This is a genomic window from Brachyspira pulli (genome assembly GCF_036997785.1).
Lineage (GTDB): Bacteria > Spirochaetota > Brachyspiria > Brachyspirales > Brachyspiraceae > Brachyspira > Brachyspira pulli.
Genome location: NZ_JAWLQI010000012.1, coordinates 1 through 57,671 on the forward strand (window position 1 = coordinate 1; position 57,671 = coordinate 57,671).

The following is a 57,671-nucleotide window of genomic DNA, read 5'->3' on the forward strand; positions in this document are numbered from 1 at the left end:
GCAAAAAAAACTACAACTAAGAAAACTGCAGCTAAAAAAGACGATACTGAAGCAAAAGAAACTGTTAAAAAAACTACAGTTAGAAAAACTGCAGCTAAAAAAGATGATACAGCAAATAATAACATAATCAGCAGTGCAGTTAAAGAAAATGCATCTAAAGAAAGCACAAAAGAAAACATAATTAAAGAAATTGAAAATAAGCCTAAAGAAGAAAAGAAAGCCATAGATTTTTTACAAGATAAAAAAGAGGTTAAAGAGGTAAAAGAAAATAAACCTGAAATAAAACCCTTAGAAAGTTTATCTATAACAAAAAGGGAAGAAGAAAAAAAAGAGGAAAAGAAAGATTTAAAAGAGCTTATCAAAGAAGCTACAGCAGAAAGAAAAGGTGCTGACAGAAAAATTGTATTAAAAACTTCTACTCCTGTTAGAAAATTAGATTCTATAAAAACTGAAAATACAGAAAATAAAACAGAAAGAGAATCAATCACTCTATTAAAAGAGGCTATAAAAGCTAAATCAAAAAATGTGTCAAGACCTGTTACTGTAAAAAAACGTCTTGCAGTAGTAGATGATGAGCCTATAGAAAGCACAGATACTACAAATACAACAAAAGAATCAAGCGTATCAAGCCCTATAGTGGCAAGCGTATTAGCTGCTCATTCATTAAAAGATAAAGAAAATGACGAAAAAATTGAATCAGAAAAACATGATATACATGATTTATTAGATAAAAAAGATGAAACTTCTGAAAATATTGAAAACAAAGAAACTATTTCAGAAGTATCTGAAGAAACAACTTCTGCAGAAGAAGAATTAAAAGAAGCTGAGAAAACTGAAATTGAAGAAGAAAAAGTTGAAGAAAAAACAGAATCTGCTGTAACTCATAGCAGTACTTATAGTTCTTCAATATTCTCATTTGAAAGATTCCGCAGAAAAGAGGAAGAAGCAAAAGAAAAAGCTGAAGAAAATCAAGAAGAAGAAACAGAGTCTACAGAAGCTAAAGAGGAAATTGAAGAAAAACAAGAAGAAGTTGTTGAGGAGAAAAAAGAAGAGGAAACTTCTGTACAAGAAACTGAGAAAGAAGAAACAACCGAAAATGTTTCATCTGATGAAGACTCCGAAGAAAAACAAGAAGAAACTGCAGCTAAAGAAGAAATAAAAGTAACTGAAAAAGCAACTTACAGTAAAAGCGATATTTTCAAAAGACAAGTTATTATACCGTTAAACGATGAAGATGTTCAAAAATCTAAATATGAACAGCAAGAAATTGATAACGCTATAGAAAAAGCTCATACAATAAATGAAAATGATTCAATAGAAAGTTATGCTGAAAATAGTCAGGAAGAAACAGATAACGAAAAATTACAAGAATTAAAAGATAAAGATATAAAAATTATAGAAACTGAAGAAGAATTAAAAACTTCAGCTCTTCCTGAAATAGAGAAAAAGCCAGCTGAACCTTATGTAGTTCCTAGCCACTCTATCGAAGAAAATAAAAAATCAAATAAAATTGTTGCTATAGTTGGCATCATCATAATAATACTTGGATTATCTTTCTTGGGAGTACAATTCTTCTCTGGAAGAAATAACACTATAGAAGATGACGGTTTCTATGATATTGTAACTAATGAAACTATTAATAATACTAATAATGCAATAGATATACAAAACACTAATGCGGTTAATACTAATGCTGTTAGACCACAAACTAATAACACTAGACCTAACACTAATAATGTTAATACAAATACTGCTAAACCGCAAACTAATATTAGACCTAGTACTAATAATGCTGTAGTTAATACTAATGCTATTAAACCGCAAACTAATAATACTAGACCTAATACTAATACCGCAAATACTAATGCTATTAGACCTAATACTAATACAACTAGACCTCAGACAAATGCAGTAAATACTAATACTATTAGACCGCAAACTAATAATACTAGACCTAACACAAATAATACTGCAGTAAATACTAATACAGCTAGACCTCAAACTAATAATACTGCGGTAAGACCTAGCACTAACAATACAGCAACTAGACCTCAGACAAATAATGCTCCTACTCCGCCAAAAGAGCCTGAGATAACTCCTCCAACACCACCTACTCCTCCGCCTAATCCGCCTGCAGCAAATACTAATGCAGCAGCTAATAATACGGCACAAAACAATAATAGTACCTTAACTTATAATACAGGTACTTATAAAACTCAATGGAAAGATACTCTCTCCTCTATAGCCGTCACGGAACTGGGTGATTCAAGGAGATGGCCCACTATATTCGTACTTAATGAACAAATAATAAAAAATCCTGACAGTATAGTTTTTAATGTGAATATAAAATTGCCTAATGGAGGAAAAAAAAAAGTTGAGAATATGAGTGATGCTGAAAAAAGAGCATTGTATAATGATTATATAAAGGTATCAGACATATATTCAAGAATGGGTAAACAAGACCTAGCAAATACAATCAAATCTCAAGCAAATTCAATTATAAAATAATAATTATCACTCCTAAAATAAATCAGCTATAATAAAAAAATTATGAAAAGATTCGCTAAAAATAAAAATGCTATTTTAGAATTTTCCTGCACTGGATGCGGTATATGTTGTAAAGAACCAGGTTATGTTTTTTTTACTGATGATGATATAAAAAAAGCATCTAATTTTTTAAATATATCGCCTATAGTATTTATTAACAAATATTTAGAATACGATGAAGGGTATGGATATTATATTCAAGTTAGTGGAGAAAAAGGCTGTACTTTCTTAGATGAAAGTAATAAATGTATAATACATGAGGCTAAACCGGAACAATGCCGAACTTTTCCATATTGGAATGAATATATGGATAAAAATGGAAACCTCATTGCCGGCAAATTTAATAGACCCTGCCATGGTGTATCTATAAAAAAATAGTCTTTTATTGTTTATTTTTTTTTAATATATTATATAATATAGTCAGCCAATATATTTTGTTTTAGGAAAATCGGATAATGAGTAATGATTTAATAAGTAAATACGATATTTTAACGGTAAAAGATCTAAAAAATATTAAAGATCAATTAATTTCACATAATATACCTCTATTTAGAGTTGATAAAGAAAAAAATCTTATAGCATTTCCAACTGAACAATTAAGTCTTATTATAGACAATGAAAAATATAATAACCTAAAACTATATATTCCTAAAAATTTTGCAGTATTCATTGATGAGTTCAAATCAATAACTCAAACTGATTCATCTACATCAAGCAATCAAGCTGCTGCTCCTTATGTTTTCAGAACTCCTAAAGAATCTGAAAAAGAAATGGGTAAAAGAATTTCTGAAATTTCTAAAATGACTTACAGAGAAAAAGTAAGCACAATAGAAACATACAATAAAGAGCTTAAACAAATTGTAGTTGATGAAGAACAAGGTATCAATAAAAATACAGCTCAGCAAATCGTTAATGTTGGTAATGATGTAGGTCTTATCGCTAAAGTAACAATGTTTGAGAGTATACAAAAAATTAAAGGTGAAGAAATTACTCAAGAACAAGCTAAAATAGAAAACCAAGAAATAACAGAAACTACTACTAACCTAGTTACAACTATAGTTGATATGCTTTCAAAAAATACTGAAACTCAAAAAGTATTTGATGAACTTAGAAACTATTCTGACGGCGGTGTAATGTCTCACTCTAACAGGGTATTTATTTCTTATGTCAATTTCATGGCATTTTATAATAACCTCATAAACAGAAGACATTTAGTACATAAAATAAGAACTTCATATACTAATAAATATAAAAAATTCTATGAACAAGTTGAAGCAGTATTCAGCAAAGATAATATATGCAAAAACTTAGCTACTGTTGAAGACTGTATTGATAAAGGTATTAAAATCATAGAAGACAGAGAAATGAATCTTTATTCTGTTGGTGCTTTGCTCCATGATATAGGTAAAGTTAAAGATTTGGATTATTTTGAAGGTGCTAACGGCAGAGATTATGAAAGAATAAAAAAACACTTATTTAACAGCTATGCTTTAGTAAGTCAAACTTCAGAATATCCTCTTGAAGTTATATTGACTGTAGCTTTACACCATGAATATTATGGTTTAGGTTATGGCCCTTATGATCATTTATACAAATTAAAATTGGCAAAACACCCTAGTTTCCAAATAAAAAGAATCATGACTTATGATGCTAAGACTATAGATGAATGTGAGGCTTTTGCTTATTTCCCTGCTAAAATGCTTGAAATAATAGACGTTTACGATGCTTTAATTGACCCAGCACGTAAATATAGGGGCGGAAAAACATTCACTCCAGAAGAAGCTCTTAACATTATGAGAGAAGATTTTATAGAAAAGCATGTTAAATTAGACCCTATTCTATATGATGTATTTGTAGAGTTCTTAAGTAATTCTATAGAACAGGATTTAATGGCTTGTAAATTAATATAATCTTATTTTTACGCTTTTTATACTGCTATAACTTTATTATAGATATGCCAATATTTTTTAACAAAATAATTTAAAAATATTTTATCTGAGCCAGCCATGGGGATCGAACCCACGACCCACGCATTACGAATGCGTTGCTCTGCCAACTGAGCTAGGCTGGCTTTTATTTTAATTCATATCATTTGTAGCGTAGCCGCTGTTTAATTCCTCTAGCTTCTGAACACCATCTCTAAAGGCTGTAAATATACTCTGCCAATTGCTTGTAGTGAGAGAAGATATTGATATATCATCATAAGCTTCTTCTCCAAACTCATTAATAAAATTGAATCTTATATTTGTTATTGCAGCATTAGCAAAACCGTCAAACTCTGCATCATCATTGAATTTATATCTAACTTCTACATCATAATATTTGAATCTTCCCATTAAATAAGGATTATAAATAACTTTTTGTATATTAGTAAGCTCAATACTGCTTCCGTCATTAAATGAAAATGTTATAGGCATGCCATTTGTTATTGATATTGCACTTGGATACTTATATCTAAACTGCAATGTCATAGTTCTTCCGTTTCTTTTATAGAATCTAAAACTATTATCCCTTAAATATTTATAAGTGTATTTCCAAGATGTATATAGATTCATTTTTGAAGTTAATTTATCTCTTTCTGAAAAAAATAATCTGCTTTTGAATATATCATTAGTACCAGCTTCTTCCTGTGAATACAAGATATTTGAAGCCAAAAATACTGCTAAAAATGAAATTAATAATGCATATCTATTCATTTTATAATTCCTTATATAAAATATACTACCATTAAAATACGGAATATTAAACCTTAAAATTGAATTTTTTCTTACAAATAAATTGACTATATACACTATTTTTGTTAGAATAATAAAACTTTTTACCGATAAAATTCAAAAAATTAAAGGAAAATTTATTAATGGAAGCTATAATTATAATATCTATCATAATATTAATATCAATCATCTTTGTAATAAGCTATATAAAGAAAATACAATCTGGAAGCTGCTGCGGTACTAGAGGAAATGAAAACATATCAAAAGTAAAAGTAGCTGATAAAAATAAAAATCATTATCCATACAAAAGAATATTACAAATAGGCGGAATGACTTGCAGTAATTGTGCCAAAAAGATAGAAAATAATTTTAATAAACTTGGAAATGTATATGCTAAAGTTAATTTTGATAAGGAAGAATTAATTATACTTATGAAAGAAGAATTAAGCGATCAAGATATTGAAAATGTTATAAAAGATTCTGGATATAGATATTATATAAAAAACGCCTGATAAAAAATTACCAGACGTTTTTAATATTTATATACAAAAATCAAATTTATTTCAATCTAAAGAATCTCATAGCTTCTTCAAGCTCTCTAGCCTCATTCAAAAGAGAATCAGCTGCTGCTGTAGATTGCTCTACTAAAGCAGCATTCTGCTGTGTTACAGTGTCCATTTGCGAAACTGCTATATTTACCTGATCAACACCTGCTTGCTGTTCTATAGCTGTTTCACTAATATCACGCATTATATTTGAAGTTTCTTCCAATTTCTTTTCCAAATCTTCAAATATTTGCTGAGATTCTTTTGCTTTTTCTGCTGATTTACTAATTTTTTCATAAATAATATTAATCAAATTAGTTATGTCTTTAGCTGAAGTTTGTGAGTTTTGTGCCAAATTTCTAACTTCACTAGCTACAACCGCAAAACCTTTACCTTGTTCACCAGCACGTGCTGCCTCAACTGCTGCATTCAAAGCCAATATATTAGTTTGGAAGGCAATATCTTCTATAACTTTTGTAATATTCTTTATTTTTTCACTATCTTCATTTACTTCTTCTATGCTGTTTGTTGTTTCAACGATAATAGCTCCTGCATTTCTAATAGATTCCATAGATTCTTTCATCATATTATTTCCTTCAACAGAGTGAGAAGTTGAAGATTTTATTGTTGAAGCCATCTCTTCCATAGAACTTGCTGTTTCTTCAAGACTTGCTGCCTGAGCTTCTGTTCTTCTTGATAAATCAGCATTTCCATTAGCCAATTCCTGAGCCGCACTGCTGATCTTTTGAGAGGAAGAATTTACTTGAGTAATGATTTCTGTAAGTTTTTTACGCATATTACTGAATGAATTAAATAAGATTCCAAGTTCATCTTTTCTTTTATGTTCATTGGATACATAAGTTAAATTACCAATTTCTATTTCTTTAGCTTCTTTTATTATACTATTTATATGACCCATAAGTCTTTTTATAAATAGATATACTGATATTGAGAATAAAATAACTGCTATTACTCCAACAATAGAACTTATAACTATTACTATTCTATTATTTTCATATATCTCACTATCAAACATAGTCATAGCAACTATCCAATTCATAGACTTCATTCTGCAATAAGAACCTGTTCTTTTTTTATCCATATAAACATACGATAAAATACCTTCAGATAAATTATTATCAAATACTGTTTTATAATCCGGAACCACACTAGAACCTATTTGCTCATAAATATTATCCATTATATCTATTAAATTGGAATCTATAGCTAATATTCTTCCTGTCTTTCCAAGATCTATATCTGTAAAATAATTATCATGTATAAGTTTCCAATCCACAACAACAAGAATGGCTCCCAATAAATCTCCATTTAAACTTTTTATAGAACCGCCTAAAACTAATGATTTATTGCCTGTATCTTTAGAATTGATTATTTCTTCATCATAAGTATATTCAAAGCCATTTGATTCTAATTTAGTCCAAAAATTAGGTCTTGTTTCAGCTATATTATCACCTATAGAATTACCCAAAGCATCTGCTATAATATCACCATTTAAATCAATTACAGCTATATTTATTGAATATTCATTTGCCCCATTAAATAACGCTAAAGCTTGTAAAACATCATTTTCTGTAGCTTCATTTCTATTTAATAAAGAATTCATTACAGCAGGTGCCACAGAATAAGTTTTTGCTAATGATATTTGGTCTATCAAAATAGCATCAAAAAGTTTAGCATAGCTTTTTGCTGTATTTTGAAATCCCTGAAGTCTGCTTTTGCTTAATCCTTTACTAGCAATAGTATTAGAAATAGTTAATATAATAATTATAATAACTAAAGAAATTAAAGATATTACAACAGGTATCTTAAAAGATAAACTATCTATTTTTTTCATACTATAACTCCAATCCCGATTCTTAATATTTTAAAATTATTGATTAAAAAAATATTTACGAAAAAATTACATAATCTTAATAGTTAGATAGAGTGTACATTTTTTTATCATTTTAATCAATATTCTACATTTATTTTTTTTAATTATTTTTTTTAATAAAATTTTCTATAAAAAAAAATTTTTTTACACTTTTTTTAAAAGTTTTATATATTTATAATGTAAACAGAATTGATTTGTATCTAATTTTATAAATTTTTTTCTTCATAATTTACCTTAATAGCGGGCATGTGAGTGTCCGCTGATTTTTTTAACCATTTTTTCATAAAACCATATTTATCTATTAAACAATTTATACACTTCTATTTTTATAAATTATAATATATGAAAGAAATGTAAGATATTAATAAACCTTATGATATTTACATAACAAAAATAATATGGCAAAAAATATTGAAAGAGATTTACATATAACAAACAGACTTTTATAACTAAAGCAGATTTTATACAAAAAAGTAATTAAAGATTTTTTTATTAAAATGTTTAACAAAAGAATTATAGTATACATTTTTTAACAAAAATCCCATAATTTAATATTTAAATTTGACTTTAAATAGATATTTTACTATAATATGTAATATAGGTAACAAATATTACCAAACTGGAATGTAAATATATTTCATATAATAGTTTACAAGAATTATTTTTTTAATCTATCCATATTGGAAATTTATTTTTTTAGGAGGAAATTATGAGTAAAAATACAACATAGATAATATTAATATATTTCATAAAAAAGGTTATATGGTATTGTGCATATTAAACTTGATTAGTGATATCAATTGATTTTTTAAAGTATTTAAATATAATTGACTATATATTTAATACTTAAAGAGGCAATAAAAATGGCTACTTATGAACAAATAAAAACTTTAATAAAATACCATTATGATAATGATCCTGATGGTTTTTATACTACTGCATTACAAATAGCTGCTTATGAAGCTAAAAGTGGTCATGAAAAAATTGCAAATGATATAAAAAAATTAATTGATAAAAAACAAAAAGAAAATAATATAAAAATTATTGCTAATGTAAATGATTTTTCAGATTTAGTTATTGTACAAAAATCAGATTACAAAATGAATAATCTTATAGTAAATGATAATATTAAATTAAAATTAAATAGAATTATTGATGAATATAAATTGCAATCAAAAATAAAAAAATATGGTTTAGATAATAGAAGAAAATTATTATTATCTGGACAGCCTGGAGTAGGAAAAACTTTAACAGCTTCTGTTATAGCTGGAGAATTATCTTTACCTCTACATATTGTAATGATAGATAAAATAATAACAAAATACTTTGGTGAAACTAGTGCCAAATTGAGAAAAATTTTTGATTTATTATATGACAGGAGAGCAGTTTATTTATTTGATGAATTTGATGCAATAGGTGCTGAAAGAAATTTAAGTAATGATATTGGAGAGATAAGAAGAGTATTGAATTCTTTTTTACAATTTATAGAACAAGATAAATCAAATAGTATAATAATAGCAGCAACTAATAATCCAAAAATTTTAGACCAGGCATTGTATAGAAGATTTGATGATATTATTTATTATTCATTGCCAAGTAATGAAGAAATAAAATTACTTATTAACTATAGACTTGGAGATTTTAAACCTGCAAAATTATCATTTACAAAAATATTGGAAAAAACTAAAAAATTAAGTCATGCTGAAATAGTATATGCATGTGATAATGCAATAAAAGAAGCTATTTTAAATGATAGAAACACTATAACACAATCAAGTTTAATAAAAATGATAGAGGAAAGAAAAAACTCTTACAAGTTTAAGGATAAACAATAATGGCAGCTTACAAACATATTTTTATTAATAAAAAAGATGCGATAGATTTTTCTAGAAAAGGATATGGAAACTTAAATCTGAAACCTAGAAATAGAAAAGAACATGGTAAAAGAATAAAAAAACAATTTGAATATGCAATAAATAATTCTAGTGAATTTGATACTGATAATGTAAGAAGAATTGTATTTGAAAGTGCTGAAGATTGCGATATTGTAATAACTAGTTTATTAGATAAAAGAGGTAATATAACATTAATAAATACAGATACAATTATAAAAAATGATAAAATAATAAAAAGGGGTGTAATCTCTATTCCTAAAGGAGCAGAAAAAATCTTTTTAAAAAAAGTAGATGAATATATAAATGAAAATAAGATAAATTATAAAACTGGTAAAATGAATCCAAAACATAAAGCTTTAATTGAAAGCATAGAAAATATTTATAATGCAGTATTAGAGTCTTTCTGGGATAGTAAAGAAATTGAATATATACCTTCAATAGAAAAAAAATTTTATGAAGCTTGGATTAATTACATTAATAATAACTCAAATGACACAATAAAAGATTTTATAAATATATGTAATGGCTTGGATATAAACGTTAATAAAAATGCTCTGATATTTCCTGAAAAAATTATTTTTTTAGTTGAGGCGAATAAAGAAGATATTTTAAATTTATTAAAAAATTGCAGTAATATATCTAAATTCAAAAAATATAACGATATTATACCATTCCTTATTAATGAAACAAACAAAGATTTTAAAGAAGAAATTATAAGAGATTTACAAAAAAGAACAGAATTTAATAAAGGCACAGATGTTATTGTAGATATTTTTGATACTGGTATTGATAAAAATAATCCATTAATAAGTAAATTTATATCTAACAGTTATTCATTTGAAAAAGGATTAGATTTAACAGATTTTGAGGGACATGGAACAGAAATGGCAGGAGTGGTATTATATAATGATTTAGAAAATTATATTGACAATAAAAAAACTATTAAGATTAATCACCGTATTTCATCAGGTAAAATACTGCCAAAAACAAAAATCTACAAAGAATTATGGGGAAGTGTAACTGAAAGATTAGTTTATAATTCAGAAATATTAAATAAGAAATATAAACATATAATTTGTATGGCTGTAACTTCTGAAGATAGCACTAATAATGGTAAAGTTACTTCTTGGTCTGCTGCTATTGATAAATTATGCTATGGTGATGATATTAATAAAAAAAGAATAATATTTCTACCAACTGGGAATATAGAAGAGAAATATCATAAAAATTATCCAGAAATTAATAAAGAACAAATTGTAGAAGATCCATCTCAATCTTTTAATGCTATCACAGTAGGAGCATATACAGAAAAATATAATTTATCAGATAAAGAATATAAATCATATAAAATCATAGCTAATAAAAATTGTATATCTCCATATACAAAAACATCTTGCGGATTTAATGATAAATGGGGTATTAAACCAGATATATTAATGGAAGGTGGAAATACAGCAATAGATAATACTGGTTTTCCTACATTGGTAGAAGAATTATCCACATTAACAACATCTAATGATCAAAATTATTTGACAACAATCAATGCAACAAGTGCCGCCACGGCAAAAGCAGCATGGTTTGCAGCTCAAATACAATCTTCATATCCTAATGCATGGCCTGAAACAATAAGGGCTTTAATGATTCATTGTGCATATTGGCCTGATGAAATGATAAAACATTTATTTCCATATTTCAACCATAGAAAAAAAGAACATTATAAATCTTTACTTAGAATATGCGGTTATGGAGTACCAAATTTTTATAAAGCCATTAACACAATGGAAAATTATCTTACATTAATAAGTCAATCTGAGATAAAGCCTTTTAAAAAAGAAAATAGCGAAACTAAATTAAATGAAATGGATTTATATGACTTACCTTGGCCAAAAGATATTTTATTAAATTTAGGTAGTTTGGAAGTTGAAATGAGAGTTACATTATCGTATTTTATAGAACCATCACCTGGTGAAGTAGGTTGGGATTATCATTTTAGATATTCTTCTTACGGACTTAGATTTGAAATAAATAAACCATTAGAGAAAGAAAAAGAATTTTTAAGTAGAATCAATAAACTCTATCAAAATGATGAAGAAGATGAGGAAAGTAGTAATTCTAATTTATATAATAATAATTGGGTAATAGGAAAATATGCAAGAACTAAAGGTTCTATTCACAGCGATATTTGGAGAGGTACGGCTGCTGATTTGGCAACTTGTGATAAAATAGCAGTATTTCCAGTTGGTGGCTGGTGGAAAGAAAGAAAACATTTAGAAAAGTACGAAGAAAAAACAAGATATTCATTAATAGTTTCAATAAGTACACCAGAAATAGATGCAGAAGGTAATAAAATAGATATATATACTCCTGTAATTAATAAACTTGAAATAGAACCTGAAATACAATTAGAAATTTAATGAAACTACAACAATGACACAACTCTTTTGCGAGCAAATAAGTACTTTGGGGTGACCGAAGTTATTACATTTAAGTATGGTGTAAGGTGGTAAAAAAATTGACAAAGTTAAAAATTTTTAGTATATAATATAGCTATGAATGAAATAATTATAGAATACAAAAGAATAAAAAATATATACATAAGAGTGAAGCCAGATTTGAATATATATGTAACTGCCCCAAAAAGAGTTACTAAAAAATACATATATGAACTTATAGAAAAAAGAAAAGATTGGATAGAAGAAAAGAAAGAAGACATCAAGAAGAAAAGCATTTATGATATAAGCAAAAAAGAATTAGTTAGCGGAGATGAAATTTATTATTTAGGAAGAAGATATTTATTAAAAGTAGTAAAAAGCAGAGAAGAAAATATTATATTAGACGGAAAAATGATGTATATGTACATTAATATAAAGGAAAAAGAAAAATTTAAAAACAGCGATATAAGGAGAAAGCATAATTTACTTGATATATGGTATAAAAAAGAGGCTTTAAAATTATTTGACACACTTTTAAAAAAATACTGCAGTATAATGAATTTAGAGATTAACAGTTTCACAGTAAAAAAACTTAAAAGTAAATGGGGCTCATGTGATGTTATAAAAAAGCATATTACATTTAATTCGGAGCTTATGAAATATCCTCAAAGTGCTGTGGAATATATAGTAATTCATGAACTAGCACATTTAATAGAGGCTAATCATAGTAAAAGATTTCATAATATAGTAAGCCTTTATATGCCTGAATGGAAAAAAGAAAAAAAGATATTAGATACATTTTTTAATAATTTATAATAAAATATGTTGAAAAAAAATACAGATTATACTATACTAAAAAACACTATTTATGGATAATATTAATTTAACATTATGAGGTAATAAATAATGAATTATAACGAAAAACTATATAATATATTCTCAAGCGGCGAGCAAAAATTAGAATCTTGGATGGCTGCTGTATTTTCAAAAGAATATGATCATAACATGACTATTGATGAAGTTAGAGATATACTTTCAGAATCTGATGAATATATGGTTATGGAATTTAATGAAATAGATAAATCTAATTTTATAAGAGATAAATCAATATGGGAATTATCAGTAAAATTGCAATATTTGCCTATGGTTATGGAAGAAGAAGATCATGATTGCGGATGCGGACATGACGGCTGTTGCGGCGGCGGACACTCACATGATGAAGAACATGATTGTGGTTGTGGTCATTCTCATGATGAGGAGCATGGCTGCTGTGGCGGGCATTCACATGATGAGGAACATGGATGCGGTTGCGGACACTCTCATAACGAAGAAGAACAAAATAATGATGAACTTAGTTTCCATATAGCTTTTGTAGATGATTCTACTGTTACAGAAAATGTTCCTGAAATATTCTCTGTAAACACAGTAAGAGAAGAAGATTATAAAGAGGCTTGTCAATGTAAGTATGCAGTACATGTATCAACAACTTTTGATAATCACCCTCTTACAGACTATCAAAGACAATTACAATTATTAGACAGTTTAGTACCTGAATGTTCTATATTTTTAGATATGGCTTGTTATACTGCTCATTCTGGTGATTGGCTTTCATATACATCTACATTCGCTTTGCCTCCTTCTTTGGATTATTTATATACTATACATGCCGTTTATGATGATGACAAAGACCCTAACAAAGTAGAATATTGGTTCCATACTCATGGACTTTACAGAGTTGGTTCTATAGAACTTGAAATAGTTGGTGTTGAAGATCCTAATGTTCCTTATGGTCAATTATTAAATACTTGTGCTAAAATGTTTATAGAAAGAGGGGTTCCTGAACCAGGATTTAAATTCAATCCTGCTTATAATGTTTATGTTTGCTGGCTTCCTTGGGAAGAAGGTTTAAAGCAGCTTAATATTGCTAATGATATCACAGGAAGTGCTAAAGACAGAAATGACGGCGTACATAATACTCCTTCTGGAATATTAGTTGCTGTAGACAATGAAGGAAATTATCATTCTATAGATTATTATAAAAAAGAATTAACTGATAATCCTATGTTTATGATGAGTTATTTTGAAACTTCACTTATGAGAGAGGCTGCTTTTGAAAAACTCGAACATTTCCTTGAATTATTAGATAAAAACAAAGGCGATAAAAATACTTCTTTCTTAGTAAAATTAGGCTATGGAGAAACAGAAGAAAATCCTAATGATTTAGAGCATTTATGGTTTGATGTTCATGGCTTTACTAATGACGGTTATTTTGATGCTACTTTAATAAATGAGCCTTATAAAGATTTAGGTATGCATGAAGGCGAAAGAGGGATGCATAGTATAGAAAGACTTACAGATTGGACTATATATTCAGAAAACGCTCAATACAATTCAAGCAACATATATTTATTATTTGAAGAATAAAAATTAATACTTAAAATAACAAAAAACAATGGGCTTATTTATTAGGTTCATTATTTTTTTATTTTATATTAAAAACTTTTTTCAACGCACGGTAAATCAAATTTTTTATATAATAAAAATTTTAATTCAAATAAATCTATATTTTTAGCTTCGCTCTACGTGCGGTTAATATACACTCTAAATTTAATTTAAACTTGGGCGGGTGTTAACAATTCTATTTACACATAAAAGAAATAAAAAATAATAATATTGAATTATATCAATAAGGATAGAGGGCGGGAAATTTAAAATAAGCTAAAAAAATATTTACACACCCCACCCTATAGGCTTTAAACTATTTTCTGATATTTCTGTATTATTTTTCCTTATAAATCTAAACTGTTATTTTAGCTGCCCACCCAAGATTTGTTTAAATTTGTTGTGCACTTACCGCACGCAGAATAAAGCAAAAAATATAGATTAGTTTGTAATTAAGATTTTATTATATTGTTAATTTAGTTCACCGTGCGGGAAAAGCATTTTTAAATTAATTCAAACTTGGGCGGGTACTGTAATTTCTAATTAAGTTATTTAAGAATATAGGTATAAAAATATCAAAAATTATTCATTAAGTATAAAGGGCGGGATATGTAAATAAAATTTTATTTTTTAATGTAAAAATATTGTCATTTTTTATTAAAATTCAATAAAAATATAAAATTATCATAATATAGTTATAGTTAATAGTACCATTTTCAACAAAATAGTTACTATTAACTATAGATTTTTTACTATTTTTTACTAAACTATTAAAATGAAAATTCTATACTTAACTACATTTAATGGAGAATCATATGAAAAGAGCATACATTAAGAACATAGCATATTACGTACCAGAAAAAATATTAGACAACAAATATTTTGAAAGCATATTGGATACAAACGACGAATGGATCACAACACGTACAGGAATAAAAACAAGACATATGGCAAGAGAAGATGAAACCATATTTGAAATGGGATTAAATGCAGTTAAAAACTTAGAAAAAAAAGGCGTTGATTTAAAAGAAGTAGATGCTATTTTAGTACCTACAGTAACAAAAGATTATATATTCCCTTCTATGGCAGGACAAATACAAATGGCATTAGGTCTTAAACATTGTTTTGCTTTGGATTTGTCAGCTGCTTGTTCCGGATATATATATTCATTAAATACAGCTACAGCTTTAATAGAAAGCGGTCAATGCAATAATGTTCTTATAGTTTCATGTGAGAAATTAACTAAAGATGTAAACTGGAAAGATAGAGGAACAGCTATTCTTTTTGGAGATGCTGCTACAGCTTCATTAATCACTACAAGAGATGATGGAAAAGGTATAATAGGAATGCATATGCAAAGCGAGCCAGATATGAGTATTGTACTTAACGGCGGAAGTGTTTGCCCTATAAGAGCTGATGATTTGGAAGCACCAGAGTTTAAAATACATATGGCTGGTTCTGAAACTTTCAAAAGAGCAGTAACAGAATTTTCAAATAGTATAGATAAAGTTTTAGAAAGCACAGGAAAACAATTAAGCGATGTTAAATATTTTGTACCTCACCAAGCTAATTTAAGAATCATGCAGGCAGTTGCTAAAAGAATAGGACTTCCTATGGAAAAAGTAAGCGTTGTATTAAATAAATTTGGAAACTGTTCTTCTGCTAGTATAGGTTTGGCTTTGACAGATGCTTTAGAGGATCATAAAATAAATGACGGTGATTTAGTTCTCCTTACTGGATTTGGAGGAGGATTCACTTGGGGTTCAACTTTGATGATTTGGTAAAACTATCATATATATATTTTTGAATAAAATTTTTTCTTAAAGGGTAGCAATAAGCTATCCTTTTTTTATATTGACAATTAATAAAAATAAATTATGATTTGATTTATGAAACTTGTTATTGAATTAAGCTCCGGCAATATCTAATTGTTTGGAGCATACTAAAAATTTTTCAGTATGCTGCAGTTCATTGCGGTCTATAAAATATATTTTTTATAGGTTTAATTTTTAGTTTAAATTTCAAGGAAAGTTTCATGTATTTAATAAAATTTTCATTTATTTTATTCATTTCAAATATACTTCAATATTTATATAGTATTGCAGATATAATATTTATTTCACATTCAGTAGGAGATAATGGAGTTATAGCATTAGGAAACTGTGCTTCTATAATGTTTATTATAACTTCAATACATTTAGGCTTATCAATAGGAGGCTCTGTTATAATATCAAAATACAGAGGCTCTAAAGATATAATAAAATATAAACAAAGTATAGGAAGTTTATTATTTCTATCATTCGTTTCTTCTATAATAATTTTTGTATTTGGAATAATATTTTCAAAACAAATATTATTATTTATGAATATACCTAAAGAATCTTTTAATTATGCTTATGATTATATTAAAATAATTTTCTTTGGCGTAATATTTACATTCTTATATAGTTCAATATCATCAGTTATAAAATCAAGCGGTAAAGAAAAGATTTCATTATTCTTTATAATTATAGCTTCTTTAGTTAATATAGTATTAGACTTTATATTTGTTTATATATTAAAATTATCTGTAAAAGGAGCAGCCTCAGCAACTGTTATATCGCAGATTATAAGTTTCTTATTATCATTATATTTTATAAAAGATAATATAACTTTTAAAATCGATATGAAGATAATAAAAGAATTAATACAAGTATCTTTTCCATGCATATTTCAAATGTTTATAATAAACATATCATATTTTTTAGTAAATATAATGATGAATAAATATGATGTTATAGCAGGATTTACTATAGGATTAAAAATTAACACTTTCATAGGTATGATTTCTTGGTCTATAGGTGAAGCATTAAGCATATTAGTTTCAAAAAATATAGGCGAGAATAATTATACAGAAATAAAGAAAAATGTTAAATTTTCTATAGTATTTGATATAACTTCAACAATGATTGTTATTTTATTTATTCATGTATTTGCTAGAAATATTATAAGTATATTCTATAGCGGAGAAGAGAAGGTAATAAATGATATAATATATTATTTGAGAGTTTGTGCTTCATTTAACGGAGCTATTTATGCTTTGATGTATATGCTTGACAGTTTTCTTATAGGCATTCAAAAATCATATATAACTTTTATTAACTCTTTTATAGATTCTATAATTTTTAAAGTTGTATTATCAAAAGTTTTAGAAAGCATTATAGGATTTTTAGGCATATATATTTCTATGTCAATCTCCCCTATTCTTCCGGCATTAATTGGTATAATTTATTTTTATAAGTTTATAAAAGAAAATAAATTATAAAAAACTATAATAATCAAAAAAGCGTATACATATATAATTTTCAGGTATACGCTTGTAAATTAATTTTTAAATTCATAACAAATAAATTAAGTAAAGAAAATATATATTCTTTACATTAGTATGTAATATAATTTTATACCATATTGATTTTTTAACATTTAATACCATAATATAAAAAATAATTATCAAAGGAATTTTTATTAATGAGTAAGCTAAAAAATGCTAAAAGTAAATTGCTGCTCTTTATATTAGCAAGTTTAATACTTGGTGCTATACTCGGAATGATAGTTTCATCAGCAGCATCGGAAGCCACAACCGCAAAACTTATAGCCATATCAGATCCAGTCGGTAAAATATTTATAAGACTATTAAAAATGATAGTAATGCCGGTAATTATATTCACTTTAATAAGCGGTGTTTCAAGCATATCTCCTAAAGATTTAGGAATAGTTGGAATTATAATATTAGTATTTTATATAGGCACTTCAATAATTTCATCTGTATTCGGTTTAGTTGTAGGAAACATATTTAAACCCGGTTTAGGATTGGATTTAGACCTTACTTTAGCAACAACAAAAGAATTCGTAAAACCTAGCTTTGTAGATACTCTTCTTGCCACTATACCTACAAATCCATTCTCATCATTTGCTAACGGCGACGGAGATGTACTTCCTACAATATTTTTCGCAATATTCTTCGGTATATCATTGGCATTTTGCAGGGACAATGAAAAGACAAAAGAAAATGCTGAGATAGTATATAGATTCTTTGACGGCTGTACTAATATCATTATAAAAGTCGTAAGCTGGATAATGTATTATGCTCCTATTGGGGTTTTCGCATTGATATTCACAGTGTTTGCTCAAAACGGCCCTAGTTCTTTAGGTTCATTATTAAAAGTTACATATACAATATATATTGCCTTTGCTATACAATTAATAATAGTTTACAGTTTAATAAATTTAGCATTTGGAATAAACCCAAAAAAATTCTTGAATAAGATATCAGAACCTTTATTTACAGCATTCGTAACACGTTCTTCAGGCGGAACATTGCCTATATCTATGAGAGTAGCCGATGAAAAAATGGGAATTAATCAGGGTATTTATAGTTTTACTTTGCCTTTAGGTGCCACTATCAATATGAATGGAACTGCAATATATTTAGGCATCTGTTCAATATTCATAGCCAATGCCAGCAATGCTCCTTTAAACTTTGATTCTCAATTAACAGTAGTTATAGTATCTGTATTGGCTGCCGTTGGTACTGCTGGAGTTCCGGGTGCCGGATCTATAATGCTTCTAATGGTATTAAATTCTATAGGACTTGATATTAACTCAAATACTAATGTAGCTGCTGCTTATGGTATGATAGTTGGTATAGATTCATTGCTTGATATGGGAAGAACCGCTTTAAATATATCAGGAGATTTATGCGGAACTGCAGTTGTAGCCAAAGTAACTAAACAAATGGATATGACTAAATGGGAATAAAATAATATAATAAAAAAAGCTGTATGAAGTAATAACACTTCGTACAGCCTTTATATTATGGATTATATCTTATGAATTAAAGTTACAATGTATTTTAATTTCTTAATGTCTTAATTTTTAGGTATCTCTATATTTTTATTATTCTCCTTTAATTTCTATTTTCTTTTCATATTTAAGTTCTTCTTTCTTTGGAAGAGTTACTATTAAAACACCATTAACTAAGTTAGCTTCTATATTTTCAACATCAATACCTTTTGTGCTGATATTAAAGCTTTGTTCATATCTGGCAATAACTTCTTCTTTTGCTTCTCCATTTTCTGCTTTAACTGTTTTTTTACGTTTAGCGGAAATAGAAAGTATATTTTCTTTAATGCCTATTTCTAAATCTTCTTTTTTTACTCCAGGCATATCCATTTCTATAATATAATGTTTCTCATCTTCTTCTATTCTATATTCAGATACTCTAGGTTCATAATCTCTAAAATGATTGTAATTTCCTACATTGTTATATCTATTTGAAAAAAGTGAATTTAAAGTTGGTACAAATATTCTTCTTGACATATTAAAATCTCCTTAATTTTTTATTTTATTTATTATTTTGTTTTTTACAATTTTCCATAAACCTCGCATTTAATTAACTTGTTCATTAATTAAATATCAGACTCTTAACCTATATTAATTTTTTTCTCATATTTAACTTCTTCTTTCTTTGGAAGAGTTATTTTGAGAACACCATTACTCAAATTAGCTTCTATATTTTCAACATCAATACCTTTTGTACTAATATTAAAACTTTGCTCATATCTTGAAACTACAACTTCATTATCTTTTTCAGCATTTTCTGCATTTTGAGCATCAACAACTTTATTTTTATTTACTCTTTTGCGTTCAGCATATATAGAAAGAACATTCTCTTTTATGCCTATTTCTAAATCTTCTTTTTTTACTCCAGGCATATCCATTTCTATTACATAATGTTTATCATCTTCTTCTATATTGTAATGAGATAATTTTCTCATTTCTTCATTATTGCTGTTATATAAGCTATTAAAAGCATCATCAAAAGTTCTAAAATCATCTAACATAGAATGTAAAGCAGGTAAAAATAATCTTTTAGTCATAATTAAAACTCCTTTTATATTAACTTTCATTATTTATCATTTTTATATAGCGTTTTATCTATTTAATGTATCTTAACTCTTTTTTCTGAGTTATCATCGCTACACCAATATATATGCAAGAACTGTGCCAATTAATTTTATAATATTGTTTATTAATAATACACTTAAACTATTTTTCTATATGTAAAGCTATTATCACCAAATTAAGCTGTACAATTTTAATACAATAAATTTAATACATTGTATATCTATTATACTACTTAATAGAGAATCAAAATACAATGTATATAGTTTATACAATTAAAGGTACTCAAATTGTAAACCATACACAATATTTAAAGTTGACAATTAATTTTCTTTATGTTATCATAATTTTATGAAAGGAAGTATAAAAGAGAATATAATATCAATATTAGAATCAAATAAAGGTCTATTTATATCAGGTGAAAAATTAGCAAATCAATTAAATGTAAGCAGAGCAGCAATTTGGAAGGCAATAAAAGCATTAAAAAATGAAGGATATGATATTTATGCTGTATCCAATAAAGGCTATGCTCTTTCTAAAGAAACAGATATTTTATCATCAAAAATAATAAAAAATAATATGCATAAACATGCTGATAAATTTAATCTTTTAATATACAAAACTGTAGAATCAACCAATATTATAGCAAGAGGTTTAGCAATAAATGGAGCTGAAAGCGGAACTGTAATTTTAGCTGAAGAACAGACAAGCGGATACGGAAGAAACGGAAAATCATTTTTTTCACCTTATGGAACTGGTATATATATGAGTATAATTTTAAATCTAAAGCAAGAAAAAAAGACTTTTAATAACTCTTTCATAACAACAGCAGCAGCAATGGCAGTATCAAAAGCAATAGAAGAAATAACCAATACAAATACAAAAATAAAATGGGTTAATGATATATTTATAAATGAAAAGAAGGTATGCGGAATATTAACTGAAGGTGCATTCAGCTTTGAGGACGGAAAAATTGATTATGCCATTATAGGAATAGGAATCAATGTTAATTTTCCTAAATCTGGATTCCCTAAAGAAATAGAACATATAGCATCATCTATACATTTAGAAAATAATAATAAATCAGATATAAGAAATTTATTAATATCAAAAATATTAGAAAATCTATGGGAATATTATTTTAACAATATCAATTTCTATGATGAATACAAAAAGCGTTCTTTTTTGATAGGAGAAAAAGTTTCTATAAATATAGAAGGAGAAGAAAATATAGTAAAAGTTTTGGATATAGATAGAAATTTTGCTTTGATAGTAGAATTTAATGATGGGAAAATTGAAAGACTATTATCTGGAAGCGTAAATCATAAATTATCATAAATATGGGAGGTAAATATGAGCAATATAGAAAAGATTATAAGAGAAGAAGTAAATTTAAATGAATTAAGAGAAAAAATCATTAATGGATATAATATAACAAAAAAAGAAGCAATGAAATTAGTTAATGTAGACTTAGAAGAATTATCCGTTGCGGCAAACAGTATAAGAAAATATTTTTGTTCTAATACATTTGATATGTGTTCTATAATAAATGCTAAAAGCGGAAAATGCTCAGAAAACTGTAAATTTTGTGCTCAGTCAGCTCACTATGATACACAATGTGAAAAGTATAATATACTCCCAAAAGAAAAAATATTAGAACAGGGAAAAAATGATTTTGATAAAGGTGTTTTAAGATATTCTATAGTAACATCAGGCAGAGCATTACAAGGAGAAGATATTGATAAAGTTTATGATGCTATAGAAACTATTAATCAAGAAACAAACGGATATGTATGTGCCTCATTAGGATTGCTTGATGAAGAAAAATTCTCAAAATTAAAAGAAGCAGGACTTAAAAGAGTTCATAACAATTTAGAAGCATCAAGAAATTTCTTTCCTGAAGTTTGTACAACTCATACTTATGATGAAAAAATAAATGCAATAAAAGCAGCACAAAAAGCAGGATTAACAGTATGTAGCGGCGGTATAATGGGAATGGGGGAAACTTGGGAAGACAGAATAGACATGGCATTTGAATTAAAAGAACTTGGTATAATGTCTATACCAGTAAACATGTTAAATCCTATAGCCAATACTCCTTTTGAAAATATTACACCTCTTACTGAAAATGATATGCAAAGAATAGTTGCTATATATAGATTTATTAATCCTAAAGCATTTATAAGACTTGCTGGAGGAAGGGGACTTTTAAAAGATAAAGGAAAAGCATGTTTCTTATCCGGAGCAAATGCAGCTATTACCGGCGATATGCTCACAACTATGGGTATTTCTATAGAAACAGATAAGCAAATAGCTGAAGAATTAGGATACAAAGTACAATTAACAGAAGATTAAAAAATTATTTTTTATAGGATATTATATTATGGCTAAAGCACTTTTTATAACTGGAACTGGAACTGATGTAGGTAAAACTTATGTATCAGCATTGATTGCAAAACAATTAAAAGATGATGGATTGGATATAGGATATTATAAAGCAGCTTTAAGCGGAAGCAATGAAATAACTGACAGCGATGCTTGGTATGTTAAAGAGAAGGCTAATTTAACAGACTCTTATGATGAAATGGTATCTTATACTTACAAGCATGCATATTCTCCTCATTTAGCTTCTCAAATAGAAGGAAATCCTGTTGAAATGAAAGTAATAAAAGAGGCATATAAAGATATTTCTAAAAGGCATGATTATATGATAGTAGAAGGAAGCGGCGGTATAATATGCCCTATAAGATACGATAAAGATAAAAAAATATTTTTAGAAGATATCATAAAAGAACTTGATATACCTTCTGTAATAATAGCAGATGCCGGACTTGGTACAATCAATTCTACAGTACTTACAATAGAATATATGATGAAAAGAAAATTAAAAATCAATGGAGTTATATTAAATAAATTTGAAATATCAAATGTTATGCATGAAGATAATAAGCAAATGATAGAAGAAATGACTGATATAAAAGTAGTTGGAATAGTTAATACAGAAAATATATTAAAAATAGATAATTTAATTTCGCTTTTTGAATAATTGTTATTCTTAATAATTATTTTAATAGATTCTAAATTCTTTTTGCTTTCTCTCCCTATTTGCAAAAAGAATATGCGGGGGACCTATTTTACTCCCCCGTGTATATTAAAAAAGGAACTTATTATGACATTAGAACAAAAAGATCTAAAATATATATGGCACCCTTGTTCTCAAATGAAAGATTATGAGGAACTTCCTCCAATAATCATAGACAGAGGAAAAGGAATTTATTTATATGATAAAAACGGAAAAGAATATATTGATATTGTAAGTTCTTGGTGGTGCAATTTACTTGGTCATTGCAATGAAAAAATAAATGCCAATATCAAAGAACAGCTTGACAGACTTGAGCATGTTATATTTGCAAACTTTTCTCATGAAGGTGCTATTAAATTATGCGAAGAACTTATAAAAATAATACCTGAAGGATTAACTAAATTCAACTTCTCAGATAATGGTTCTTCATCAGTAGAAGCTGCATTAAAAATGGCATTTCAATATCAGCATCAAATAGGAAATACAAAAAGAACAAGATTCATATGTTTTACTGACGGTTATCATGGTGAAACTATTGGGGCATTATCCGTTGGAAGTTTGGACTTATATGCAAAAATATACAAACCAATGTTAATGGACACCATACATATAGAAGCTCCTGATTGTTATAGATGTAAATACTGTAAAAACAGAGAAACTTGCCAATGCGAATGTTTTGAAGATGCTGAAAAAAAGTTTGAAAAATATTCTGATGAGATTTGTGCCGTTATAGTAGAGCCTTTACTTCAAGCAAGTGCCGGAATGAGAATATATCCTCCGTTATACTTAAAAAAATTAAGAGAGATTTGTAATAAGTACGATGTAGTTTTTATCGTTGATGAGATAGCTACCAATTTCGGACGTACAGGAAAAATGTTTGCATGCGATCATGCCAATATTACACCAGATATAATGTGCATTTCAAAAGGCTTAACAGGAGGATACATGCCTATGGCAATAACTATCACTACAGATAAAATATATAATGCCTTTTATGCTGACTACAATGAAGGCAAGGCTTTTATGCATAGTCACACTTATAGCGGAAATCCTTTAGGCTGTTCTGCTGCTTTGGCTGTACAAAAGATTTTAAGAGAAGATGATATCATAAATAAAGCACAAGTCAGAGCAAAATATTTAAATAATAAATTAAAAGAAAAATTACTTGATCACCCAAATATAGGAGAGATTAGAAATATAGGTCTTATCAATGCTATGGAATTAGTTACTGATAAAAATACAAAAAAAGGATTTGACTCTAAACTTAGAATGGGTTATCAAATATACAAGAAAGCACTTCAAAGAGGACTTTTATTAAGACCTTTAGGAAATGTTATTTATTTCAATCCGCCTTTGATAATAAATGAAGAAGAAATAGATAAGGCTGTTGATTTATGTGTATCTTCTATAAATGATATACTAAACTAATACAATACTAATTTATTTATACCTATACTCTTAAATTAGGTAAAAAAATACTGCAATAGAAGTGTACTTTTTATAAAATTAAAATGCAAAGGAAAAACGAATGTTCAAAAAAATAATTACTGCTAATTTACTAATGCTATTAATTATATTTACATCATGTACCAAAAAAGAAATAACTACAAATAATGAAATTATTATAAATCTTGCTCCGGAACCTTTAACTATGGATCCCACTTTAAATACAGACAATCTTACTATGATATATATTCTTCATGCTTTTGAAGGACTTACAAAAAAAGATGCTAATAATAAAATAATAGGAGGAGCTGCTAAAAGTTGGGATATAAACGATGACGGAACGGTATACACTTTTCATTTAAGAACTAATGCTAAATGGAATGATGGAAAAAATTTAACTGCTAAAGATTTTGTTTATACTTGGAGGCGTGCTGTTGATCCTAAAACTGCAAACAAATATAGTTTTTATTTTGAAGTTATAAAAAATGCAAAAGATATAATAGAAAGCAAAAAAACTATAGAAGAATTAGGAGTTAAAGCTATAGATGATTATACATTTGAAGTTACATTAAACTACCCTACTGCCTATTTTCTTGAACTTGCTGCGTATCCTCCTTTCTATCCTGTACGTGAAGATATAATAAATAAGTACGGCGATGAATGGAGCTTAAAGCCTGCAACATATATAGGAAATGGTGCTTTTAAAATGACAGAAAGAAATACTGATAAAAACATCATACTAGAAAGAAATACTAATTATTGGAATAATCAAAATACAAAACCTGATAAATTAACTTTTCTTTTAATGGAAGAACCTAATACTTCGCTTGCTGGAGTACTTGAGGAATCTATTCATTTCGCTAAACCTTTCCCTAGAAATAATATTGAAAGTTTAAAACAAAAAGGAATAGTTCATATTGTTCCAGTAGCTGCTTCATACTATTACAGATTTAATTTAAACAAGGAAATATTAAAAGATAATAGAATAAGAAAAGCATTATCTTTAGCCATAGACAGAGAATATATTGTGAAGTCAATTACTAAATGCGGAGAATCTCCTGCTGGAAGTTTTGTTCCTTTCGGCATTAATGATGTTTATGGAGATTTTAGAGAAAATGGAGGCGAGCATATAAAAACTAAAGAATATCAAAATAACATAGCAGAAGCAAAAAAGTTATTAGCTGAAGCAGGATATCCAGACGGCAAGAATTTACCTGTACTTGATTTGCTTATAGCAACAAGGGAATTTGATATAAATATTGCTGACGCCGTTCAAAGTATGATTAAAGAAAATTTAAATATTGATGTTAGAATAGTTAAGCATGAATGGGCTTCATACTTACAAAATATGTACGATAAGAATTTTGATATTGCTGTTTATTTATGGTATGCTGATTATAATGATCCTATAAACTTTTTAAACCTTTTTAAAAGTGATTCTCCTAACAATTATGGTTCATACTCGAATAATACATACAATCAATATATAGATATAGCTTCAACAAATAAAGACAACAATATAAGAATGAAAGCTATGCATGATGCTGAAAATATCTTGATGAATGATAATGCTATAATACCAATATATTTTTATTCCGAGGCCTTACTTGTTTCTCCAAAGTTAAAAGGAGTAGAATATGATTCACAAGGTTTATATAGATTTTTTAATGCATATTTAGAATGAGTTTCATTATACGCACGGTAAATGAATTTTAATATATAATGAAATTATATTATTAATCAATTAATATTAAAAATTATTCTCACCGTGCGTTAAATGCATTTTAAAGTTAATCCACACTTGGGCGGGCGTTATAATTTCTGATGAAGCTATAAAGATAATGAAAACCAAAAATTATAAATTAAATAAAAAAGAATAAAGGGCGGGATTTTTAATAATTTCCTATACCTTAAAAAACTATTCTAATCCCCACCCTATTTCCTTAATAATTAAATATGCATTTCTACTTTTTATTTCTTTAAATACTTAAAACTGAATTTACAGCACCCACCCTAGATGTTTTTTTAATTTGCTGCTCTATTACCGCACGCAGAATAAAACTATAAATACAGAATTATTTTTAATTCAAATTTTATTATATTCTTAATTCAGTTCACCGTGCGTTAAATGCATTTTTAAATTAATTCAAACTTGGGCGGGCGTTTTCATTTCTGATGAAGCTATAAAGATAATGAAAACCAAAAATTATAAATTAAATAAAAAAGAATAAAGGGCGGGATTTTTAATAACTCTATAAAGCCTTTAAAACGTTTTTTATAATATTTTTCATAAATATACAACATATATTACATGTATAATATAAAAATATCTATATGTTATATGTAAATTTAGAAAAATTAATAAAAAATTACCAATAAAATCTCTTTTTATATTGACTTTATTTTTTTAAGAATATAAGATTACTAATTATTTTTAATAGAAAACATATATTTCATTTTTTTTATTTATAATCATATAGGGATTTTTATGAAATTACTGCAGTTTTGCTCATATTATCAAATATCTGTATTTGATATTATTGCTGTAAAATGTAATTTTTTTCTATCTCTTGCTTGGAATATGATTAAATCTATTTTGCTTTATAGTAAATATAATATTTTGCATTATATTTACATTTTTTGAATGCTTTTATACTTTTTAAACTTTTTTCTATAACTAAATAAGAACTAAATAAAAAAGTTATATATTTGTTTTGAAAAAATAATATATTTCAAAACAATTTATTATAAAAACATAATGATAAATAAAACAATTTAAAAATCATCAAAATTATATATGAGGATAATTATGGAAAAAGATAAGATGTTGGAACTTACCGAAGGTAATGTAAGCAGAGGGCTGATAAACTTAGTTATACCTATGATATTAGGAAACCTTTTAAATATCGCATATAATATAGTTGATACGATTTGGATCGGTCAAATGATAGGCCCAAAAGGACTTGGTGCTATTGCTGTTAGTTTTCCTATTATATTAATACTTATGGCTATAGCTTCAGGAGTTACAGTAGCTTCCAATATTTTGATAGGACAGTATTTCGGTGCTAATGATAAAGATTCTGTAATATATGTTTCTAGAGTTTCAACTACTATAAGTTTAATAACTTCTCTAGCTTTGGCAATTATAGGATATATATTTGCTCCTGCTATGATGAAATTTTTAAACACTGCAGATAGTATAATGGAATATTCTGTAAGCTATTTCAGAATAAGTATGATAGGTTTTCCATTCATGTTTTATTATTTTCTAGTTTCTGCTTTGCTTAGAGGAATTGGAGATACAGTAAGACCTTTGATATTTTTAGCTATTTCTTCAGTTTTGAATTTGATATTAGATCCGCTTATGATAGCAGGTATAGGGCCAATACCTGCTATGGGACTTGATGGAGCTGCTTATGCTACTGCATTTTCTCAATTTGTTTCTGTTGCTGTTAGTATGGTATATTTGAAAATGAAAAACAGTATTGTAAAAGCTAATCCTTTTGATTTGGCATTTGATTTTAATATAACTAAATTAATGTTCAAAATAGGACTTCCATTTGCAGCTATGCAATTAATAGTATCCGTAAGCTGGTTATTTTTAAATAGACTTATAAATACTTATGGAGAATCAGCTTCTGCATCTGTTGCTGTATCTATGAGAGTGGACTCCTTATCATTCTTACCGCTTTTAGCATTATCTGCCGGTATTGCCACTATGGTAGCACAAAATATCGGAGCAGGCAAAATGGAAAGAGTTAAAGAAATATTCAAAGCAGGAATAAAATTATCAGTAGGAATATCAGCATTTATGGCCATTTTTTCTGTATTATTTCCTGAAATCATTGTAAGAATGTTTACTAAGGATATGAGCGTACTTAAATATACAAAGAGTTACATTTATGTTGTTATGCCTTCTATAATAATGCTTGCTGTAATGTTTTCTGCTAATGGTGTTATAAATGGTGCCGGAAAAACTTTTATGCTTATGGTATTTGCTTTTTGTGCCCATATTATAATAAGAGTACCGCTCGCCTATATGATATCCCCTAAAATGGAATTATGGGGAATATGGACTGCTATGGCTGTAGGTAACTTTTTCAGTATGATTTTTAGCTTATTATATTATTATTCAAATAAATGGAAAAAGAACGCTAATATAGCTTCGCATTCCGCATCTGAACATAGTGTGTAAAAATATATAAATATAAAAAATAAATAAGGCTTGAAAGTAAATAGTTAAGAAAATACTTTCAAGCCTAAATTATATAATTTTTATAAATTAATTATTCTCACCATACCAATCAACATTACGTGTGAAATACATAGCAAGAGCAATAACTGCAAACAATCCTAATGTACCCATTAATAATGCGTAGTCGGTAAGCTGAAGTATTCCGAATAAGAATATATAAACTAAAGCATCAACCGCTGCCATTGAAATAATATACTTAGAAGATTTTATTATATATCCTATATAAATAGAAGTTAAAGCCGTTACCATCAATGCACTTAAGAAATAACTTAAATTAAAACTAAGATGCTCTGATATAGCTAACAACAATAAATAGAATACTGCATTTGCTATACCTATAAGTATATACTGCACTGGGTGTATACGTTTCTTTGAAAGCACTTCACATAAAAAGAGTACAAAAAATGGAATAAATATAAATAGTATTGCATACTTTACACTTCTTGATGTTTTTTGATAATTGTCATTAAGAAGTAAAAAAGATACTACAACTTTATTAACATCTCTATTTGCATTCCAATATTGAGAATCGTCAATATTATCTGTTCTATTTACATTTTCATCGCTAGTCCAATACTTAGTAAATGGAGTATTAAAACTTGCTATTTTCCATTCTGCATTAAATCCATTATTATTCACTTCTCTTTTTATAGGTAAAAATCCTCCTGTAAAACTAGGATCTTTCCATTTTGAAGATATATTAAAAGTATTTTCAGAAGCTAAAGGAGTTAATATCAAAGAGTTTCCTCCTTGAATATCCATAGTTATATTGAAATAAAAACCATTTAATATTTTATCCTTTGAAATGGTATATAAAAACTTATTATCAAACATATTTAGATTTACATGTATATTTTTTTCATAATACTTAAGTTCTTCATTTGCATTGACCAATATATCAGGAAGATTCATAAGATTTTTTTTATTTCCTACACCTAATATAATCATAGCCTCATCATAAAGTATAGTATTATTATTTTCATCTAAATTGTATATTTCCTCATTATACTTATCAAATTTTCCTGTTACATTTAACTGTGAATGAAAAATAGGAGCTTTAAATATTCCTCTGCTTAAACTTGAAACTTCAATATCCCCAGTAATATTATATTTATTAGGCATATAAAAAATATATTTTCTTACATAGCTTATTTCTTTAGTTTCACTGTCAATTACTTTGCTTAAAAATGGTATGGCAACAACTATACCTTGTATATTGGCAGTTTCACCTACAGGTTCTATTATGGACGATACAGCCTCGCTTTTATAACTAATCCTATCTTTTACAACACTATTTATAAAACTCATAGGAATTAAAAGCAAAAGTCCCAATATAACTATTATCAGTATTTTAAATCCCAAAGTCCTTGTAATTTCATTAATATTTTTTATCATATCAAACAACCTCCGAATCATTAGGAATTAATATATTATACTATACATAATATATCAATACAATAAACACAAAATATTTATACTAAACAATTATATCATTTTTTTACTATAATTTAATTATATAATATATATCGTCTATAAATTAAAATATGATTTATAAAAAATATAAAAAGATTATACAATATTTAATTTAGGTTTTATCTGAATATGTTAAAATAAAAAAGAGTTGAAAAACTTAATTTCCAACTCTTTATATTTCAATGAAATTTAATTATAAATTACCATTTAAGTACGAATTCAGTATAAATCTCTCCATCTTTAATAGATTTAGTTATTTCCATACTAGATCTAATATGAGTAATAGATTCAAGAAGCATACTAGACCAAGCAAGCACTGCAAGTTCTATAACTTCAGGATCTTCAGTAAAATCAGTAAGATGTACTACCAATAACTTTCTTCTAGCTCTAATAATATCTATTTTTGCCGGATCAAATAAATCAGGGAATATATGTTCAGCAGCATAAGACAAAGCAAAATGTTTAGGCACAAAGAAAAGCAATGGTCTTAAATATCTAGGTATAATTTGATTAAAGTGATACTCAGAAATATCTTTAATACCTGTGTTAGTACCGCCATAGAACAAATCACAAACAAGTTTATATGGCTTATGGAAAGAAGTCATATAAGGATACCATTCTTTACTAACTATTTCATTTTTAAATATTAAAGAAGATGAAGGCTCCATAGCAGTTACCCATTTTTGATAGCCATCTTCCCCAAATTTAGTTTTAATAAATTCTTTTAATATTAATAAAGTAATACCTCTAACTCTTTGAGTAGCAACTTCTTTTTTAGTCTTAGTATCTCTAATTTTATATTTAGATATATCTGTTTCTAATTCAGTTAATAATCTATTGTTATCAGCAGCAAATTTATTCATAGTATTTGCAGAAACAGAAAGATTGTTAGAACTTTCAGAAATACTTTCTACGCTGCTATGTATAGAATCAGATATATTTTTAAGCTTATTCATAGTTTTAGAAGTAGCTAAAGATATATTATTCAAAGCATCAAGGTTAGTTTTAATTGCTCCAAGTTTATCAGCCATATCAATATATTGAGTTTTAATATGCTCACTGGATTCAGATATTTTTGTAATGGAGTTAACTATCTCATTGATAGCCTTTAATTGTTCTACAGAAGATACATGCACTGTACCCATAATATCAGTAAGTTCTTGTACATCTCTTGTAAGTATATCGAACTGTTCTGTAGATTCAGTTAAATCATTAGTAGTAATAATAATCTTTTCTTCTATGTTTTGAAGTACTTTATTAGCATTATCTGCCTGTTCGTTTGATACTTCTGATAATTTACGTATTTCCTCAGCAACTACTGCGAAACCTGAACTGTATTTACCAGCATGAGCAGCCTCAATAGCAGCATTCATAGCTAAGAGGTTAGTTTGATGGGCTATGTTTCTAATAGAACTTACGAAATTAGAAATGAAACCTAAAGCATTTCTTAAATCTCCAGTAGCCATAGATGTAGCCTGCATCTTCTCTTTACTCTTAATAGATGCCACTGATAAGTCTTTAGCTTTATTTGTAACTTTAGAAATAATAGCATCAATACTTTCAATAGTTTTGCTCATCTGTTCAACTGCTGTAGCAATTTGCTCTATGTTTTCACCTTCTTCTATGATTTTACCTTGAAGTTCTCTTGTATCTTTTTCTATAGAATCAATACTGTTTGTATTTGTAGAGATATAGTCCTGCATATTTTTATTGCTGCTTTCTACAATTTCTACTTGACTCAACTCATCATTTACATTGTCTTTAATAGTTTCAATATTATTATTGATACCATATATTATATTCAAGTTATCACTGATTTTTTCTGTTAATGTATCACTTTGTTTTTTAGAAGTTAAAATTGTTCTTTTTACACTTGATAATACAGATTGAAGCGAGTTATTTAAAAGTACAACCCATTTTGTCATCTCCCCTATTTCATCACCGCCTGATATTTTTGGTATATCAACAGTCAAGTCTTTATTATCAACAGAATTACCTATAGCATCTGATATTTTTGTAATAGAACCGAATAAAACTCTAATAAAGAATATTATAGCAACTATTGCCATTAAGAATGCTATGATAATAGTATAGAATATAGAGTTATTCATATCTTTAATTTGCAAAGTATAATAAGAATTAGGAATAAGCATTACTATATTTAAAAGTCCTGCTATGCTTGTTACATAAGATTTATAAGACTGATTACCTAATTTTATATCATCTATTCTAATATCTCCTGAAGATAAAGTAGCATTAAATATTTCATAGTATTCAGGATATAAAACATCAACTCTAGCATTAATTAAATCAGTATTTTTGGAATTTATAATACTTGAATTTCTTTTATCAATTACAATCAAATCAGAACCTTCTATATCAAGAACATCTTTTATATTTTGAGATGCATAATTAAATAATACACCTATATTTGCCAATCCTACAACTCTGCTATTAGACATATCAGATATAGTAGAAGCCATATTTAAAGTAACACCAATATTACCGCTTTCATTAATTATATATGGTTTCAATACTTGTCTGTATAGTATATTTTTATCTACTGTACCATAATTGTTAGTAAGATTTATCCACATAGTTTCATTAGTAATATCTATCTTTGTAAATCTATTATCTATAGTAGAATATCTATAAATAGCAAAAGGCTCAGTTCCATCGCCCATAACTTGCGGATAGAATAATATACTTAAAATTCTATTAAAATATAGCTGAGATTCTCCAACAGCAGCGGATAAAAAATTCTGGAAATATGTATCTCTATCTTCAATGGTATAATTTTTTATATCATTATAACTTATAGTAAGAGTAGTAGCTATTTTAGCAGCTTCTTCTCTTGCTGACATTATATTATATTCAAATTCATTACCTATCAATTTAAATCTATTATGCAGACTTCTTTCTGTAATTTCAGAAAAAGTCTCTGTATTTAAAGTATTACTTAAAAAGTTAGTGCTGGCTGCTACAAGGGCCATAACTCCAACTATTATTAAAATTATACGAATCTTTATACCCATTGCAAAATGCTCCTGTGTAGTTAATATCGGTATTAGACCTATATTTTTTAAAGAATTAATTACTATAATATATACTTAAATATACTTAAAAGCAATAAGCATAAATATATTTAATAAAAAACTATAGCAATTTTTTATATCATAATCAATTCTCCAATCTTGCATAGAAAAACTTATGAGTTCCCATAGTATCAAATACAACATCTTTCAATTTTTTACTGATCATAATAGGATCAGAATAAAAATATATAGGTATGATAGGCATATCATTCATAAATATATCTTCTGCCTTATGCATAGCATTGATTCTATTAGTAATATTAGCAGAAGACATAGATATTTTTAACTGATTATCATAACTAGAATTTGAATAACTTATATTATTTTGAGAACTATAACTCAAAAATAGCGAAAAAGCATTCATAGGATCATTATAAGGAGTAATTAAACTTTGTCTTGCCATCATAAAATTTTTATCTCTTAATGTAGTTAAATAACTTGACCATTCTTCCTGACTTATAACAGAATCTATATTTAAATTCTCTTTCCACATCTGCTGAACAGCTTCAAATATCTGTATATGCTCACCTGAATTAGATTTAAAATCTATAACTGGGAAATTCTCTCCATTTTTGTATCTAGCTTCTTCTAATAATCTCTTAGCTTCTTCTACATTTTTAGCATAATCTTCGGGCTTTATACTATAATAATCTCCGCCAGCCCCTCTGAAATCACTTCCAGCAACATTAAATCCGAAAGGTATCCAAGCACCAGCAGGCTTATGTCCGGCTTTAGTAACAGATTCTACTATATAATTTCTATCTATAGCCAATGATAAAGCCTTTCTTACTCTAACATCTTTAAATATTTCATTAGTCATATTAAAAGAATAATAATAAGTTCCAAGCAAAGGAATAGTATAAATAAGTCCATCTTTTTTCAAACTATCTATTTCCTGTGAAGGAGGATTTTTAGCAAAATGTAAAGAACCGTCTTTTATACCAGCTATAATAGATGCCTCATTATTAATAAGAACAAATACTATCTTATTAGGAACTATATTTTCTATATTCCAATAATTAGTATTTTTTTCTACAGTAATATTTTCATCTGTTTTTCTGTCAGTCATCATAAAAGGGCCATTACATATATAAGTTTCAGGCGATAAAGTCCATTTATCTCCATTAGCCTCTATAACATCTTTTCTTAAAGGAAAATATATTGAACAGCTTACCAATTCTAAAAAATGAGGTGTAGGATATTGCAGTTTAACTTCTAAAGTATTATCATCTATAGCTCTTATTCCAAGCTCCTCTACACTTTTTTTACCTAAAGTTATATCAATAGCATTAGAAACAACTTCAAGCATATATGATTCTTCTGAAGCAGTATTAGGATCAACAACCCTTCTCCAAGCATAAACAAAGTCATCAGCAACTACATTTTTACCGTCACTCCATTTAGCATTTGATCTTATATGAAATGTATATGTTAAAGCATCTTCGCTCATTTCCCAATAATCAGCTGTACCATAAGTTATTTGATTATTCTTATCTCTTGAAGCTAAACCTTCAAAAATATGCTGTATATAAAGATTTCCATCTAATGATGAATTAAGAGATGGGTCTATTGTTTTAGGTTCCGGCCCTACATTTACATATATAGCATTATCATTAGATGATTTATTTGAAGAACATGAAAAGATAAAAAATGATATAATTAAAATAATATTAAAAACTTTCATAATAAATTCCTAAGAATTAAATTAGATATATTATATACTTATAAATTAATAATAACAATAAAAAAGGCGGTATTATTTTCTAATACCGCCTTAAAAAGTTCTATATATTACTTACACACCCATTCTATTTATAACCACATCAAGAAGCTGATCCATTACACTGACAACCCTTGCTGAAGCATTATAACCATGCTGATACATAGCCATTTGTGCTACTTCTTCATCTAAGTTAACACCTGATACAGACTGTCTTAATCTTTCAAGATATTCCATAACAACTGTTTGCTTTTCAGTTTCAGCATTAGCACTTTCTGTTCTTGAAGCTATTCTTGCAAGGCTTCCAGTATAAAAATCATTGAATGTAGATTTGCTGTCAACCATTATTTCTTTAGTTTTCAAATTAGCAATAGCCAAAGCATTAGATCCGTCACCTACGCCATTCCATTTATCATTAAAGCCGTTACCTGTAGTATCTATACCTTTAGAAGCAGCTATGTAATTTACATCATTTCTGATAATATCATTTACTTGTATAGCACCTGCAGGGTGTCTTTCTGGAGTTGTAGTGAAGTTTCTAAAATCACCGGCAAGTCTATTAACCTGATCTGTATTCTGCCAATTATAAGCACCAGCAGCTCCAGATTGATTCAATACGCCAGTAATACCTACTAAGAAATCTCCTGAATCTTCTATATGTTTAATGAAATATGAAGGCTTCATATAATCATCAAAACCTTTAGCTTTTAATACTAATCTATTATTATCATCTAAATAAGCAGAAACATTTGCTTCACTTGAATTGATTTTATCTATTAAATCACCTACTTTCATTTGTGCAGTATAATCTATAGCTACATCAGCACCTTCTCTTGATTTATTTCCGAAAACTAATGTACCGCTGCTTCCTATGCTATCTGAAGCATCTACTGAATTGATACCGCTCACTTTGAACATTATAGTAGAATCTTCCTGTCCGTCATTATTAGTATCAAAATTACCTATAACAGAAGGAGTAGCTTTTGTCATAGTAAAGAAATCAACACCAGTTTCCTGATTCAAACCAAAACCGCTTCTATGTATTTCGTTTACACTGTCAGCTAAATTCATAGCAAAAGTATCTAAATCATTAATAGCATCAACTGTATCAACATCTCTAAGTTCTAATAAAGCCTTTAATTCTCCGCCTTCAAATTGAACTTGAACATGGTCTTTTTTCCAATAGATATCGTACATACCTTCATTGTTGATATTTCTTTCAGCACTTAATTCGCTTACTACATTACCTTGAATTAATGCTCTGCCGCCTATGTAAATCATAGTTTCATCAGGATCCATAGATTTAATGTCAACATTAGCAATAGAAGAAAGTTCATCTACAAGTAAATCACGTCTGTCTAATAAATCATTAGGACTTTGACCTAAAGCCTGCTGTTTCACTATTTCAGTATTTAAATCTTTGATAGAATTAGCTATATCATTAATTCTATTAACCTTGCTTTCAACAAGATTATTCAAATTATTACGCATTCCATTCATTTGATTAAACATTTGATTGAGTGAATTATTAACTCTGTCAGCTCTCTCAACCAATACCATTCTAGTTCCTCTTTCTGAAGGATTAGCAGCCATTTCCTGCCAAGAATCCCAGAAAGCATCTAAATCGCTTCTTAAATTTGAATTACCTGGCTCATTATATATAGCCTCTAATTGTTTTAAATAATCTGATTTAGTTTTCCAATAACCGTCAGTTCCAAGTTCTGCCATTATTTTAGAATCTATAAATTGATCTCTAATTCTTTCAACAGTAGTTATTTCAGCACCCTGACCTATTTGACCAGCACGCTCTGCTCTGTTCAAACTAGGTGCCTCTAATGGTTTATCAAAAGTACGCATTACTACTCTTTGTCTGCTGTATCCTTTAGTAGCAACGTTATTTATATTATGACCTGTAACTTCTAAAGCTGTTTTGAAGTTTTGAAGTGATCTCTTACCTAATTCTATACCAAAAAATGAGCTTGTTGACATTATTATGCTCCTTAATAATAAATAATTTACTTCAAATTAATTACTATACTTATCGTATAAAATAAAAATTTGATTAGATTTTTTTTATTATTATTGTAACAAACAGGTAACATAATAAAAAATAGTATAGATGTTTTTAATTTATTATAACTTATTTATTTCTTCTATGCTAAGACCAGTATTTTCACTGATAATATTTATATCTATACCCGAATTTTTAAATTTTTTAGCTATAGCAATCTGTTCGGATTTTTTACCTTTCTCCATACCTTCTTTTATACCTTCTTCCCGCTCTCTCTTGAGCATAACAGTTTGACCATATAAAAAAGCATCTCTTGCATTATAAACTTCCATTTCATCTTCGCTTGATATAAAACGTTCATATTTATTAATTACTTTATCCATTATGTAGTTTGCCTCCTTTAATTCTTCTTTTACTTTATCTAAATCTTTTGCTGTAAAAAACTCTATCCAAGATAATATCCCTTTTCTCTTCATATCTTCTATATTGGAATTAGATAAAATATTTTTAAATCTTGGAACTTCCAATATATGCATTTGCACCATATCTAAAACAACATTAGGATTTTCTATATCTATTAATTTAAAACATCTATGAGGTTTGCCTTCGTCATTAAAATCCATATTAAAATTAACGAAATTAATACTTATAACCTCACTAATTATATCATAAGGTTCTTTTTCATCTACTTCACTTACTATATTCCTAGATATATAATAATATATTCTCTTTAAAAAATCTATATTACCTGATAATTGTATTTCTATAATTATTTTTTTATTGCTTTTTGTAATAGCTTTAACATCAAGCACAGATTCTTTTAAATTAATATTTTCAGGAAGATTATGAGGATTAATTATATGCAGATTATGAACTTCTTCAAATCCTAAATCTTCAAGTACAGAGTTTACTATATTCTCAAGTATATCCTCATTTCCTTCCGATGCCAACAAATATCTAACAAAATAATCATTCATTCTGTTTATGTTTCTCATTTATTATTCCCCAAAATTATAATATAGCTATAGAATAGATAAGATTAACTTTTAATATTAGTTAAACAAATTCTTTTTATAAAATAAGCCTATAAACAGATATTTTTTTAATAAAGCAAGTTATATGTATAATATAATTTTTATAAGTTTGATAAATATAACATTTTAGAAAAAATATATAATTTATATCAGTTTAAAAAAATAATAAGCTGCCTTTTATTAAATATTTAAAAAGACAGCTTATTAATGTATAAATAAACAATTGACAAAAGTTTATTATTAATTTCCAATCTTAAAGAAACTCATAGCATTAACCAGTTCTTCAGCCTGATTGAGTAAAGAAGCAGATGATGCCGAAGTATGTTCTACTAAAGCAGCATTCTGCTGAGTTACCGCATCCATATCTGTAATTGCTTTATTAACCTGCTGAACTCCTGATTGCTGTTCCAATGCTGTTGTACTTATATCGTCCATAAGTTTTGAGGTTACATCTATTTTATCTTGAATATCTTTAAATATCTCTTGGGATTCTCTTGCTGATTCTGTAGCCTTAATAATCTTATCATAAGCATTGTCTACTAAATCGGTGATATCTTTTACTGATGATTGAGTAGTCTGTGCTAAATTTCTAACCTCACTCGCTACTACTGCAAATCCTTTTCCTTGATCTCCAGCTCTTGCAGCTTCTACTGCCGCATTTAAAGCAAGTATATTAGTTTGGAAAGCAATATCTTCTATTATTTTTGTGATATTTTTTATTTTTGTACTTGCTTCGTTAACTTCTTCTATATTTTGAACTGTATCCAAAATTATACTTCCTGCATGCTCAATAGATGCTTTTGAATTTATCATCATTTTATTTCCGTCTACTGACTTATTTGCAGATGATATAATAGTTGAAGACATTTCTTCCATTGATGAAGCTGTTTCCTGTAAACTAGATGCTTGCGAATCTGTTCTTCTTGATAAATCTTCACTATCTTTTGAAAGCTCTCTTGCACTGCTAGTTATTTCATCAGCAGAAACTCTAACTTTCATTATGATATCAAGAAGCACATCACGCATATTAAAGAAAGAATTGGCAAGTATACCTAATTCATCATCTCTATTGATATTTTTATGTTCATAAATCAAATTACCTTGAGATATCTCTTTAGCAAATAATACTAGAGAAATTAATGGTTTTGTTATAGTTTTTATATAAAGAGCAACTACAAAGCAAGCTAATATTATAAAAAACGGCACTATTGTAGATGTTCTAAAAATTATGCCTCTTATATCTTTATAAATTTGGCTATTATAATTTGCAAATATAACAGACCAAGGCATTATACTAATATTTTTATAAGCAGCTGATCTTTTATTTTTATTATTTCCAAAGACATAAGATTCTATAACACCTTCTGATGTAGTTTTTGTTATATCATAAACATAAGGTAATGAAGTGCCTATTCTATCTTTATTAGATGAAAGCATAATAATACCTTTATCATTAGCTATTGTTATATCTCCATCAAAATTTATATTAGAAATAAAATCGCTATTAACTTTTCCTAAATCTATATTTATATAAATAATACCCATCAAATTTCCTTCTGAATTAAATAAGCCTTTACAAAGAAGTATATCTAGAGTATCCTTTGTAGTAGTATCTGCATAAGTAGCATTATAATTATTTGCTTTTAATCTTGTAAATAATTCAGTATCAGCTATAGATATACCTTCAAGAGACGGATTATCACTATCAAGTATTATTTTTCCATTAATATCTGTAAGTCCCATATTAAGTGCATATCTATTTACAGCAGAAAAATCTTTTAATCTATTTATACTCTGCTGTTTTGCATTTGCATCATTAGTATAAAGAACATTAAATACTGTTGATGATTTAGCGTATGTATCAATGGCTAATAATTGTTCATGCAGTACCATATCAATCATAGAAGCATATCCGGAAACTGTGGATTTAAAACCATTCAATGTTGCCCTTTTTACTGCTCTTGTAGATGATAACACAGAAAGCGTACCCAATATAAAAATTGTAATGAAAATTATAATGCTTATAATGAAAGGAACTTTAAAAGATAAACTACTCACTTTTTTCATACATAAAACCTTAATAAAAATTTTTTAATCATTGTCTTAATATATACCTAAACAACTATACTTTGTCAAAAGTAAAGTTATATTTTTGTTTTTATATCTGGGGCTTTGCCCCATACCCCACTTCTTTTGTTGCCACAAAGAAGCAAAAAGGCTACATTTGGGCTTTAATTTAATAAATTATCTTACATGTAAGACAATTTTAGTATGATTTAGTACTAATTCTATCCTTGCACTTTTTGCAACTTTTTGCGGCGGGAAAAAGTTGACTAAAAAAATGACAAAGTTAAAAATTTTTGGTATATATTTAATTCGAATAATTTAAATATAAAAAAATATAAAAATAAAGAAAAATTACATTTTTTTATTAAAAATTACAATTTAATTACTTTTATTAGATTTATTTACTATAAAATAAATAAAAAGGGCTATTCCCATACAGAAATAACCCTTAAAAAATTCATAGAAAAAATATTAATAGACCGCTAAAAAGCAGCCTACTAATATATATAAAATTAAACAATTGAAAAAAGTTTATATTAATTAATTTTTAACCTTAAAGAAACTCATAGCATCAACAAGTTCTACTGCTTGATTAAGCAATGAAGTTGATGAAGCTGATGCCTGCTCTACTAAAGCTGCATTCTGCTGAGTTACTGTATCCATATCTGTAACAGCTCTATTAACTTGTTCTACACCTTCATGCTGTTCTACTGCTGTAGAGCTAATGTCTTGCATTATCTTAGCTGTATTTTCTATCTTATCCTGAAGTGTATTAAATATCTCCTGAGATTCTCTAGCTGATTCAGTTGCTTTATTTATCTTTTCATAAGCATTATCTACTAAATCAGTAATGTCTTTTACTGATGATTGAGTAGTTTGAGCCAAATTTCTAACTTCAGAAGCTACAACCGCAAAACCTTTACCCATATCGCCTGCTCTTGCTGCCTCTACTGCCGCATTCAAAGCTAATATATTAGTTTGGAAAGCAATATCTTCTATTATCTTAGTAATATCTTTAATCTTAGTACTAGCGTCATAAACTTCTTCTATATTTTTAGTTGTATCCAATATTATATCGCCGGCACTTTGAATAGCATCTCTTGAATCTATCATCATTTTATTACCTTGTATAGATTGATCTGCTGATGATTTAATTGTAGAAGCCATTTGTTCCATAGAAGAAGCTGTTTCTTCCAAGCTTGCTGCCTGAGCTTCCGTACGTCTTGATAAATCTACACTTCCTTGAGAAAGCTCTTTAGCATTCATTCTTATTTCATCTGCTGAAGTTCTAACCTTGATTATAATATCTGCAAGTCTGTCTCTCATATCAAAGAAAGAGTTAGCTAAAACACCTAATTCATCTTTACGCTGTACATTTCTATGAGTAGATGTTAAATCTCCATTAGAAATCTCTCTTGATATATCAACCAATTCATTTAATGGTCTTGTTATACTCTTAATATACATAAATACTAATAAAGTACATAATATTATAAAAATAGGTCCAATTATTACAGTACGAAGAATAGTGTACTTAATTTCTTTGTATATCTCACTATCTGATTTAGCAAATACAACAGTCCAAGGCATTAAATCAACATTTTCATAAGCTGCAGAACGTTTGCCTTCATAACCTTCATAAGTATATGATTCTATTATTCCTTTATCTGTTGTTTTTATTATGCTGTAAACATCAGGTAAATGTCCTCCTATACGTTCAGCATCTGATGATAATATAATATTTCCATCTCTGTTAGCAACTGTTATACGTCCGTTAATATTCAAATTTCCTATAAAATCTTTATTTACTTTTTCTAAATCCAAATTTATATAAATTAAACCTACAAAATTACCACTAGAATCTTTTATTCCTCCGCAAAGAAGTAAAGCCTGTCCTCCTGTAGTAGATGATATGCTTGTGTAATTATCAAAAGAAAATTTGTAATTATTAGCCTTCATAAATGAAAATAAATGTTTATGAATTTCTGCTATAGAAGCTCCTACAAGCTTAGGATTGGAGCTGTCAAGCAAAACTTTTCCATTCATATCTGCTAACCCTACATTTATAGCATAAGTATTTACTGAAGCGAAAGCTTTTAATCTATTTAAAACTTGATTTTGTACTTCAGGATCGTCCATTCTCAATATGCCATTAGCTAATGTACCTGATTGTGCATAAGTTGCTATTGCCAATTTCTGCTCATGAAGCACCATATCTATCATATGTGAATAACCTGAAACTATAGCATCAAAACCTTCTAATGCCGTTTTTCTTATGGCTCTTGATGAAGACCATATAGAAATTGAAGCCAATGTAACTATTGTAATTAAAATAATAGAACTAATTATAAATGGGACTTTGAATGATAAACTGTGTATTTTCTTCATAGATGAAAACCTCTTTTTGTTTTTTATTATTGTTTATTTTTATTTATTTTTTATTCGTTTTTATTGCTTATTTGAAATCGATAACACTATTATTAACTACCACTAATTTAACAATTAACCCCTCAAAGTCAATTTATTTTTCAAAATTTTTTTTGATTTTTTTTAAAATAAATCAAAAATTTTCCAGTTAATATTGATAATTTCATACTAATTTCAATTTAATACAAAAATATCGATAATTAATTATTGTTATAAAACAAAATATCTTATATAATAATACTTTCATTAGTATGATAAAGGATTTTTTTATGAGTGATTTTTTAAGCAATAAAGCAAAATCTATAGAACCATATACACCCGGAGAACAGCCTAAAGATAAAAAATATATAAAACTAAATACAAATGAATCTCCATATCCTCCATCTAATGCAGTAAAAAAAATTATAACAGAATCAAACTTCGATGATTTAAGACTTTATCCTGATCCTAATGTTTCAGATCTGAAAAAAGAAATATCAAAATTTTACAATATAAATGAAAAAAATATTTTTATAGGAAATGGTTCTGATGAAATATTAGCATTCTCTTTTATGGCTTTTTTCAATAAAGGAGATAAAATTTATTATCCTAATATTACATACAGTTTCTATTCTGTTTATTCTAAACTTTTTGATTTAAAAGAAGTACAAATACCTTTAAAAGATGATTTTACTATAGATATAAATGATTATAAGAATTTGAATTCCGGAATATTTATAGCTAATCCTAATGCACCTACTGGTTTATTATTAAGCCTTTCTCAAATAGAAGAAATTGCATCTACTAATAAAAACCATATAATTGTAATAGATGAAGCATATATAGATTTTGGAGGAGAAAGTGCATACAAACTCACAGAAAAATATAATAATCTTCTTGTAATACAAACTTTTTCAAAATCAAGAGCATTGGCGGGTATGCGTTTAGGTTTTGCTATTGGAAATGAGTATCTAATTCAAGGGCTTAAAAATATTAAATACTCTTTCAATTCATATACTATAAACAGACTTTCAATACTTGCCGGAATAGAGGCTATGAAAGATAAAGCCTATTTTGAAGAAAGCGTAAATAAAGTTATAAATACTAGAGAAAAAACAAAAGTTATATTAAAAGAATTAGGATTTATAGTACCTGATTCTAAATCAAATTTCTTGTTCATATCTCATAAAAATAAATTTGCTGAAGATATTTATATAAAATTAAGAGAAGAAGGAATATTAGTAAGATATTTCAAAACTAGATTAATAGATAATTATATAAGAGTAACAATAGGTACCGATGAAGAAATGAGTATATTTATAGAAAAGATAAAAGATATAATTAAATAAAATTATTTTGCTATATAGTTATAAAAAATATCTTTACAGATTTTTGTCCCTCGCTATAGTTTTAATACTATAATGAGGGATAAAAAATCAAAATACCCAAAATCTAATAATAAAAACTGCTTTAATAAATATAAATGAATTAATTGAGTTTCAATTTCTTACTCAAAGCATTACTTATATCTTTTGTGCCTTCAGAACCTACTGATGTTAAAAAGAATTTTTTATTTATTAATTTTTCATCAATAACCTGATTAACTAATTTCAAATCCACTCTATCTATTGAATTATAAATTTCTTTGAATGAAACATACTTTGATAAATATAATTCGCTTCTGGCATTCTTATTCATTATAAACTCTGCATTAAGCTTACTAAATGCCATAGAACTTTTATAACTTTCTTTTGCTTCTTCAAGTTCTTCTTCTGATACTCTTTCATTTATGAGTTTTTCTATTTCAGCATATATGCTTTCTATAGTTTCTTCATATCTATCCAAACTTGTAGAACCATGTATTTCAAAACTACCGCCATTGATGAAACTTGAATTATAACTGTATATATTATAACAAAGTCCTTTATTTTCTCTAATAGCCTGAAATAATCTTGAATAAGAACTTCCGCCGAATATATCATTAACTATATTCATAGCATATCTTTCTTTACTATTTGCTGCACTGTATGAAGGAGTAATAAGAGAAAAATATACTTGATGAAGTTCCTGTTTTTCTTTAGTAACTGTTTTATAGTAAAATGGCAAATCCCCATTAACTGTTGGGCTTTTTTTAGGCAATTTGATTTTTTCTAGTCTGTCAACTATTGTTTCTATATCAAAGTTGCCCGCTATAGAAATAATCAAATTATTAGAATTAAAATGCTCTTTAAAATATGAATATAATTTATCTCTATTAATACTTTTTATATTATTAATAGTTCCTCCTATTGGGAAGCTCATAGATGTGCCCTTATAGGCAGCAGCAAAGAATTGATTGGCTGATATTTCCTCCGGAGTATCATTTGACATTTTTAATTCTTCTATGATAACTTTTTTCTCTCTGTTTATATCATCTTCTTTAAAAGCAGAATGAAGCATAACATTTTCTAAAGTATCTATAGCTCTGTCAAAATATTTAGATATTATATTTATATAAAAAGAAGTTAAATGTCTTGAAGTAAAAGCATTAAATATACCGCCTACACCTTCTATTTTTCTGATAATATCCTTAGAAGTCATAGTATCAGTGCCTTTAAAAAGCATATGCTCTATAAAATGAGTGTATCCGTTTTCCTCTTTACTCTCATTAGCACTGCCTGTCAAAAAAGTAAAGCCTATAGAAACTGTATCTAATATAGGCATATTCTCTAAGACAACTCTAATTCCATTTTCAAGCGTTAATCTTTTTACCATGTTTTTTCCATAAAATTTTTATATTGTTTATTAATTGTATAATTTTCGACAGTATAATTATAAAAATGATATAAGCATAGATATAAGGACTTCACTATTTTTTAGCAAAGTCCTTAACAAAATATATTAGTCGTTTTTATTAAATTCTAAATCTTTTAATTCTCTTAATTTTGGAAGATCATCTAAGCTATTGATGCCGAAATGAATCAAGAATTTATCTGTAGTTCCGTAAGTTTGTCTCTTATCCAAATAATCCTTTCTTCCTTTCCAAGTAATGAAACCATCTTCCATCAATGCTCTTAAATGATATCCGCTATCGCTTTGTCTTATATCATCAATTTCTGCTTTAGTTAAAGGCTGTTTATATGCTATGATAGATAAAGTTTGAAGCATTGCTTTTGAAATTTTTTTCTTACGCTTCTTGTCATATATTGCCGATAATGTACCAAACGTAGAAGGTATGATAGTCATGATAATAGAATCGCCTACTTCAAGTATTTCTATAGCACTATTAGCACTTCTATATTTAGCATTGATGCTTTCTATATAGTTTCTTATATCAGAGTTCTCACATTTAAAAAGAGTTCTGAGTCTGCTTATGGGAACGCTGCCTTCAACATAGATGATAGCTTCCATAACTTTTTCTAATTCTTCTCTGTTAGAAAGTATAGAATCGTCTAATTCAAAAGCATTTTTTTCTGATGCTTTGTTTTCAGCCTGAGCCTCCATGCTTACAGCTTCATTGTTTTCTTTTGATTCCGTACTTTCTTCCACTGCAGTAATTTCTTTTGTTTCTTTAATTTCGTCCATAATATTTATATCCTATAAAATGAAAATCCTTTTTTATTTTATATATCGAAATTATAACATAGTTGAAACTTTTTTCAAGAATATGCATATTTATTTAATATGAGTTATGTAAATCTAATTATATTTGGAATTTTTTTATACATTTATTAAATTTATATGCATTATTATATACTAATCTTATATGCTGAAATGTTATTTTACAATTATGATTTATGTATATATAACTTTATTATACCAAAATAATATAATATTTCTTTAAATGTCTGATTTATAGAGTTTTATATCTTCATCATTTATTATACGTCTGATTATCTCTATATCCGCATCATCAAAGTCATTAGAGAAATATATCGCTTTTATTTTTATATCTCCGTCTAATAAAGCTACGCTGCTTTCTGAATTGAATATTGAAATCAAAGACTCATAATGAATTTCATCTATATCATTTATAAACTTAGCACTTTTACCATAAATATTATTTTGATTATAATTGTTAATATTTATTACTGTGGCATTTTCTGGAGAATATTCTACACATATAGTATGATTATCTAAATCAGTTATAGAGTTATCGAATAAAGATAATTTTAACTTTTCTATTACTGGCTTTACAGCTTTTAATTTATTATCATCTATTGATCCGAATAGAAAATCACAAGAATTAATTGATTGAATTTTATGCTCTAATAATATTTTTAGCGAATCTGTATTATAAACTATACTTTTATATAATTTTGAATTCGCATTTGAATTATGAATCTTATAATGCTCTATACTTTTATTTAAAGATTTTTCAAATAAAGATAAGAAGTCGCTGTACTTTATTATATTGTTTCTTAATAAAGTATATGATAATAAAGATATATTATAGCTTGCAAACTGTACATTACTTAATTCAAAGTTATCTATATAGCTATTATATGTATTTAAAAGTGATTCATAATCTTTTTTCAAATAATAAATAATAGCCAAATTATTATACAATTTGAAAGATGATTTTTCTCTTTCTATTAATTTATTATAATATATACAAGCATTATCATAATCTTTTAAATGATAGTAGGATAAAGCAAGTATATTATAATCAATTTCTTTATCAGTTTTTTTAGAATACTCAATAACTTTATCATACTGTTTATTAATAAAGCATATATCAATTAACTTGTCATAATATTTAAATGATACATCAGGCTTTAACTCCATAACCTTATCGGCAAAATATAAAGCACTGTCATATTCTTCAAAATCGAAATATATATTAAATAAAGCCTCATAAGCATTTGTATATGAAGGATTAATACTTACTGCCTTATTCAAATAAATTAAAGCCTTTTCTTTTTCTCCCAAATAATAATAAGCTAAACCTATACCGTTATAGGAATCAGGATTATTTATATTAATATCCAAAGACTTATTGAAATTTTCTACTGCCTTATCATAATAACCCAAATTATAATAAGCCAATGCCAAATTATTATAAGCCTTGTAGTATCTGTCATTAGTTTCTATAGATTTATTGAAATATTCTATAGCCTTGTCATATTCTTCATTAGATGAATAGCATATACCTATAAAGTTATAGGCCTTATAAGCATTAGGATTTTTTTCTATAACTTTTTGGAAACATTCTATAGCTTCATAATAATATTTTTTAGAATAGTAGCTTATTCCAAGTTTATTATAATCAGTAAATGCATTCAAATCTAATCTTTTAGCCTTATCAAAATATAAAGCTGATTTATCAAACATCTTTCTATTGAAATAAACTAAAGCTAAATTATTATAGGCATTTGCATATTTAGGATTTATCTCTATAGCCTTATTAAAATATTTTATAGCATTATCATAATCTTTTAAGAAAGAATAAACCGCTCCTAATGTATTAGCCACTTTATATGATTTTGTATTGTACTGTAAAAATCTAGCTAAACATTCTATGGCCTTATCATAATTGCCTATTTTATAATAGCTCATTCCAAGCATATCATAAGCTTTGAAAACCATTTCATCTAAAGATTTTGAATGCTCAAAGAACTCTATTGCCTCATTAAATTTTTTATGCTTATAATAAAATAAAGCCAAATTATTATAAGCCTTATCATATTTAGGATTTATCTCTATAGCCTTATTAAAATATTCTATAGCCTTGGTATAATCCTTTTTTTCAAAATAGCTTATTCCAAGTAAATTATAAGCCTTATAAGAATTCGGAGTAATTTTTAGAGTTTCATTAAAACATTCTATAGCTTTATCATACTGTTTTATAGCATGATAACTTATACCCAATAAGTTATATGATTTGAAAGTTTTTATGTCTACTTTTCTAGCTTCTTCAAAATATCTTATAGCGTCTTCATATTCTTTAAGCTCTACGCATAATTGTCCTCTATATAAATTCGCTCTGTAATTTTTAGGGACTTTTTTTAATATTACATCAAGAATTTCTAATGTCTGATCATAATCTTCATTGTTCATACGGATAGAAGCTTCATTTAAAAGATAATCCATTTTTGTATTATACATAAAAACCTCATATACAAATATATAGATATTTTACAATGAATATGTATATTATGTCAACATTAAAATGCAATTTTTTATTTATTAAAATACTCTTTAAGTGACTTATCATCAATATTAATAGCAATAATTTTCTTGCTGCTTTTCTCACCCTTTAATATTTCAACATCTCTTTTTTTAATATTAAGCTCATCAGCCAAGAAATCAATTATAGCCTTATTAGCTTTGCCGTCTATAGCCTTAGCCATAATACGAATGTAATAGGCCCCATTCTCGAATTTAAAACTGTTGGACTTAGCTCCCGCTGTTACTTTAACTTCTAGGTTCATAATTATAGCTGTATGTTTTATTTATTATATTTTTATTAAAACTTATAATATTTCTTTTGTCAATATAACTTATATAAATCCAATAGAAGTAAAATTATTAATATCATTTAACTTGATTATTTATTAATCTTACATATATTAGTAAACCCAGCAGTAGGAACTCCTAAACCTCTTATAAGCCTAGCCCAATAATTAACCTGTGCCGCAGTGGAAGCTAATATTAATATGGCACGCTCCGAATACTCTTTTTTTACTTCTGTGATTAATTCTTCAGATATTATTACTGGTGTTTTCGTTATAGCTGAAATATATTTTAAAGCAATCTTTTCCTTATTTGACATAGTCGGGCAGGAATCTATATCTTTATTTTGTAAATATTTTATTTCTTCTTCTGTTACATTTTCTTTATCATATTCAAAACTATTCATATCTATACAAAACGGACATGCCGCATCTATTGAAATCTGTATCCTTATGAGTTTTAAAAGCCTTTTAGGTACTTCTTTATCATCATGAGTTATGAGTGCCTCCATTACACCCGAACTTATTGCAGTTTTAGGATTCCAAGCCAAAATCTTTGGAAGAAGTAAGTCTTTTTTCACTTTCTTTTTCGCTATCCACATAGGCAGTTTCAAAAAGAATGGTATTTTTTTAGGCGGATTGATGTACGCTTCTTCTGAACTTTTAAAGTAATTATCTTTAGTGCTTTGTATATCGAAATTTATATTGTCCATTATTAAATTATCCTTTTTTGAATTATTATATTATTATTTAATAATTATTATTAATTTTTTTATTTTTATTAATAGAATTTATATATACTGAAAATTTTTAAGTTTGTCAACTGATGGACTTTATATAAAATTATCTACTTTTTTTTCTGCACAAAAAAGCAGCTATATCCTCGACAAGCTCGGATACGCTTTGCGAAAACGTAATTGCTAGAACTTTATATTTTAAGAATATGTATTAAATATGTGGTATAAAACCCTAGTTTTAGGTAAAAAATGAAGTTGTTTTGGTTCTTTTATACCAATACCGAAAGGTACCTACTCGGTAAAAGAACTGGAGTGCGGGGCAAAGCCCTGCAGATATCTAAAATTAAAAAAAATTATTTTTAACAAAATATAGTTATTTAGGTATATATTATTAATCATAAAATTATTATTAATAGAATTTATGTAAAAAAAATTTAAAATATTGTCTTTTATAGAAAGAATTAATGATTATTTTTTCATAGTTATTGTTATAATTATACATGAGTAGTTTAAATTTATCAAATTATATCTTATAATACTACCCTAATTATTTTAAAGTGGGATTATGAATAATATAAGTAAATACTTACAAGAAATTGATGAATATATACAAAATCAAAACTATGATGATGCTTTTAATTTATGCAGCAATATTTTAAATAATATTGACCCTAATAATATAGAAGCTATATTTAAAGCCGGATACTGCTCTTATAAATTAGACCGCTACGATATAGCAATGATGTATTTTTTAAAAGCCATTTCATTAGAAAAATCTAGTGTTAATAAGGCTATGTACAAATATTATATGGGAAGATGTTATGACATATTCGATTCATTAGAAGAATCATTGGAATGTTTTGAAAGCGCATATAAATTAGACAGCACAAATAAATACTATTCTCTATGGTTAGGCATTACCTATGCTAAAATAGGAACTAATGAAAAATATTACAGTATAGCATTAAGATATTTATCAAAAGCAGTAGGCATAGAAGATCATTTAGTATACAGATATGTAGGATATTGCTATATTCAATTGAAAAATTACAATGATGCCGTTGAATATTTAAAAAAATCTGTACAATTCAAAGATGATGATTATTTAAGCCGTTATTATTTGGGAAATACATATTTTCTTCTTCAAATATATGATAAGGCATTGGAACATTTAAGCGAATCTGTAAAATTAAAAGATAATGAATTTGATACTTGGTTTACTTTAGGTCTGCTATATAAAGTTATAGATGAAGAAAGTTTATCCGAAGAATGTTTTGAAAAGGCAAGAGAAATTGCTATAAGATATGATAATGATATAGATTATGAATTAGAATGTTTTATAAAATTATCAGAAGCTCAGGAACATGAATATCTAAACTATTTATATCTTGGAATATGCTATGCTAAAACTGAAAGCTACAAGAATGCTATACATTATCTATTATCATCTATTGAAATAAATGAAAAAAACAATAATGAAAATAATTATTTAGCATATTATTGGATAGGATATATCAATTATATAGACAGCGAATATGAAGAAGCTATAAAATATTTAGAAAAATCAATAAAACTAAATAATGATGAAGATAATTATTTAATATCATTATGGCTTGGAGATTCTTATTTAAAAATAGGCAATCATAAAAAAGCATTATTTTATTTAAAAAACTCTATGGATCTTAAAGACAATGAATCTGAAACATATAAATTGATGGCTAAACTCTATTTGGAAATGGGTCAAAAAGATAAACATCATGAATATATGAATCAGTATAAAATATTATTAAAACAGGAAAAACAAAAAGAGAAAAATCATAATTTACATCTGAAGAAGATGAAAGAAGATTATAATAACTATTTCAAAACATTCTCCTACAAAAATACAGCCTCAACATCTACTGAAGTTATAAAACCACAAAAAGTAGAAAATAAACAGCATATAAAAATTATATATAATACTATGTTAGGCTTTTGTGATAATAATACTAAAACCAATAGAAATGATTGTGATTCAAAAAAGAAAGATATTAATAACTTTTTTAATATATTATTTCAAGATATAGAAAATTCAGACTTATATCATTTATATTCTTCCAATACAGAAAAAAAGCCTTATTTATATTTTGATTCTTTTAATATAGATAATTTCCTATACTATAAAGAGATAGTAAAAAAAGCTATAGAAAAGAATTTGGAAAATAGTAAAGAAATATATTATTGCGATGTTATAGATAATAATGATAAAGAAAATATAAAAAGAATAGTTGATAATATAGAAAATGCTTTTAAATACACTTCTGTTTGTATATTAAATTTAATGAAATCTTATTATAAAAATTATGATATAGAGCTTTATTTTATATTGATGAAATTAATGGAAAATTATTTATAAAAAAGATATTTATAAGAAATACATTTAAATACCTTTCTTATAAATATCTTAATTCAATTATTTTTTACTGTTATAATATCACAAAACTTAATTAGTATAATATTAACTAATTATATAATTTATTTATTATCTTCTAAATATTTAATAGCCCATTCACTCATTAATATAGATGCTTTATAAAGTTTAGATTCATCTATTTCAAATTTGCTATTATGATGAGGTATATTTTTTTCTGTACCTGTAGCATATAATATATATGTTCCTTTAACTACATGAAGATACTCTGCAAAATCCTCCCCTATCATTGTAGGAGTAAATTTTTCTGCTTTTTTATATCCCAAATTAGAACATACATCAGATAATTGAGAAGCTATTTTTTCATCATTAACAACTGCAGAAGAACCCCATTCAATATTTACTTCTGCATTTGCTCTATTTGCCAATGCTGTATGTTCTGCAATTTCTTTTATTCTTTTAGCTATAAATTGTCTGTTTTCTTCACTGAAAGCTCTGAAAGTTCCTTCTATCTTAACCTCATCTGGTATTATATTATACAAAGATCCTCCATTAATTACACATACAGAAATAACAGTAGGGTCTGTTGCTACAATTTCACGGCTCTTAATATTATATAATCCCTGAACTATTTGTGTTGAAGTTAATAATGGATCAATACCATTATGAGGATTAGCTCCATGAGTTCCTTTACCTTTAACATTAATAATAAATTTATCATAAGAAGACATTAAAGGGCCTCCTTGTATAACAAATTCACCATTAGGTACGCCAGCAGCTATTATTCCTAAATGTGCTCCAACTATTGCTTTAACTCCATTTAAAAAACCTTCTTCTATAATTATTTTAGCACCTTTAGCAACTTCTTCACCTGTTTGAAATATTAATCTTACTGTTCCATTCAATCTATCTTTATTTTCCAATAAATATGAAGCAGCTCCAATCAAACATGCAGTATGAGCATCATGACCGCAAGCATGCATATTTCCGTTTTTTGAAGCATAATCAAATCCTGTTTCCTCAACTATAGGAAGTGCATCCATATCAGCTCTTATTGCTACAATATTTGAAGAATTAGTTTCACCTATATCACAAATTATTGCTGAATCTTTAGAAGATTCTTTAACAGAAAGTCCAAGTTCTTTTAATCTGCTTAAAACATAATTTTTTGTTTGAGGAAGATCTGTTCCTATTTCTGGAATTTGATGTAAATCCCTTCTCATCTTTATTATGTTTTCATTTAGTTTATTTGTATCCATGTTATGTCCTTTTTATTAAAGTCAGAATCAATAAAAATAGAATTATTTTTGAAAAATATATTATATACAATTATATTAAATAAACAATAAATTTTTTTTATGTTCTATAATATTGTTTTTCAAATATAATTAATATACAAGCACTTAACAGAAAATATCAGCAATACTATTAGATGTTTATGAATTATTGATGAAGAATTGAAAATATTTATTAAAATCATTTAAAATATAAAAGAACTGCAAAAATCATGCAGCCCTTTTATATTTTTAAATAAACCAAATAACTATCTAATAATTATACTGTCGCCTGTACAAAAATCTGAAGACTCTATAGCATCATCATTCTTTATAACTTCTTTTACCTTGTTTCCGGAACAATGACAAAAACCTGCTTTTTTTAAGCCTAATTTTTTCATATCGGCAATTGTATTTTTTATTCTTTCATCATCAGCTTCTACTAAATGTATTCCTCCGTATATGCTTGTAACATTAGAATTAAAATATTCACCTACAGATTTTACCATATTAACTATTCCGGGGTGAGAACATGCGGTTAATAAACAAAGTTCATTGTCAGTTTTTATAACTAAACAAATTTCATCATTAAAATTATCAACTTTCATATCTTCATTTAAATTTCCGCATACAAAATTTGATGATGCTTCTTCATAAGGAGTAGTCCTTTTAAAACCGCTAAATACATAACAATTATCATCTATCTTGTATACATCTTTACATTCGATATGTTCTATATTATTGTCTAGTAAAAGCTGTTTATTAAAAGGATTACCTATATATGCAAACTTTGAATCATCAGCTCTATATTTAGGCTCAAAGAAACATTCACCAGTTATAAACTTTTTTATTTTATATTTACTGACAAAATCAGCAAAACCGCCGCTATGATCATAATGACCATGACTGCATACAACTACATCTAAATCATTTAAATTTATATCCATTCTTTGAGCATTATATAAGAATATATCGCTTGATCCAAAATCAAATAATATTTTATTTTTTGGTGTTTTTATGAATAAAGAAAGTCCATGCTCATATTTTAGAGATTTATTAACAGCAGGACTATTTTCCATTAAAACAGTTACAGACACCATATAATAAACTCCTTATAATTATTTAAATATCAAAGAAAGTATAAATACTATTATGATAGTTGTCAAACCCTGAACTAATGTAAACACCTGTCTGACATTTATAAGCCTGCTGAGGGGTCATATTAGAGAATTGAGAAACTACCCAGAAATAAGAGTCATTAGCATGTGATACTGTCATAGCACCAGCACCAATAGCCATTATTACTAAAACTTTTTGTATCTCTGAAGTAAATCCTAAAGTACCCATTAAAGGAAGCATCATAGATGAAGTTACTATCATAGAAACAGTTGAAGCTCCCATAGCTGTTTTTAATAACATAGCAATGATAAAAGGAAGGAAAACCCCAATATTAAATTGAAGCAAAGAACTGCTTAATATATCAGCAATAGGCAAAGCTTTTAATATTTCACCAAAAGAACCACCTGCTCCAGTGATTGCCAATATAGAAGCTGAATTTACTATACCTTCAGATATAATAGATAATATTTCATCTTTATTTACTTTTGTTAGAAGTGTCATAGATAAAAATATTCCAAGCAAAAGTGCTATAATAGGTGTTCCTATAAAAGAGAAGAAAGTTTTTACTGCTCCGTCTCCGAAAGGTGCAGAAGGGAAATCAGCTATAGACTTTAAAGCTATTAATACTATAGGAAGAAGTATAGGAGAAAATGAATGTAAAGCACCGGGAAGTTTTCCATATTTATCCATCAAATCATCAACATTATCTTCAGTATTAGCATCTATATATATTTTGCTTGCCACTTTTTTAGCATAGATAATAGAAGCTATTACAGAAGGTATTGATACAAGAAGTCCAACTAAAATAACTAATCCTAAATTAGCACCTAAAGTTCCAGCCATTGCTATAGGACCAGGTGTAGGAGGAACCAAACAATGTGTAGCATATAATCCTCCGCTTAATGCAGTACCCATAACAGCCAATGATATTTTAGATCTTGAAGCTAATGCCTTTGATATAGGTGATAAAATTACAAATCCTGAATCGCAGAATACTGGTATTCCAGTTATGTATCCTGTTATTCCCATAGTTAATACTGATCTGTCTTTACCTACTATTTTTAATATAGTATTTGCCATAGTTAAAGCAGCCCCTGTTTTCTCTAATATAGTTCCTATAATTGTTCCTGATATAATAACTATACCTATGCTGCTTAATATGCTTCCGAAACCTGTTTGAACTTTAGTAACAACATCTCCCACTTTCATTCCTGATAAAATACCAACCAGTATAGAAATAGTGATTAATACCACAAAAGGGTGTTGTTTGAATTTACTAATAGCAATAATCATTACTATTACTGAAATGACTATTAAACTAAAAATATAAATACCATTCATTTTTTTCCTCCTTGTTTTTATGTTTAAAGTGTATCTAAATAATGATAATTGTCTTTATATATACAGAACAATATATCATACATTATTTTGTACATTATATACAATAAATCTATTATTATTATTTTTTTATATATAAAGCACAATTATTTTATATATATTTATATATTGCAAATAATGAAATAGATTTTTTATTTTTATATATTATGTATATAAATTTAACTATTCTATTATATAATTATAATAATATAAAAATAGTTGGGAATATATATGCCTTTAAATACATTAACAGCACAAAAATTATTAAAAAAGATAATGGATAAATTAGGATACAATATCAATATAATGAATGAATATGGTGAAATTATAGCCAGCGGAGATGAAACAAGAATAGGTAAAATACATTCAGGTGCTTTGGAAGTATTGAAAGAAGGCAAAGACATGGAGTATTTTGATTTTATTGATAATAATATAGAAAGTGCCAAACCAGGAATAAATATACCTCTAGTAATAAATAATGAAATAATAGGAGTATTGGGAGTTACAGGCAATCCTAAAGAAGTAGGTAAAATAGCAGCCATTGTAAAATTAACGGCAGAAATATTGATAGAAAAAGAATTAGATACTGATAAAAAAATATTAAAACAAACTTCTATTAATAATTATATCAATATGATGATTTCTAAAAATAATGAGCATTATATACCATCAATACTTATATGGCTTGAAAAGAATAATTATCAAATTGAAAATATCAATAGAATAGTATGCCTCATAAAATTTGATAATAATGATTATTTGGATAAAAACAGAATGAATGATTATATTATATCCAAAATAAAAGATTCATCGGATTTTAATTCTCAGGATATAATATCATATTTCGGAGATAATGAATTCATACTCATAAAAAGTTTTGATAAAAAACAATACGGTTTAGAAAGAAATATATTAAATAATTTTTTTATACATTTGCAAAATTCTTTAGATAGTAAATTAGGACTTCATTTTAAAGCTTCCTGCGGTGCTGTATCAAAAAATATTAATGAAATTTCAAGCAGCTATGAACAGGCAAAATTTTTACTTAATTGGAATCAATATTCTAATAATGGAGAAGTATTTTTTATAGAAGACTACATATTAGAATTTTATATATCTACCAATGAGCAATCAAGTTTAAAAATGATACTTAGAAATGTATTAAAGATTATAAAAAACAATTCTAATCTAAAAGAAACTATTATTACTATGAGCAAATACAATATGAGCATTACAAAAACAAGTGATAAATTATCTGTTCATAGAAATACTATAGTGTATAGAATGAGAAAAATTAAAGAGCTGTTAAATTTGGATCC

39 protein-coding genes and 1 tRNA gene (1 of these 40 running past the window's edge) are annotated in these 57,671 nt (G+C 27.0%); 20 read left to right on the plus strand and 20 right to left on the minus strand.

Annotation, left to right across the window (positions count from 1 at the left end; all coding sequences use genetic code 11):
* From R4K56_RS04230 to R4K56_RS04240, 3 genes are all read left to right on the plus strand, one after another.
* Positions 1-2,508: LysM peptidoglycan-binding domain-containing protein (locus R4K56_RS04230; RefSeq protein ID WP_335786885.1), on the plus strand; the 2,508-nt coding region annotated here is incomplete at its 5' end.
* A gap of 42 nt (positions 2,509-2,550) precedes the next feature.
* Positions 2,551-2,925: a YkgJ family cysteine cluster protein gene (locus R4K56_RS04235; protein ID WP_335771690.1), complete on the plus strand. Its 375-nt coding sequence runs from the start codon at positions 2,551-2,553 to the stop codon at positions 2,923-2,925.
* A 77-nt stretch (positions 2,926-3,002) separates the two neighbouring features.
* Positions 3,003-4,457 (plus strand): HD-GYP domain-containing protein, encoded by a 1,455-nt coding sequence (locus R4K56_RS04240; protein ID WP_335771691.1) that lies wholly within the window; start codon positions 3,003-3,005, stop codon positions 4,455-4,457.
* Between the two features lie 88 nt (positions 4,458-4,545).
* Here the strand turns inward: R4K56_RS04240 and R4K56_RS04245 are convergent.
* Together R4K56_RS04245 and R4K56_RS04250 are read right to left on the minus strand one after the other, a co-directional pair.
* Positions 4,546-4,618 (minus strand) — tRNA-Thr (locus tag R4K56_RS04245).
* 7 nt (positions 4,619-4,625) lie between these two features.
* The gene (locus R4K56_RS04250; protein WP_335758174.1) at positions 4,626-5,243 is read right to left on the minus strand and encodes a hypothetical protein; all 618 of its coding nucleotides are present in this window, start codon (positions 5,241-5,243) and stop codon (positions 4,626-4,628) included.
* 161 nt (positions 5,244-5,404) lie between these two features.
* Here R4K56_RS04250 and R4K56_RS04255 point away from each other — a divergent pair, with 161 nt between their 5' ends.
* A complete protein-coding gene (locus R4K56_RS04255; protein ID WP_335771692.1) occupies positions 5,405-5,773 on the plus strand; it encodes a heavy-metal-associated domain-containing protein in 369 nt (122 codons plus the stop codon).
* Positions 5,774-5,819: 46 nt separating this feature from the next.
* On the opposite strand, the gene R4K56_RS04260 is transcribed toward R4K56_RS04255, so the two are convergent.
* Positions 5,820-7,661 carry a methyl-accepting chemotaxis protein gene (locus R4K56_RS04260; RefSeq protein ID WP_335771693.1) on the minus strand — a complete coding sequence of 614 codons (1,842 nt, stop codon included), beginning with the start codon at positions 7,659-7,661 and terminating at the stop codon, positions 5,820-5,822.
* A 902-nt stretch (positions 7,662-8,563) separates the two neighbouring features.
* On the opposite strand from R4K56_RS04260, the gene R4K56_RS04265 reads away from it, so the two are divergent.
* From R4K56_RS04265 to R4K56_RS04295, 7 genes are all read left to right on the plus strand, one after another.
* A complete protein-coding gene (locus R4K56_RS04265) occupies positions 8,564-9,535 on the plus strand; it encodes an AAA family ATPase (RefSeq protein WP_335771694.1) in 972 nt (323 codons plus the stop codon).
* Positions 9,535-12,009 carry a S8 family peptidase gene (locus R4K56_RS04270; protein ID WP_335771695.1) on the plus strand — a complete coding sequence of 825 codons (2,475 nt, stop codon included), beginning with the start codon at positions 9,535-9,537 and terminating at the stop codon, positions 12,007-12,009. The genes R4K56_RS04265 and R4K56_RS04270 overlap by 1 nt, the downstream gene beginning before the upstream one ends.
* Positions 12,010-12,144: 135 nt before the next feature.
* The gene (locus R4K56_RS04275; RefSeq protein WP_335771696.1) at positions 12,145-12,843 is read left to right on the plus strand and encodes a M48 family metallopeptidase; all 699 of its coding nucleotides are present in this window, start codon (positions 12,145-12,147) and stop codon (positions 12,841-12,843) included.
* Between the two features lie 90 nt (positions 12,844-12,933).
* Complete coding sequence (locus R4K56_RS04280; RefSeq protein WP_335771697.1) at positions 12,934-14,451, plus strand: DUF4026 domain-containing protein; 1,518 nt, start codon at positions 12,934-12,936, stop codon at positions 14,449-14,451.
* 833 nt (positions 14,452-15,284) lie between these two features.
* The gene (locus tag R4K56_RS04285) at positions 15,285-16,253 is read left to right on the plus strand and encodes a beta-ketoacyl-ACP synthase III (RefSeq protein WP_335758182.1); all 969 of its coding nucleotides are present in this window, start codon (positions 15,285-15,287) and stop codon (positions 16,251-16,253) included.
* A gap of 251 nt (positions 16,254-16,504) precedes the next feature.
* A complete protein-coding gene (locus R4K56_RS04290) occupies positions 16,505-17,773 on the plus strand; it encodes an MATE family efflux transporter (protein ID WP_335771698.1) in 1,269 nt (422 codons plus the stop codon).
* Between the two features lie 203 nt (positions 17,774-17,976).
* Complete coding sequence (locus R4K56_RS04295) at positions 17,977-19,266, plus strand: dicarboxylate/amino acid:cation symporter (protein WP_335771699.1); 1,290 nt, start codon at positions 17,977-17,979, stop codon at positions 19,264-19,266.
* Between the two features lie 138 nt (positions 19,267-19,404).
* Here the strand turns inward: R4K56_RS04295 and R4K56_RS04300 are convergent, their stop codons facing one another.
* Both R4K56_RS04300 and R4K56_RS04305 read right to left on the minus strand, forming a co-directional pair.
* Complete coding sequence (locus R4K56_RS04300) at positions 19,405-19,827, minus strand: Hsp20/alpha crystallin family protein (RefSeq protein WP_335759321.1); 423 nt, start codon at positions 19,825-19,827, stop codon at positions 19,405-19,407.
* Between the two features lie 104 nt (positions 19,828-19,931).
* The gene (locus R4K56_RS04305) at positions 19,932-20,387 is read right to left on the minus strand and encodes an Hsp20/alpha crystallin family protein (RefSeq protein WP_335771700.1); all 456 of its coding nucleotides are present in this window, start codon (positions 20,385-20,387) and stop codon (positions 19,932-19,934) included.
* Positions 20,388-20,763: 376 nt separating this feature from the next.
* On the opposite strand from R4K56_RS04305, the gene R4K56_RS04310 reads away from it, so the two are divergent.
* The 6 genes from R4K56_RS04310 (at position 20,764) to R4K56_RS04335 (ending at position 29,135) form a co-directional block, all read left to right on the plus strand.
* Positions 20,764-21,750, plus strand: coding sequence for a biotin--[acetyl-CoA-carboxylase] ligase (locus R4K56_RS04310; RefSeq protein ID WP_335771701.1), 987 nt, complete (start codon positions 20,764-20,766; stop codon positions 21,748-21,750).
* Between the two features lie 15 nt (positions 21,751-21,765).
* Entirely contained in the window at positions 21,766-22,767 is a 1,002-nt protein-coding gene (gene bioB, locus R4K56_RS04315) for a biotin synthase BioB (protein ID WP_335771702.1), read from the plus strand.
* Positions 22,768-22,795: 28 nt separating this feature from the next.
* Entirely contained in the window at positions 22,796-23,458 is a 663-nt protein-coding gene (bioD, locus tag R4K56_RS04320) for a dethiobiotin synthase (RefSeq protein WP_335768968.1), read from the plus strand.
* 123 nt (positions 23,459-23,581) lie between these two features.
* The gene (gene bioA, locus R4K56_RS04325; RefSeq protein WP_335771703.1) at positions 23,582-24,922 is read left to right on the plus strand and encodes an adenosylmethionine--8-amino-7-oxononanoate transaminase; all 1,341 of its coding nucleotides are present in this window, start codon (positions 23,582-23,584) and stop codon (positions 24,920-24,922) included.
* Between the two features lie 100 nt (positions 24,923-25,022).
* A complete protein-coding gene (locus tag R4K56_RS04330; protein WP_335771704.1) occupies positions 25,023-26,624 on the plus strand; it encodes a peptide ABC transporter substrate-binding protein in 1,602 nt (533 codons plus the stop codon).
* Between the two features lie 1,125 nt (positions 26,625-27,749).
* Positions 27,750-29,135, plus strand: coding sequence for an MATE family efflux transporter (locus R4K56_RS04335; RefSeq protein ID WP_335771705.1), 1,386 nt, complete (start codon positions 27,750-27,752; stop codon positions 29,133-29,135).
* An 87-nt stretch (positions 29,136-29,222) separates the two neighbouring features.
* Here the strand turns inward: R4K56_RS04335 and creD are convergent, their stop codons facing one another.
* From creD to R4K56_RS04370, 7 genes are all read right to left on the minus strand, one after another.
* Positions 29,223-30,590 (minus strand): cell envelope integrity protein CreD, encoded by a 1,368-nt coding sequence (creD, locus tag R4K56_RS04340; protein WP_335771706.1) that lies wholly within the window; start codon positions 30,588-30,590, stop codon positions 29,223-29,225.
* A gap of 278 nt (positions 30,591-30,868) precedes the next feature.
* Positions 30,869-33,703, minus strand: a complete 2,835-nt coding sequence (locus R4K56_RS04345; protein WP_335771707.1) for a methyl-accepting chemotaxis protein — start codon at positions 33,701-33,703, stop codon at positions 30,869-30,871.
* A gap of 145 nt (positions 33,704-33,848) precedes the next feature.
* On the minus strand, positions 33,849-35,447 hold the full coding sequence (locus R4K56_RS04350) for a peptide ABC transporter substrate-binding protein (RefSeq protein ID WP_335771708.1): 1,599 nt from the start codon (positions 35,445-35,447) through the stop codon (positions 33,849-33,851).
* Positions 35,448-35,558: 111 nt separating this feature from the next.
* Positions 35,559-37,472 carry a flagellar hook-associated protein FlgK gene (flgK, locus tag R4K56_RS04355; RefSeq protein WP_335768962.1) on the minus strand — a complete coding sequence of 638 codons (1,914 nt, stop codon included), beginning with the start codon at positions 37,470-37,472 and terminating at the stop codon, positions 35,559-35,561.
* Positions 37,473-37,616: 144 nt separating this feature from the next.
* Entirely contained in the window at positions 37,617-38,489 is an 873-nt protein-coding gene (locus R4K56_RS04360; RefSeq protein ID WP_335771709.1) for an Rpn family recombination-promoting nuclease/putative transposase, read from the minus strand.
* A 279-nt stretch (positions 38,490-38,768) separates the two neighbouring features.
* Positions 38,769-40,595, minus strand: a complete 1,827-nt coding sequence (locus R4K56_RS04365; protein ID WP_335771710.1) for a methyl-accepting chemotaxis protein — start codon at positions 40,593-40,595, stop codon at positions 38,769-38,771.
* Between the two features lie 540 nt (positions 40,596-41,135).
* Positions 41,136-42,983, minus strand: a complete 1,848-nt coding sequence (locus tag R4K56_RS04370) for a methyl-accepting chemotaxis protein (RefSeq protein ID WP_335772751.1) — start codon at positions 42,981-42,983, stop codon at positions 41,136-41,138.
* 308 nt (positions 42,984-43,291) lie between these two features.
* On the opposite strand from R4K56_RS04370, the gene hisC reads away from it, so the two are divergent.
* Positions 43,292-44,350: a histidinol-phosphate transaminase gene (hisC, locus tag R4K56_RS04375; RefSeq protein ID WP_335759307.1), complete on the plus strand. Its 1,059-nt coding sequence runs from the start codon at positions 43,292-43,294 to the stop codon at positions 44,348-44,350.
* Between the two features lie 139 nt (positions 44,351-44,489).
* On the opposite strand, the gene R4K56_RS04380 is transcribed toward hisC, so the two are convergent.
* The 5 genes from R4K56_RS04380 to R4K56_RS04400 form a co-directional block, all read right to left on the minus strand.
* Positions 44,490-45,755: a M16 family metallopeptidase gene (locus R4K56_RS04380; RefSeq protein WP_335772752.1), complete on the minus strand. Its 1,266-nt coding sequence runs from the start codon at positions 45,753-45,755 to the stop codon at positions 44,490-44,492.
* A 126-nt stretch (positions 45,756-45,881) separates the two neighbouring features.
* Positions 45,882-46,565, minus strand: coding sequence for an SMC-Scp complex subunit ScpB (gene scpB / locus R4K56_RS04385; protein WP_418233497.1), 684 nt, complete (start codon positions 46,563-46,565; stop codon positions 45,882-45,884).
* A gap of 255 nt (positions 46,566-46,820) precedes the next feature.
* The gene (locus tag R4K56_RS04390; RefSeq protein WP_335772753.1) at positions 46,821-49,088 is read right to left on the minus strand and encodes a tetratricopeptide repeat protein; all 2,268 of its coding nucleotides are present in this window, start codon (positions 49,086-49,088) and stop codon (positions 46,821-46,823) included.
* Positions 49,089-49,162: 74 nt separating this feature from the next.
* Complete coding sequence (locus tag R4K56_RS04395; protein ID WP_335772754.1) at positions 49,163-49,414, minus strand: DUF167 domain-containing protein; 252 nt, start codon at positions 49,412-49,414, stop codon at positions 49,163-49,165.
* Between the two features lie 116 nt (positions 49,415-49,530).
* On the minus strand, positions 49,531-50,148 hold the full coding sequence (locus R4K56_RS04400) for a carboxymuconolactone decarboxylase family protein (protein ID WP_335759302.1): 618 nt from the start codon (positions 50,146-50,148) through the stop codon (positions 49,531-49,533).
* 589 nt (positions 50,149-50,737) lie between these two features.
* Between R4K56_RS04400 and R4K56_RS04405 the strand changes: the two genes are divergently transcribed.
* On the plus strand, positions 50,738-52,567 hold the full coding sequence (locus R4K56_RS04405; RefSeq protein WP_335772755.1) for a tetratricopeptide repeat protein: 1,830 nt from the start codon (positions 50,738-50,740) through the stop codon (positions 52,565-52,567).
* A gap of 119 nt (positions 52,568-52,686) precedes the next feature.
* Here R4K56_RS04405 and R4K56_RS04410 read toward each other — a convergent pair whose 3' ends face one another.
* The 3 genes from R4K56_RS04410 to R4K56_RS04420 form a co-directional block, all read right to left on the minus strand.
* Positions 52,687-53,841 carry a M20 metallopeptidase family protein gene (locus R4K56_RS04410; protein WP_335772756.1) on the minus strand — a complete coding sequence of 385 codons (1,155 nt, stop codon included), beginning with the start codon at positions 53,839-53,841 and terminating at the stop codon, positions 52,687-52,689.
* Between the two features lie 284 nt (positions 53,842-54,125).
* Complete coding sequence (locus tag R4K56_RS04415; RefSeq protein WP_335772757.1) at positions 54,126-54,956, minus strand: MBL fold metallo-hydrolase; 831 nt, start codon at positions 54,954-54,956, stop codon at positions 54,126-54,128.
* Between the two features lie 22 nt (positions 54,957-54,978).
* Entirely contained in the window at positions 54,979-56,316 is a 1,338-nt protein-coding gene (locus R4K56_RS04420) for a GntP family permease (protein WP_335772758.1), read from the minus strand.
* Positions 56,317-56,583: 267 nt separating this feature from the next.
* Here R4K56_RS04420 and R4K56_RS04425 point away from each other — a divergent pair, with 267 nt between their 5' ends.
* A protein-coding gene (locus R4K56_RS04425) for a CdaR family transcriptional regulator (RefSeq protein WP_335756348.1) crosses the window boundary here: on the plus strand, positions 56,584-57,671 show its 5' portion. The gene runs 76 nt beyond the window's last position; only the first 1,088 of its 1,164 coding nucleotides appear in the window; it begins with the start codon at positions 56,584-56,586; its stop codon lies off the right edge, out of view.

Excerpts from the sequence above, each read along its gene's own strand:
- R4K56_RS04235 (WP_335771690.1), top strand. The coding sequence starts at position 2,551 with ATGAAAAGATTCGCTAAAAATAAAAATGCTATTTTAGAATTTTCCTGC.
- R4K56_RS04240 (WP_335771691.1), top strand. The coding sequence starts at position 3,003 with ATGAGTAATGATTTAATAAGTAAATACGATATTTTAACGGTAAAAGAT.
- R4K56_RS04250 (WP_335758174.1), bottom strand. The coding sequence starts at position 5,243 with ATGAATAGATATGCATTATTAATTTCATTTTTAGCAGTATTTTTGGCT.
- R4K56_RS04255 (WP_335771692.1), top strand. The coding sequence starts at position 5,405 with ATGGAAGCTATAATTATAATATCTATCATAATATTAATATCAATCATC.
- R4K56_RS04260 (WP_335771693.1), bottom strand. The coding sequence starts at position 7,661 with ATGAAAAAAATAGATAGTTTATCTTTTAAGATACCTGTTGTAATATCT.
- R4K56_RS04265 (WP_335771694.1), top strand. The coding sequence starts at position 8,564 with ATGGCTACTTATGAACAAATAAAAACTTTAATAAAATACCATTATGAT.
- R4K56_RS04270 (WP_335771695.1), top strand. The coding sequence starts at position 9,535 with ATGGCAGCTTACAAACATATTTTTATTAATAAAAAAGATGCGATAGAT.
- R4K56_RS04275 (WP_335771696.1), top strand. The coding sequence starts at position 12,145 with ATGAATGAAATAATTATAGAATACAAAAGAATAAAAAATATATACATA.
- R4K56_RS04280 (WP_335771697.1), top strand. The coding sequence starts at position 12,934 with ATGAATTATAACGAAAAACTATATAATATATTCTCAAGCGGCGAGCAA.
- R4K56_RS04285 (WP_335758182.1), top strand. The coding sequence starts at position 15,285 with ATGAAAAGAGCATACATTAAGAACATAGCATATTACGTACCAGAAAAA.
- R4K56_RS04290 (WP_335771698.1), top strand. The coding sequence starts at position 16,505 with ATGTATTTAATAAAATTTTCATTTATTTTATTCATTTCAAATATACTT.
- R4K56_RS04295 (WP_335771699.1), top strand. The coding sequence starts at position 17,977 with ATGAGTAAGCTAAAAAATGCTAAAAGTAAATTGCTGCTCTTTATATTA.
- R4K56_RS04300 (WP_335759321.1), bottom strand. The coding sequence starts at position 19,827 with ATGTCAAGAAGAATATTTGTACCAACTTTAAATTCACTTTTTTCAAAT.
- R4K56_RS04305 (WP_335771700.1), bottom strand. The coding sequence starts at position 20,387 with ATGACTAAAAGATTATTTTTACCTGCTTTACATTCTATGTTAGATGAT.
- R4K56_RS04310 (WP_335771701.1), top strand. The coding sequence starts at position 20,764 with ATGAAAGGAAGTATAAAAGAGAATATAATATCAATATTAGAATCAAAT.
- bioB (WP_335771702.1), top strand. The coding sequence starts at position 21,766 with ATGAGCAATATAGAAAAGATTATAAGAGAAGAAGTAAATTTAAATGAA.
- bioD (WP_335768968.1), top strand. The coding sequence starts at position 22,796 with ATGGCTAAAGCACTTTTTATAACTGGAACTGGAACTGATGTAGGTAAA.
- bioA (WP_335771703.1), top strand. The coding sequence starts at position 23,582 with ATGACATTAGAACAAAAAGATCTAAAATATATATGGCACCCTTGTTCT.
- R4K56_RS04330 (WP_335771704.1), top strand. The coding sequence starts at position 25,023 with ATGTTCAAAAAAATAATTACTGCTAATTTACTAATGCTATTAATTATA.
- R4K56_RS04335 (WP_335771705.1), top strand. The coding sequence starts at position 27,750 with ATGGAAAAAGATAAGATGTTGGAACTTACCGAAGGTAATGTAAGCAGA.
- creD (WP_335771706.1), bottom strand. The coding sequence starts at position 30,590 with ATGATAAAAAATATTAATGAAATTACAAGGACTTTGGGATTTAAAATA.
- R4K56_RS04345 (WP_335771707.1), bottom strand. The coding sequence starts at position 33,703 with ATGGGTATAAAGATTCGTATAATTTTAATAATAGTTGGAGTTATGGCC.
- R4K56_RS04350 (WP_335771708.1), bottom strand. The coding sequence starts at position 35,447 with ATGAAAGTTTTTAATATTATTTTAATTATATCATTTTTTATCTTTTCA.
- flgK (WP_335768962.1), bottom strand. The coding sequence starts at position 37,472 with ATGTCAACAAGCTCATTTTTTGGTATAGAATTAGGTAAGAGATCACTT.
- R4K56_RS04360 (WP_335771709.1), bottom strand. The coding sequence starts at position 38,489 with ATGAGAAACATAAACAGAATGAATGATTATTTTGTTAGATATTTGTTG.
- R4K56_RS04365 (WP_335771710.1), bottom strand. The coding sequence starts at position 40,595 with ATGAAAAAAGTGAGTAGTTTATCTTTTAAAGTTCCTTTCATTATAAGC.
- R4K56_RS04370 (WP_335772751.1), bottom strand. The coding sequence starts at position 42,983 with ATGAAGAAAATACACAGTTTATCATTCAAAGTCCCATTTATAATTAGT.
- hisC (WP_335759307.1), top strand. The coding sequence starts at position 43,292 with ATGAGTGATTTTTTAAGCAATAAAGCAAAATCTATAGAACCATATACA.
- R4K56_RS04380 (WP_335772752.1), bottom strand. The coding sequence starts at position 45,755 with ATGGTAAAAAGATTAACGCTTGAAAATGGAATTAGAGTTGTCTTAGAG.
- scpB (WP_418233497.1), bottom strand. The coding sequence starts at position 46,565 with ATGGACGAAATTAAAGAAACAAAAGAAATTACTGCAGTGGAAGAAAGT.
- R4K56_RS04390 (WP_335772753.1), bottom strand. The coding sequence starts at position 49,088 with ATGTATAATACAAAAATGGATTATCTTTTAAATGAAGCTTCTATCCGT.
- R4K56_RS04395 (WP_335772754.1), bottom strand. The coding sequence starts at position 49,414 with ATGAACCTAGAAGTTAAAGTAACAGCGGGAGCTAAGTCCAACAGTTTT.
- R4K56_RS04400 (WP_335759302.1), bottom strand. The coding sequence starts at position 50,148 with ATGGACAATATAAATTTCGATATACAAAGCACTAAAGATAATTACTTT.
- R4K56_RS04405 (WP_335772755.1), top strand. The coding sequence starts at position 50,738 with ATGAATAATATAAGTAAATACTTACAAGAAATTGATGAATATATACAA.
- R4K56_RS04410 (WP_335772756.1), bottom strand. The coding sequence starts at position 53,841 with ATGGATACAAATAAACTAAATGAAAACATAATAAAGATGAGAAGGGAT.
- R4K56_RS04415 (WP_335772757.1), bottom strand. The coding sequence starts at position 54,956 with ATGGTGTCTGTAACTGTTTTAATGGAAAATAGTCCTGCTGTTAATAAA.
- R4K56_RS04420 (WP_335772758.1), bottom strand. The coding sequence starts at position 56,316 with ATGAATGGTATTTATATTTTTAGTTTAATAGTCATTTCAGTAATAGTA.